Source organism: Streptomyces sp. NPDC048106, assembly GCF_040706415.1.
Lineage (GTDB): Bacteria > Actinomycetota > Actinomycetes > Streptomycetales > Streptomycetaceae > Streptomyces.
Genome location: NZ_JBEZND010000053.1, coordinates 1 through 56997, shown reverse-complemented (window position 1 = coordinate 56997; position 56997 = coordinate 1). Strand labels below are relative to the sequence as shown.

General features: G+C 71.6%; 48 protein-coding genes, 1 tRNA gene and 5 pseudogenes (1 of these 54 only partly in view). 30 read left to right on the top strand and 24 right to left on the bottom strand.

Annotated features, from left to right (window positions below; genetic code table 11):
• The 7 genes in view from AB0927_RS36130 to AB0927_RS36100 are tightly spaced (at most 59 nt apart) and all read right to left on the bottom strand, a layout consistent with a single transcriptional unit that may run on beyond the window.
• Positions 1-59, bottom strand: the 5' end (the start) of a protein-coding gene (locus AB0927_RS36130) for a GNAT family N-acetyltransferase (protein ID WP_366672060.1). The gene continues 946 nt to the left of window position 1, outside the view; the window shows 59 of its 1005 coding nt (coding positions 1-59); it begins with the start codon at positions 57-59; its stop codon lies off the left edge, out of view.
• Positions 60-66: 7 nt separating this feature from the next.
• Entirely contained in the window at positions 67-897 is an 831-nt protein-coding gene (locus AB0927_RS36125) for an isocitrate lyase/phosphoenolpyruvate mutase family protein (protein ID WP_366672059.1), read from the bottom strand.
• Positions 898-956: 59 nt separating this feature from the next.
• Positions 957-2075, bottom strand: coding sequence for a phosphonopyruvate decarboxylase (gene aepY, locus AB0927_RS36120; protein WP_366672058.1), 1119 nt, complete (start codon positions 2073-2075; stop codon positions 957-959).
• A 14-nt stretch (positions 2076-2089) separates the two neighbouring features.
• The gene (locus tag AB0927_RS36115) at positions 2090-3127 is read right to left on the bottom strand and encodes a hypothetical protein (protein WP_366672057.1); all 1038 of its coding nucleotides are present in this window, start codon (positions 3125-3127) and stop codon (positions 2090-2092) included.
• Positions 3124-4440 (bottom strand): nucleotidyltransferase family protein, encoded by a 1317-nt coding sequence (locus AB0927_RS36110; RefSeq protein WP_366672056.1) that lies wholly within the window; start codon positions 4438-4440, stop codon positions 3124-3126. Before AB0927_RS36110 ends, AB0927_RS36115 begins: the two co-directional genes overlap by 4 nt.
• Positions 4400-5356 carry a nucleoside-diphosphate kinase gene (locus AB0927_RS36105; RefSeq protein ID WP_366672055.1) on the bottom strand — a complete coding sequence of 319 codons (957 nt, stop codon included), beginning with the start codon at positions 5354-5356 and terminating at the stop codon, positions 4400-4402. The genes AB0927_RS36110 and AB0927_RS36105 overlap by 41 nt, the downstream gene beginning before the upstream one ends.
• Positions 5357-5389: 33 nt before the next feature.
• The gene (locus AB0927_RS36100) at positions 5390-6277 is read right to left on the bottom strand and encodes a GNAT family N-acetyltransferase (protein ID WP_366672072.1); all 888 of its coding nucleotides are present in this window, start codon (positions 6275-6277) and stop codon (positions 5390-5392) included.
• A 595-nt stretch (positions 6278-6872) separates the two neighbouring features.
• Between AB0927_RS36100 and AB0927_RS36095 the strand changes: the two genes are divergently transcribed.
• From AB0927_RS36095 to AB0927_RS36070, 6 genes are all read left to right on the top strand, one after another.
• Positions 6873-10328: an amino acid adenylation domain-containing protein gene (locus tag AB0927_RS36095; RefSeq protein WP_366672054.1), complete on the top strand. Its 3456-nt coding sequence runs from the start codon at positions 6873-6875 to the stop codon at positions 10326-10328.
• A 73-nt stretch (positions 10329-10401) separates the two neighbouring features.
• Positions 10402-11235 (top strand): alpha/beta hydrolase, encoded by an 834-nt coding sequence (locus AB0927_RS36090; protein ID WP_366672053.1) that lies wholly within the window; start codon positions 10402-10404, stop codon positions 11233-11235.
• Positions 11216-11749: a hypothetical protein gene (locus AB0927_RS36085; RefSeq protein ID WP_366672052.1), complete on the top strand. Its 534-nt coding sequence runs from the start codon at positions 11216-11218 to the stop codon at positions 11747-11749. Before AB0927_RS36090 ends, AB0927_RS36085 begins: the two co-directional genes overlap by 20 nt.
• Positions 11750-11777: 28 nt before the next feature.
• Positions 11778-13799 (top strand): prolyl oligopeptidase family serine peptidase, encoded by a 2022-nt coding sequence (locus AB0927_RS36080; RefSeq protein ID WP_366672051.1) that lies wholly within the window; start codon positions 11778-11780, stop codon positions 13797-13799.
• Between the two features lie 6 nt (positions 13800-13805).
• The gene (locus AB0927_RS36075) at positions 13806-14519 is read left to right on the top strand and encodes an alpha/beta fold hydrolase (protein ID WP_366672050.1); all 714 of its coding nucleotides are present in this window, start codon (positions 13806-13808) and stop codon (positions 14517-14519) included.
• 64 nt (positions 14520-14583) lie between these two features.
• Positions 14584-16857, top strand: coding sequence for a non-ribosomal peptide synthetase (locus AB0927_RS36070; protein WP_366672049.1), 2274 nt, complete (start codon positions 14584-14586; stop codon positions 16855-16857).
• 367 nt (positions 16858-17224) lie between these two features.
• On the opposite strand, the gene AB0927_RS36065 is transcribed toward AB0927_RS36070, so the two are convergent.
• A complete protein-coding gene (locus AB0927_RS36065) occupies positions 17225-18682 on the bottom strand; it encodes an aminopeptidase P family protein (RefSeq protein ID WP_366672048.1) in 1458 nt (485 codons plus the stop codon).
• A gap of 441 nt (positions 18683-19123) precedes the next feature.
• Here AB0927_RS36065 and AB0927_RS36060 point away from each other — a divergent pair, with 441 nt between their 5' ends.
• The 7 genes from AB0927_RS36060 to AB0927_RS36030 all read left to right on the top strand — a co-directional run bounded on the left by AB0927_RS36060 (position 19124) and on the right by AB0927_RS36030 (position 26323).
• Positions 19124-20260, top strand: a complete 1137-nt coding sequence (locus AB0927_RS36060) for an MFS transporter (RefSeq protein WP_366672071.1) — start codon at positions 19124-19126, stop codon at positions 20258-20260.
• A 62-nt stretch (positions 20261-20322) separates the two neighbouring features.
• A complete protein-coding gene (locus AB0927_RS36055) occupies positions 20323-21144 on the top strand; it encodes a cupin-like domain-containing protein (protein ID WP_366672070.1) in 822 nt (273 codons plus the stop codon).
• The gene (locus AB0927_RS36050) at positions 21141-22415 is read left to right on the top strand and encodes an aminotransferase class I/II-fold pyridoxal phosphate-dependent enzyme (RefSeq protein WP_366672047.1); all 1275 of its coding nucleotides are present in this window, start codon (positions 21141-21143) and stop codon (positions 22413-22415) included. The genes AB0927_RS36055 and AB0927_RS36050 overlap by 4 nt, the downstream gene beginning before the upstream one ends.
• Positions 22412-23386, top strand: a complete 975-nt coding sequence (locus tag AB0927_RS36045; protein ID WP_366672046.1) for an aldolase/citrate lyase family protein — start codon at positions 22412-22414, stop codon at positions 23384-23386. The genes AB0927_RS36050 and AB0927_RS36045 overlap by 4 nt, the downstream gene beginning before the upstream one ends.
• Positions 23383-24303, top strand: a complete 921-nt coding sequence (locus AB0927_RS36040) for an acetaldehyde dehydrogenase (acetylating) (RefSeq protein ID WP_366672045.1) — start codon at positions 23383-23385, stop codon at positions 24301-24303. The genes AB0927_RS36045 and AB0927_RS36040 overlap by 4 nt, the downstream gene beginning before the upstream one ends.
• On the top strand, positions 24300-25310 hold the full coding sequence (dmpG, locus tag AB0927_RS36035) for a 4-hydroxy-2-oxovalerate aldolase (RefSeq protein WP_366672044.1): 1011 nt from the start codon (positions 24300-24302) through the stop codon (positions 25308-25310). The genes AB0927_RS36040 and dmpG overlap by 4 nt, the downstream gene beginning before the upstream one ends.
• Positions 25307-26323 carry an ornithine cyclodeaminase family protein gene (locus AB0927_RS36030; RefSeq protein WP_366672043.1) on the top strand — a complete coding sequence of 339 codons (1017 nt, stop codon included), beginning with the start codon at positions 25307-25309 and terminating at the stop codon, positions 26321-26323. Before dmpG ends, AB0927_RS36030 begins: the two co-directional genes overlap by 4 nt.
• 17 nt (positions 26324-26340) lie before the next feature.
• On the opposite strand, the gene AB0927_RS36025 is transcribed toward AB0927_RS36030, so the two are convergent.
• A complete protein-coding gene (locus tag AB0927_RS36025; protein WP_366672042.1) occupies positions 26341-26832 on the bottom strand; it encodes a MaoC family dehydratase in 492 nt (163 codons plus the stop codon).
• 117 nt (positions 26833-26949) lie between these two features.
• On the opposite strand from AB0927_RS36025, the gene AB0927_RS36020 reads away from it, so the two are divergent.
• The 4 genes from AB0927_RS36020 to AB0927_RS36005 all read left to right on the top strand — a co-directional run bounded on the left by AB0927_RS36020 (position 26950) and on the right by AB0927_RS36005 (position 31850).
• Positions 26950-28311 carry a hypothetical protein gene (locus AB0927_RS36020; protein ID WP_366672041.1) on the top strand — a complete coding sequence of 454 codons (1362 nt, stop codon included), beginning with the start codon at positions 26950-26952 and terminating at the stop codon, positions 28309-28311.
• A 70-nt stretch (positions 28312-28381) separates the two neighbouring features.
• Positions 28382-29734: a cation:proton antiporter gene (locus AB0927_RS36015; RefSeq protein WP_366672040.1), complete on the top strand. Its 1353-nt coding sequence runs from the start codon at positions 28382-28384 to the stop codon at positions 29732-29734.
• Positions 29731-30336, top strand: a complete 606-nt coding sequence (locus AB0927_RS36010; protein WP_366672039.1) for a histidine phosphatase family protein — start codon at positions 29731-29733, stop codon at positions 30334-30336. The genes AB0927_RS36015 and AB0927_RS36010 overlap by 4 nt, the downstream gene beginning before the upstream one ends.
• 122 nt (positions 30337-30458) lie before the next feature.
• Positions 30459-31850: a carboxypeptidase regulatory-like domain-containing protein gene (locus AB0927_RS36005; RefSeq protein WP_366672038.1), complete on the top strand. Its 1392-nt coding sequence runs from the start codon at positions 30459-30461 to the stop codon at positions 31848-31850.
• A gap of 77 nt (positions 31851-31927) precedes the next feature.
• Here AB0927_RS36005 and AB0927_RS36000 read toward each other — a convergent pair whose 3' ends face one another.
• Positions 31928-32380 carry a MarR family transcriptional regulator gene (locus AB0927_RS36000; protein ID WP_366672037.1) on the bottom strand — a complete coding sequence of 151 codons (453 nt, stop codon included), beginning with the start codon at positions 32378-32380 and terminating at the stop codon, positions 31928-31930.
• Between the two features lie 205 nt (positions 32381-32585).
• On the opposite strand from AB0927_RS36000, the gene AB0927_RS35995 reads away from it, so the two are divergent.
• Complete coding sequence (locus AB0927_RS35995) at positions 32586-34043, top strand: MFS transporter (protein WP_366672036.1); 1458 nt, start codon at positions 32586-32588, stop codon at positions 34041-34043.
• A gap of 88 nt (positions 34044-34131) precedes the next feature.
• Here AB0927_RS35995 and AB0927_RS35990 read toward each other — a convergent pair whose 3' ends face one another.
• Positions 34132-35004: a helix-turn-helix transcriptional regulator gene (locus AB0927_RS35990; protein ID WP_366672035.1), complete on the bottom strand. Its 873-nt coding sequence runs from the start codon at positions 35002-35004 to the stop codon at positions 34132-34134.
• Positions 35005-35139: 135 nt separating this feature from the next.
• On the opposite strand from AB0927_RS35990, the gene AB0927_RS35985 reads away from it, so the two are divergent.
• The 7 genes from AB0927_RS35985 to AB0927_RS35955 all read left to right on the top strand — a co-directional run bounded on the left by AB0927_RS35985 (position 35140) and on the right by AB0927_RS35955 (position 43781).
• Complete coding sequence (locus tag AB0927_RS35985) at positions 35140-35901, top strand: SDR family NAD(P)-dependent oxidoreductase (protein WP_366672034.1); 762 nt, start codon at positions 35140-35142, stop codon at positions 35899-35901.
• A gap of 474 nt (positions 35902-36375) precedes the next feature.
• Entirely contained in the window at positions 36376-37827 is a 1452-nt protein-coding gene (locus AB0927_RS35980) for a cytochrome P450 (RefSeq protein ID WP_366672033.1), read from the top strand.
• An 82-nt stretch (positions 37828-37909) separates the two neighbouring features.
• Entirely contained in the window at positions 37910-39487 is a 1578-nt protein-coding gene (locus tag AB0927_RS35975) for an NAD(P)-binding domain-containing protein (RefSeq protein ID WP_366672032.1), read from the top strand.
• Positions 39484-40599 (top strand): alpha-hydroxy acid oxidase, encoded by a 1116-nt coding sequence (locus AB0927_RS35970; protein ID WP_366672031.1) that lies wholly within the window; start codon positions 39484-39486, stop codon positions 40597-40599. Before AB0927_RS35975 ends, AB0927_RS35970 begins: the two co-directional genes overlap by 4 nt.
• Positions 40593-42254, top strand: coding sequence for an MFS transporter (locus AB0927_RS35965; RefSeq protein WP_366672030.1), 1662 nt, complete (start codon positions 40593-40595; stop codon positions 42252-42254). The genes AB0927_RS35970 and AB0927_RS35965 overlap by 7 nt, the downstream gene beginning before the upstream one ends.
• A gap of 61 nt (positions 42255-42315) precedes the next feature.
• On the top strand, positions 42316-43455 hold the full coding sequence (locus AB0927_RS35960; protein ID WP_366672029.1) for a DUF6282 family protein: 1140 nt from the start codon (positions 42316-42318) through the stop codon (positions 43453-43455).
• A 41-nt stretch (positions 43456-43496) separates the two neighbouring features.
• On the top strand, positions 43497-43781 hold the full coding sequence (locus AB0927_RS35955) for a hypothetical protein (protein WP_366672028.1): 285 nt from the start codon (positions 43497-43499) through the stop codon (positions 43779-43781).
• A 99-nt stretch (positions 43782-43880) separates the two neighbouring features.
• Here AB0927_RS35955 and AB0927_RS35950 read toward each other — a convergent pair whose 3' ends face one another.
• Entirely contained in the window at positions 43881-44207 is a 327-nt protein-coding gene (locus AB0927_RS35950; protein WP_366672027.1) for a putative quinol monooxygenase, read from the bottom strand.
• A gap of 172 nt (positions 44208-44379) precedes the next feature.
• Between AB0927_RS35950 and AB0927_RS35945 the strand changes: the two genes are divergently transcribed.
• The gene (locus AB0927_RS35945) at positions 44380-45477 is read left to right on the top strand and encodes a glycoside hydrolase family 18 protein (protein WP_366672026.1); all 1098 of its coding nucleotides are present in this window, start codon (positions 44380-44382) and stop codon (positions 45475-45477) included.
• A 95-nt stretch (positions 45478-45572) separates the two neighbouring features.
• Here AB0927_RS35945 and AB0927_RS35940 read toward each other — a convergent pair.
• Positions 45573-45657: transfer RNA gene (locus AB0927_RS35940), tRNA-Leu, on the bottom strand.
• Positions 45658-45887: 230 nt separating this feature from the next.
• Here AB0927_RS35940 and AB0927_RS35935 point away from each other — a divergent pair.
• A complete protein-coding gene (locus tag AB0927_RS35935) occupies positions 45888-46067 on the top strand; it encodes a hypothetical protein (RefSeq protein WP_366672025.1) in 180 nt (59 codons plus the stop codon).
• A gap of 155 nt (positions 46068-46222) precedes the next feature.
• Positions 46223-46506: pseudogene (locus AB0927_RS35930) on the top strand (CoA-binding protein); the annotation flags it as partial.
• A gap of 120 nt (positions 46507-46626) precedes the next feature.
• Here AB0927_RS35930 and AB0927_RS35925 read toward each other — a convergent pair.
• Both AB0927_RS35925 and AB0927_RS35920 read right to left on the bottom strand, forming a co-directional pair.
• A complete protein-coding gene (locus AB0927_RS35925) occupies positions 46627-47304 on the bottom strand; it encodes a GntR family transcriptional regulator (protein WP_366672024.1) in 678 nt (225 codons plus the stop codon).
• Between the two features lie 138 nt (positions 47305-47442).
• Positions 47443-48390: a beta-ketoacyl-ACP synthase III gene (locus AB0927_RS35920; protein WP_366672023.1), complete on the bottom strand. Its 948-nt coding sequence runs from the start codon at positions 48388-48390 to the stop codon at positions 47443-47445.
• Between the two features lie 351 nt (positions 48391-48741).
• Here AB0927_RS35920 and AB0927_RS35915 point away from each other — a divergent pair.
• A pseudogene (locus AB0927_RS35915) lies at positions 48742-48909 on the top strand (Fe-S-binding domain-containing protein); the annotation flags it as partial.
• 45 nt (positions 48910-48954) lie between these two features.
• A complete protein-coding gene (gene fdhD / locus AB0927_RS35910) occupies positions 48955-49815 on the top strand; it encodes a formate dehydrogenase accessory sulfurtransferase FdhD (RefSeq protein ID WP_366672069.1) in 861 nt (286 codons plus the stop codon).
• Positions 49816-49980: 165 nt separating this feature from the next.
• Here fdhD and AB0927_RS35905 read toward each other — a convergent pair whose 3' ends face one another.
• The 9 genes and pseudogenes from AB0927_RS35905 to AB0927_RS35865 form a co-directional block, all read right to left on the bottom strand.
• Positions 49981-50247 (bottom strand): integrase core domain-containing protein, encoded by a 267-nt coding sequence (locus AB0927_RS35905; RefSeq protein WP_366672068.1) that lies wholly within the window; start codon positions 50245-50247, stop codon positions 49981-49983.
• Positions 50217-50558 (bottom strand): annotated as a pseudogene (locus tag AB0927_RS35900) (DDE-type integrase/transposase/recombinase); the annotation flags it as partial. The pseudogene AB0927_RS35900 and the gene AB0927_RS35905, both read right to left, overlap by 31 nt.
• Entirely contained in the window at positions 50555-50851 is a 297-nt protein-coding gene (locus AB0927_RS35895; RefSeq protein ID WP_366672074.1) for a hypothetical protein, read from the bottom strand. The pseudogene AB0927_RS35900 and the gene AB0927_RS35895, both read right to left, overlap by 4 nt.
• Positions 50839-51024: a hypothetical protein gene (locus AB0927_RS35890; RefSeq protein WP_366672073.1), complete on the bottom strand. Its 186-nt coding sequence runs from the start codon at positions 51022-51024 to the stop codon at positions 50839-50841. The genes AB0927_RS35895 and AB0927_RS35890 overlap by 13 nt, the downstream gene beginning before the upstream one ends.
• Positions 51025-51052: 28 nt before the next feature.
• Positions 51053-51175 (bottom strand): annotated as a pseudogene (locus AB0927_RS35885) (transposase); the annotation flags it as partial.
• A gap of 70 nt (positions 51176-51245) precedes the next feature.
• The gene (locus tag AB0927_RS35880; protein WP_366672022.1) at positions 51246-51707 is read right to left on the bottom strand and encodes a hypothetical protein; all 462 of its coding nucleotides are present in this window, start codon (positions 51705-51707) and stop codon (positions 51246-51248) included.
• The gene (locus AB0927_RS35875) at positions 51704-55951 is read right to left on the bottom strand and encodes a DUF6531 domain-containing protein (protein WP_366672021.1); all 4248 of its coding nucleotides are present in this window, start codon (positions 55949-55951) and stop codon (positions 51704-51706) included. The genes AB0927_RS35880 and AB0927_RS35875 overlap by 4 nt, the downstream gene beginning before the upstream one ends.
• Positions 55952-55979: 28 nt before the next feature.
• Positions 55980-56345, bottom strand: a complete 366-nt coding sequence (locus AB0927_RS35870; RefSeq protein WP_366672020.1) for a hypothetical protein — start codon at positions 56343-56345, stop codon at positions 55980-55982.
• Between the two features lie 225 nt (positions 56346-56570).
• Positions 56571-56905, bottom strand: a pseudogene (locus tag AB0927_RS35865) (glycosyltransferase); the annotation flags it as partial.
• Positions 56906-56997: the final 92 nt, after the last annotated feature.

Below are 56997 nucleotides of genomic sequence, written 5' to 3'. Positions count from 1 at the left end.
CAGCCGTTCGGGTCCGGGATCCGGGTGTGGGAGGAGATCCGTATGCCTGTGGCCGGCATCGGAGGGCTAGCCCACTCGCTCGTCGGTCATGCGCAGCACCTGCTCCACCGGGGCGATCTCCGGTTCGACGGCCGCGAGCAGGCACTCGCTGCGCAGGGTGCTGAGCATGGGGGGCAGCGTCGCCAGCATGCGGCGCACGACGACGTTGGCGAAGAGCACGGTCGTCGCGCCGTACTCGGCGAACGTCTCCAGCGGCACCTCCGGCAGCGAGGTGGGCGCCAGGGTGATCGGCAGCAGTCCGCGGACCTGCTCCAGGACGGGGAAGAGCTGGTCCTTGCACTTCTTGTTGACCTGGACGAACAGGCCGTCCACGCCGGTCTCGGCGTAGCGGCGCATTCTGCGGACCGCCTCGTCGACGCCGAGGCCGGCCACGAGGGCCTCGCAGCGGGCGACGATGCGCAGGTCCTTGCGCTCGGCGGTCACCCGCTCCAGGCGCCGGGCGAACTCCTCGGTGTCCATGAGGTCGCGGGCCTCGTCGGCGGCGAGCGAGTTCCGCTTGGGAAAGACGTTGTCCTCGATGACGACGGTGTGGGCGCCGGCGTCCTCGAAGAGCCGTATCGCCCGGGCGGCGGTCAGGTCGCTGCCGTAGCCGTTGTCGGCGTCGACGTAGATGGGGAGCGTGGTGGCCGCGCGGACCTCGCGGACGACGGAGGCCATCTCGGTGGGGGTGATCAGGTTGCGGTCGGGTACGGCGAAGCGCGAACAGACCTCCAGGCTGCCGAGCCAGAGCAGGTCGAAGCCCGCGCTCTGCACCATGCGCGCGGTGAGCGCGTCGTGGACGCCGACTCCGATGGACGTGGCGGGGGTCGGCCTCAGGGCGGTGTCGTGCGTGGTCATGGTCTCAAGTCCTTTGGTGGGGGTGTCCGGTGGTGCCGCGGCTGGGTGAGGTACGGCGTTCAGCCGGCGGCCGCGGTCATGAAGCGGGCGCGGATCGCGTCGGGCTCCAGGCTGGCCGTCGCCCGCGGGGGCGCGGCGCCCGCGCCGGCCGTGGTCTCGATGACCAGCAGGGCGGGTCCGTGCTGCGAACCGAGGCCCTCCAGGGCGGGTTTGAGGTCGCTGAGGGCCGTGACCCGGCCGCCCCAGCGGTAGCCGCTCGCCCGGGCGACCTCCTCGAACCGGGTGCGGGCACCGGCGGTGGGCTGGCCGCCGGTCGACTCGTACTGCTGGTTGTCCAGGACCACGTGGACGAGGTTGCCGGGGGCCTGGGCGCCGACGGTGCCGAGGGCGCCCATGTGCATCAGGCACGCGCCGTCGCCGTCGAGCACGAAGACCCGCCGGTCGGTGCGGGCCAGTGCCAGGCCGAGGCCGAGGGAGATCGCGTGGCCCATGGAGCCCTGCATGTAGAAGTTGCCGGGCCGGTCGGCGCCGGCGAACAGCCAGCGGGAGGTGAACCCCGTGGTGGCGACGACCAGTTCGTCCTGGAGCAGCGCGCCGAGCGCGGCCACCACGTCCTGGGTGCCCGGCCGCTTGGAGGTCTCGGGCGTCTCCTCGGCGGGGGCCGGCTTCTCCATGACGCCGCGCGGGACGACCAGGGCGGCGGTGCGGCCGGCCCGGACCGCGTCGAGGGCGGCGTCGAGGGTCGGGCCCAGCTCGGCGGGGTCGGCCGACAGTTGCCAGTGCGGCACCTGGAGCGCGTCGAGGAGCGGGACGGTGGCGGCGCCCATGAGCCGGTGCTGGGGCTCGTCGGGCGGACCGTCCGGGTCGCCCCGGTGGCTGACGAACATCAGCACACCGATGTCGTAGGGGGCGGCCAGCGAGGTGAGGGGGTTGACCAGGTTGCCGAGGCCGGAGTTCTGCACCAGCACGGCGCCGGGCGTGCCGGCGAGGGAGAATCCGCAGGCGGTGGCGAAGGCCGCGCCCTCGTTGGCGGAGGCCACGTAGCGGCCGTCCCGCTGGAGCAGGGGGATCAGGCCGGCGAAGTAGGAGCAGGGGACTCCCGCGAACCGGTCGACGCCCCGGTCGCGGAGCGCCCGGTCGAGGAGGTCCGCGGGCAGTACTGGTGTCGTGTTCGTCATGTGTTTCCCTGACATCAGAGCCGGAGTGCGGTGCGGGGCGAGCGGGCCACCGCGTCGGCGAAGCGTATGGCCTCGGCGGCGCCGACCCCGAAGAAGGTGGCGCGCAGGGCGGGTTGGGCAGCATCGAAGTGACGGGCGGCCACGACCTCGAACCCCTCCTCACGGAACGCGGCGAGCGCGTCCTCTTCGAGCTGTTCGGTGGCCGGCGGGCCGGACTCCGGTGGCGCTCCGGCCGCTTCGGGGGCCAGCGGGATCAGCGCGTTGGGCCCGTCGAAGGCGGGGAACGCGATGCCGTGCGCCGAGGCCAGCCGGTCCCTGAACGCGGCCTTGGCGTCGTCCACTTCGGCCAGCAGGCCTGCGCGGAGCAGGTCGAGACCGCCGCCTTGGAGGAACAGTCCCCAGGCCCGCTGCCACACCGGTGAGGGGGGCGTGCCCAGCAGTTCCGGGAAGGCCTCCTCGAAGCAGCCGGGGCCGGCCATCCAGCCGAGGCGCGCGCCGACGCCCCGGAGCTTGTGCAGGGTGCCGGCGCTGTCGGCTCCGGCCGGGGTGCCGGCGTGACCGCAGAACCAGGCGTACGTCTCGTTGACCACGACGCGGTAGCCCTCGGCGGCCAGTTCCGCGACGCGGCGGCGGTCCTGGTCGGTCAGGGTGCGGCCGTCCGGGTTGCGTCCGGGCGAGGTGAGCCACAGCACGGTGTCCCCCGGCTCGCCGCCGGCGGCGCCCTTGAGCAGCTCGTCCCAGGAGGCCCGGGTCACCGTGGCGCCGGCGCCCGCGAGGACGGGCAGGACCCCCGGGTAGGTGGGCCGTTCCAGCACCACGTGCCCGAAGCGCCGGGCATAGGTGAGCGCGGTCGCCCGCAGGCTGGCGGTGATGGTCAACTGCTCGGCGGACAGTCCCAGTTGGTCGGCCAGCGCCTCCCGGAGGACCTCGTCGCCCCGGGGGGCGGGTACGGTCCACAGGTCGGCCTGCCGGGCCGCCTGGGCGACCCGGTCGGCCCACAGCCGGGTGGCCTCGTCCGGCCAGGGGGCCGGGGACCCGCTGAGGTCGATCACGCCGGCCCTGCCGTGAGACGGCGGGCGAGCGCGAGGCTCTCCCGGCTGATCTCACCCCAGACGGTGGGGACGAGAACGTCGTTCCCGTACCGGACGGCCCACGCGTTCGGGGCGCCGAACAGGGTGATGCCGTCGGCGAGTTCGACGCTCGTCACCTCCGCGGGGGCGGCGGCGGACTCCGCGCCCGCGAGCGTGTCCCACACCTCGCGCGACACCAGCCGCCAGCAGCGGTCGCGCCCCGGGTCGCCCGGAGCCGCGCCGCCGTCCGGATCCGCGACGCGCGGGCTCAGGTCGGCGGAGAAGTAGTGGCGCGCGGAGTCCGCGAGGGCGGTCGCGGCCGCCTCGCTGGCGCCGCGTGCGCGCTCGTCGTCGTAGGCCAGCGCGGCGAACGCCTCGGCCCGCGCCTCGGGTCCCGGCGGGGTCAGCTCCAGGCCCGTCTCCTCCCCCAGGTCCGGGGGCAGTACGGCGGTGCTCTCCGGGTAGGCCTGGCGGACCGCGTTGACCACGCGGGCGAGCGCGCCCTGGGCACGCACCGAGCGGCACAGCTCGCTCACCGACACCCAGTCCGGCGTGGTGTGACTGACCAGGGCGTGCAGGTCGTTGACGTCCTTGACGGACAGCATCTGGTCGCACAGGGCGTGCGCGGCGGTGATCGCGATCGAGGTCTCGACGCTGGGGACGGTGGCGGGCAGCCCGAGCGCGGTCCCGGCGCGCCAGCCGGCCAGCGGCAGCAGCCCCGCGTGACCCACCGAGAAGGCGCCGATGTGCAGGTCCACGCGGGCGTACGGGTTCTTGGTGTCGGGGTAGACGAGCGAGACCTGGCCGTACAGGGCGCCGTTGTCGTGCCACTTGAGCCAGGGCATCTCGTCGGTGTCGTAGACCCAGTCGCGCTCGCGCAGCCAGTCGACCAGCGGCCGGGCGGCGGCCCACTGGGGGAACTGGACGTCCACGTCGCCGAGATGGCGCAGTTCGGGCCGGGGGTAGACCGACTGGGCGCACAGTCCCTTGATGATGCGGCCGCCGAACTCCTCGACGGCTGCCACGACTTCGCGCATCTTCGGGGCGGCCTGGGCCTGCCAGGCGTCGTCCTGGCGGACCTCGTCGGCGAGGAGTTCACGCAGGCGGGTCGCCCAGGCGGAGGTGGTGTGGCCGTCGAGGGCGGCGTGCGCGAGGCGGGTGACCTTCGAGCGGGAGAGGATCGCGTACAGGTCCTCGGGGGTGATCTCGCCGTCCAGCGTGTTCAGGGCGGCGGCGACGGTCGGGGACGGCGGGTCAGTCCGTCCCAAGGTCATGATCGCGGTCTGCGTGTCCATGCGCGCCTTTCGTGGTGAGGACGGGCTCGAAGTACTGCGATGTGGTCAGGACCGCGGTCTCCCAGGAGTCGCACGCGCAGCCGTGACGCCGGAGCACGAGGTCCACCTCGGACAGGTCCCAGGGGGCGGCGCTCGGGTCGAAGGGGTGCGCGAGGACGGCGAGCAGCGGGTGCGCGGCGGCCTCGGGGCGGACCAGGGCGGCGAGCCGGCCGCCGGCGTCCGGCCGGGCGAGTTCGCCGCGGGCGGTCAACCGGTCGGCGAGGGCCCGGCCTTCGTCGGTGAAGTCGCTCCACAGCGCGGAGACGATGCGGCCGCGCAGCGCGCCGAGGACGGCGACGTGGTCGCGGGACTCCCGCGGCTGGGTCCGGGCGAGCACCGCGAGGTACCCGTCGAGCGTCCCGCCGTCCTGGAATGCCGCGAGCGGTTCGGGGCCGAGTATCGCGGCCGATTCGCGGGCGGCGTTCGCGGGGCTGTCCGACAGATGGAGCAGGCTCAGAATGGCGTTCACCGAGCCGACCTCGTGCCGGATCGAGCCGGGACGCGTTCTGGGCGGCGTGCCGCCTTTGATTTCGTGGAGTACGGCGTACCGTTCCTCGGCGGTGCGGGACACTTCGTCGCGCAGCCGGAGGGCGACCGACGGTCCGAGTGAGAAGAGGGCGTCGAGGGCCCGATAGCGGAAAGTGCTCCCGGCGCCGACGTTCTGAATCTCGGCAATGGCGTCGATCTGCTGGGCGGTCACTCTCACTTCCCGCCATCCGACGGGTCTGAAACCCGCGACCGCGAGATGGTCGAGTATGGCGCCGACTCGCTGTTCACGCAGACTGTCCGGACTGATCAGGCAGAACGCGTGAGTTTGCCAGACCGATTCATCGAAAGACTGTCCCTCTCGAATGGCCCGTTCGTCTTCGATTGTCATGGGGCCTTTCCTTGTATGTACCGTCAAGGATCCCTATATATGCGTGCCGAGGTGCAGAGCGGCGCCGTACAGCGGGGCGGCGACGCATCCTCGCAGTTGCTTGGCCTCCCATGAACCGAGGCCGTAAGGAATGATCCGGACGCCCCGCTCGGGTGCCAGCGCGATGGGCTTGTAGAACAGCGTGGCGAAATAGGTGAGCCGGGAGTGGGGGTCGGTGTAGTCGGCCCCGGCGAGCGTGGGCATCCAGGTTTCGCCGTCCTGCACGAAGACACCGAAGCCCAGCGTCTTCCCTTCCCGTTCGGCCGTGACGACGGTGATCTCGTCGCCGTCGAAGCAGGACCGGAGCCGGCGGATCATCGACGCCTCCTTGGCCGGGTCCGCGGTGCCCCCGTACTTGGCGACGAGCTGGCAGCGCAGGTCGACCAGTTCCGGCTCCGCGTCCCGCAGGGGGCGGGTGGCGACGTGCACCTTGGCCTCCTCCAGGGCGCGCAGCTCACGGCGCACTCGCACCCGGCGGCGCGAGGACAGGGTGTCCAGGTAGCCGTCGAAGTCGGACCAGGTGACGTCGAGGTCGCAGCGGGCGGCGAACTCGACGACCGGCCACCCCGCCGTACGCAGGGCGTTCGTGAGGGCGGCCGCCTCCGGGACGAGGTACTCGAAGGCGACGGAGCGCAGCCCCTGTTCGCCGGCCCACTGCCGCAGCCGCTCCAGCAGGACGGCGCAGGCCGCCGGGTCCTTCGCGAGCCTGCCCACCGGCAGCGCCTCGTAGTGCGGCATGAGCACCAGCAGGCAGGGATAGACGTCCTCGGGCCGAAGGGTCCGCCACGGGTGCGGTCCCTCGGTCGCCAGGCCCTGATAGGACGAGGCTCCGGAGAATATCGAATACGGATCGATGCGCGTATTCGGTGAAGGGCCCGTCATGACCGAGCCGTGGAGCGCCAATTCCGGCTCACCCGACGTGCCGCGCAGAAAGATGGTGACGCGTTCTCCGGGCAGCCGCTTGGGCGCGAGACGCAACCAGCGATCCGTCGTCGTTGCGGGGAGAGGTGCGGGAGTTGCGGTGACAATGTCGTCCCAGGAGCCGGGCACACCCGGCTCCACGTCAATCACTAACGATGCTTCCGTCGTTTCTGGCTCGCCAAGATGCCGAACATGAGGCATGGGTAGATCCCCCGTCGCGCACAGATCCGTCACAGACACCGGCCCGAATGATCGATGCAGTCAAACACACTGCCGACAGCGAGGCAAGAGGATGATCGGCAGTCCGGAGCAGCGCAGAGATGTCCCGATTTCCCGTTATGTCGACTTCGCCTTGGAGGGAAGTCGCCTCGGGCTATTGACGGGGCGGCTGTTGACTCCCCGCGACGGTCCGTGATTAGCTCCCGAACCGTCTGCCACTAATCCTCCTCTTACCCATGCCGGTACGGCCTGCCCTCATGCGTGCGGCCGCTTGGGATTTGTCGAAACATTTCTTCCAGCCCACTTGAGCATCTGAACGCCCCTAAGGAGTCGCAGGATGGCTCATCTCCTTGAGGAACTCGCGCTTTCGGTACTCCCCGGGGAGGCGGACACGACCGCGCTCGCCGAACTGAGCTTTGTGCGACTGGGTGGTGACTCTCTGCGGGCGATGCACCTGGTCTCGCTCGCCGAGGAAAAGCTCGGCGTCGCCCTTCCGCTGGGCCGGCTGCTGGCCGACGAGCCGTTGTGCGCCGTCCTCGCGGACGCGGCACGGGCGGAGCCGGGGCCGGCGCCGAGAGCCGGGGAGCACCGTCCCGCCGCCGGACCCGCTCCCGCCGAGGGGCACCCGTCCCCCGGCGAACCCGCCGCCTCGAAGGGCCGGTTGTCGCACGCGCAGCAGGGCATGTGGCTCACCGAGCGGGCGGTCGGCGGCTCGCCGTACAACCTGGTCTTCGTCGCCTTCGCCGAGGGACCCCTGCGCCGCGACCTCCTTGCCGGGGCGGTGGCCTCGGTGGTCCGCCGGCACGAGAACCTGCGCACCCGCATCGTGGACGTGGACGGCCGCGCCGACCGGCAGGTGGACGAGGGATTCACCCCAGGGCTGGACGAGTTGGTCTACGACGCTGAGCGCGACGGCGCCTTCGAGCCCTTCGTACGCTCGACGGCGGCCCGGGAGGGACGGGTGGTCTTCGACCTCGCCGAGGCTCCCCCGCTGCGCTTTCTGTACGCGGCCGACGGAAACGGCCGGCACGCGCTGGTGCTGATCGCCCACCACCTGCTGCTCGACGGCTGGTCGGTCGGCCTGCTGCTGCGCGAACTCCTCGACGCCTACGACCACCCGGACCGCCCGCTCGCGCCCGCCCCCCGGTTCCAGTCCCTGCTGGACCACCAGGAGCGGCTCGCCGACAGCGGTGAATGGGACCGGCAGGCCGCGTTCTGGGAGGGCCATCTGGCCGGCGTACCGACGGTGCTGGAGATGCCGACGGACCGTCAGCGCCCCACTCTCCAGGACCCGTCGGGCACCCGCGCCCCCTTCGACCTCGGCGCGCAGGCCACCGCCGCGATCACCGCACGGGCCGGGGAGTGCGGTGTCACCCCCTTCGCCCTCCTCCTCGGCGGCTACGCCCTCACCCTCAGCCGCTACACCGGCGCCCGTCGGCTGCTGATCGGCGTGCCCCTGGCCGGACGCACCACCCCCGAGCTGCGCGAGCTGGTCGCGGTGACGGGCAACCTGGTGCCGGTCCGGATCGACATCGACGACGACCACGGCATCGGCGACTATCTGCGCGCGGTGCAGCGCTCCCTGGCCCTCAGCCTCGAACACGGCTCCCTGCCCATCGACGCGCTGGTCACCCGGCTGGGCCTGGGCGGCAGCACCAGCCGCCACCCGCTGGTGCAGTTCTCCTTCGGCATGCACGACCAGTTGGTGCCCCGGCGCCTGGCCACCCGGGACCTCGCCGTCCGGATCGAGGAACTGCACGGCGGCGGCTCGCAGTTCGACGCGACCCTGTTCGTCAGCGACAGCGATCCGTCCTTCGCCGGCAGCCTCGAGTACGCGACCGGCGCCTGGCTCCCGGCGGAGGCCGAGGCGTTCCTCGCCGACTTCGGGGAGGCCGTCGAACGCCTGGCGCAGGACCCGGCGGAGGAGATCCTCGAAGACGTACGGGCCGTGTCCGCGCCCCAGCGGGCCCGGCTGGAGCGGCTGAACCGGACCGAGCAGCCGTATCCGCCGGGGACCATCGAGGAGCTGTTCCTGGCCCAGGTCGAACGCCGGCCCTCGGCGACGGCCGTACGCGAGGGCGAACACACGCTCACCTACGCCGAGTTGGCCAAGGCGGCGGCCCGGCAGGCGGCGCTGCTGCACGCGGTGGGGGTCCGGCCCGGGGACACCGTGGCGATCACCCTCGACCGGTCGGTCGCCGAGGTCGTGGCCGTCCTCGGCACCCTGTGGGCCGGTGCCTCCTACCTGGGGATGGACCCCGCTCTGCCCGCGAGCCGCGTGGACCGGATGTTCGAGCGCGTCAAGCCGGCGGCCGTGGTGGCGCGCCCGGGGACGGAGCTGGGGCGGCTGGGCGAGCTGGGGTTGCCGCTGGTGGAGCCGTGGCCGGCCGGCGCCGACGGTGCCGCCGTCCGGCCGGTCGGTGAGAGTGATCCGGGCCGGGTCGCGTATCTCGGGTTCACCTCCGGCTCCACCGGAACGCCCAAGGGGGTGCGCGTCCCGCACCGGGGGGTCGCCCGGCTGGTGCACGACGTCCGCTTTCTCCGGCTCGGCCCCGGTGAGCGCATGCTCCGGCTCGCGTCGCTGGGCTTCGACGCGTCGACGCTGGAGATCTGGGGCCCGCTGCTGTCCGGCGCGGCGATCGAGATCCTTCCGGCCGGGCTGCCCACTCCGGCCGAGATCGGCGACTTCCTGCGCCGGCGCGGGGTGACGGTGTGCTGGCTGACGTCGGGGCTGTTCCGGCTGGTGGCCGACTTCGCCCCGGAGGGGTTCGCCGGCGTACGGCACGTCATGACCGGCGGCGACGTGGTGCCCGCCCGCCAGGTGGCCGGGCTCCTCGAACGCCACCCGCATCTGCTCGTCACCAACGGGTACGGCCCGACGGAGAACACCGTCTTCTCCACCGTGCACACCGTCGGACGCGCCGAGGACGTCGAGGACCCGCTGCCGATCGGCGCCCCGGTCCCCCGCTCCAGCGTCCACATCCTGGACGAGCGCGGCCGGCTGCTCCCGCCCGGAGCCGCCGGGGAGCTGTACGTGGGCGGGGACGGGCTGGCCGTGGACTACGCGGGAGACCCGGCCGGGACCAAGGAGCGCTTCGGCCACTTCTCGGCGGACGTGCCCGAACGCCTCTACCGGACCGGCGACCTGGGCCGTCTGGACGCCCGGGACCGGGTGGAGTTCCTCGGCCGGGTGGACGACCAGGTCAAGATCCGCGGCTTCCGGATCGAGCCCGGGGAGATCGCGGCCGCCCTGCGCGAACACCCCGGAGTGCGGGACGCCGCCGTGGTGGTCACCGACGACGGGGGCGTGAGCAGGCAACTGCTCGCCGTCTGCGTCCCGGAGAGCGCCGCCGGCGCCCCCTCGCCCGCCGAGCTCGGCGCGTTCCTCGACCAGCGGCTGCCCGCGTACATGGTGCCGGGGCTGTGGGCGATCGTGGACCAGATCCCCGTGACCGCCAACGGGAAGACCGACCGTGCCCGGCTCGCCGGACTCGGCCGGGCGGCCACCGCCGAACCCGCCGCACCCACCGCACCGGTCGAACAGGACGGACGGCGGCCCGAGGTCGCCCGTTTCCTCTGCCAGGTGCTGGAGCGTGCCGAGGTGGGCGACGACGACAACTTCTTCGACGTGGGCGGCAATTCGACCCGCGCGGTCCGCCTGGTCGGTCTGCTCAGAAGGGAGCTGGGGGTCGAGGTGGGGCTGCGGGACTTCCTGCGGGCACCGTCCCTGTCCGGCCTGATGCGCACCATCGCCCGGGACTCCGGGCCGACGCCGGGTACGGCCGCGGTGTGATCCGCCGCGCGCCCGCGTGCGCCCACCCTGCCGAACCACCCCCCACCGCCCAGCCCCCATGGAGTACGCCGCCGTGCCAATCGCCAGGATCAACGGAACGGACCTCTCGTACACGGTCGAGGGCGACCGGGGCGCCCCGGTGTTCCATGTCGCCGGCTCCGGTCAGTCGTCGGTCGTCTGGGAGATGCAGACCGTGCCGGCGCTGCTGGATGCCGGGTACCGCACCGTCGTCTTCGACAACCGGGGCATGCCGCCCTCGGCGGTGCCCGCCGCCCCGTACACGATGGCGGACCTGGTCGCGGACACCGTCGGCCTGATGGAACACCTCGGCACGGGGCCCTTCCACATGATCGGGTCGTCGCTCGGCGGCCTGGTCACCCAGGCGGTGGCCCTGCGCCGGCCCGACCTGGTCCGCTCGGTCACCTTCCTCCAGGGCTGCGGCGACCTCTCCCCCGCCGCCGTAGCGGTCCTCGACGCCACGGCGGAGCTGTACGCGCTGGATCCGCCGCCCCCGGCCGCGCTGCGCTGGCTGGCGGCCGACGGGCTGGTCCCGCCCACGCGGTGGCACGACGCCCGCGCGGTGGCCGAGGCGCAGGAGCTGACGGCCGGGATCATGGCCGGTCCCGCCGATGCCGGCGTGGTCGGACAGACCGCCGCGACCCTGGAGTGGGCCCGCGAGGACCATCTGACCGAACTCGCCGGACTGTCCGTCCCGGCCTTGGTGGTCGCCTCCGAATGGGACCGCATGTTCCCGCCGGCCCTGCTCCGGCGCGCGGCCGGGACGATGCCGGACGCCCGCTACCTGGAGATCGACGGCGCGGCGCACGTGCCGACCGGCCACTCCGCCACGATCGCCGCCGCGATCCTGCGCTTCCTCAAGGAGATCGGTGAACCCTCAGCAGACTGAGCCCGCGCCCGCCCCCGCGGCCGGCCCCCTCGCGCTCGCCTTCCACAAGTTCGCCCTCTTCGCCTCGATGTCCGCCCGCGCCAACCCGGACATCGCGCCCTGCGTGCTCGCGGTCGGCGAGGTCGAGGAGGAACTCCGCGCGGCGCTCGACCGGCGCGCGCTCGCCGTGCTCGAAGTGAGCGCCCGTGACGTCGTCCACCAGGACCCGGCGGGCCCCGGCGGCCGGCGGCGCTTCCCCGGCGCCTACGTCGAACCGGCCTGCCCTCAGCTCGACTCGGTGCCGGCCGCCCGTCTGATCGGCTCGCTGGCGGACCTCGTCGTCCCGCACGGCGCCGTCCTCCTCGCGGGACCCGAGCGGTGCGGGGAGATCCGGGGGCTGCTCGCGTCCTGCGGCCTGCACGACAGCGACGACCCCCGGGCGGGCTCCCATCTGCTGGCACGGAAGAAGGACGTCTGCTGCCACGACCGTGACCAGGAATTCCATGACCGCAGCGCCATCTGGTTCGAAGGCTGACTTCGCGACCGCCGACGAAGGGTTCACCATGATCCGCCCCCCGCGCCCGGCCCCCTACGGGACCTGGGCCTCCCCCGTCACCGAGGAGGCGGCCGCCTCGCACCCCGGCCGGGCCGAATGGCTCGACTGCGTCGGGGACGAGGTGTGGTGGACCGAGCTGCGTCCGAGCGAGGGCGGCCGGCAGGCCCTGGTGTCCCTGCGCGACGGACGTCAGCGGGACGTGCTCCCCGCGCCCTGGAGCGTCCGCAACAGCGTGCACGAGTACGGCGGCCGGCCCTGGACCTGCCATGAACGGGCGGCCGGGGACCCGCTCGTCGTGTTCACCCATCACGCGGACCAGCGGCTGTACGCGTACGCCCCGGCAGGCGACGGGGCTCCCCGGCCGCTGACCCCACCGGCCGCCGCGGGCGACGGACGCCGACTGCGCTGGTGCGCGCCCCGGGTCCGGCCCGGCGGGGCCGAGGTGTGGTGCGTGCTGGAGGAGCACACGGGCCCGCACCCCGGCGACGTCCGCCGCGTCCTGGCGGCCGTGCCGCTGGACGGCTCCGCCGCCGGGGACCGCGGCCGGATCAGGGAACTGACCGACGACGGGCCGCGGTTCGTCACGGGCGTGGTGCTGTCGCCGGACGGCGAGCGGGCGGCGTGGCTGTCCTGGGATCACCCCGACATGCCCTGGGACCACACGGAGTTGCACCTCGCGCGCGTCGATGCCGGCGGGGCGCTGCGTGAGCGACGGACGCTGCCGATCACCTCGGCGGACCCGGCGGCGGCCGGCCCGGAGGGCAAAGCCGCCGCGACCCGCGAGTCCATCGCCCAGGTCGAGTGGTACACCGCCGGCGAACTGATCGTCACCACCGACCGCAGCGGCTGGTGGAACCCGTACCGCGTGGACGCCGCCACGGGACGTGCGGTCAACCTGTGCCCGAGGCGCGAGGAGTTCGCCGGGGCGATGTGGCAGGTGGGCATGGAGTGGTTCCGGGTGCTGCCCGACGGGCGGATCGCCGTGCTGCACGGGCACGGCCGGCTCACCCTCGGCATCCTCGACCCCGGCACGGGCACGCTGACGGACGTGGCGGGCCCGTGGACCGAGTGGGCGCCGACGCTCGCGGTGCGCGGGGACCGCGTCGTGGGCGTGGCGGCGGGGCCGGCCTCCGGCTACGAGGTCGTGGAGACCTCCGCCCGCACCCTGGCCACGAAGGTGCTCGCCGGCGCCCACGGCGGCGGGCCCGACCCGGCCTACTGCCCGCTGCCCGAGCCGCGCACCTTCGAGGGCGCGGACGGACGCGACATCCAGGCGTGCCTCTACCGCCCCCGCAACCCGGACTTCACCGGCCCCGAGGGCGAGAAGGCGCCCTTCGTCGTGTGGGTGCACGGCGGCCCGACCGCCCGGACGCCGCAGGCCCTCGATCTCCAGATCGCCTACTTCGCCTCGCGGGGCATCGGCGTCGCGGTCGTCGACTACAGCGGCTCCACCGGATACGGCCGCGCCTACCGCGAACGGCTGCGCGACCAGTGGGGAGTCGGGGACGTCCAGGACTGCGCCGATGTCGTCTCGGCGCTCGTTGCGGAGGGGCTGGCCGACCCCGCGCGGGTGGCGATCCGCGGCGGCAGCGCCGGGGGCTGGACCGCCGCGGCGTCCCTCGCCTCCCCGCTCGCCGAGGGCCGCTACGCCTGTGCGGCGATCTACTATCCGCTGCTCGACGCGGCGGCCACGGTCACGGGTGAGACGCACGACTTCGAATCGCGTTACGTGGAGGGGCTGATCGGCCGCCCGGACGAAGTGCCGGAACGCTTCGCCGAGCGGTCCCCGATCCATCACGCCGAGCGCGTCACCACGCCCTTCGCGCTCTTCCACGGGGCCGAGGACCCGGTCTGCCCGGCGGCCCAGTGTGATCGCTTCCTGGCGCGCGTCAAGAATCCGGAACTGGTGCACACCCATCTCCTATTCGAGGGAGAAGGGCACGGATTCCGTCGCGAGGAGAACATCATCGCCGCGCTGAAAGCCGAATTGCGCCTCTACCTCGACACGTTCAGCCCTTCGGAAGGTTGATCACGCATGGACGGTTCCCGTTCGGACATCCTGCTCTGCTTTCCGCCGGCCGGCGGCGGCCCCAGTTTCTTCGCCCCCTGGAACGGCGCCTCGTCCGTCTTCGACGTGGTGCCGGTCGATCTCCCGGGAAAGGAGAAGCTGCTGTTCGAAGAGCCCGAAGACACCGTTCCGCGGCTCGCCCGCGCCGTACTTCCCGCCGTGAGCGCGGCGGTGGCCGGGCGGCGCCGGATCACCCTGTTCGGCCACTGCTTCGGCGCGATCGTCGCCCACGAACTGGCCCGGCTCCTCGAAATTGAGGACGGATCCAGGGAGTTGGTGCTGTTCGCCAGTGGTTCCGCCGCTCCCGGCGAGATCCCCTGGACCCGCGCGGCCGGCCTGCCCGACGAGGAACTCCTGCACCAGGTCGGCGTGAACGCCGGCGAGCCGCGGTCCATCCCCGAGGATCCCGAGCTGCGCGAGCTGATCCTGCCCGCCCTGCGCGCGGACGTGACCGCCCACGAGACGTACGAACCCCCCGCCGGCCCCCTCGCCGCGTGCTCCGTCGTCACCGTGCGCGGCGAGCGGGACGCCCTCGTGAGCACCGAAGCGGCGGCCCGCTGGCGGGAGTTCACCACCGCCCGGTTCGACGGCTTCGAACTGCCCGGCGGCCATATGTACCTGACCGAGCAGTGGGGCCCGCTGATGGCCCGGATGGAGAAGGTACTCGGCGGCATCGCCTGAGCCACGCACCGCGGATCCACCGCGCGGGCGACACGATCCTCAAGAACCTCGGGAGTTGAAGCGGATGCGTGCACAGCGGTCGTCGGACGCCGGGACCGGTACCCCTGTCGATCCACCACAGGACTTACTGGCGGCCGCCGTGCTCGCGGTCTCCCGCTTCGCCGGACAACGGGACACCGAGGTCCGGGTGAGCCTCGGCGACTACCAGGCGGTGGACGTGCGGGTGGCGGAAGGGACCACCGTCGGCGCGTACCGGGAAGCCCTGCTGCGGACGTACGAGAAGGTCACCGCGCCGGCCGGTACGGACGTCCCCGCCCGGCTCCTCGTGGAGGCCGCGGAGGACGACGCCGGACACCCGTCCCTCGTCGTGACCCGGGACCCGGGCGGCGGCCGGACCGCGGTGACCGCGGGCCCGGGTGACGTGCCAGGGTGGCTGGCGGAGCGGCTCGGCGTCGGCGTGCGCCATCTGCGGGAGCTGCTCACGGACCCCGCCTGGCAGCACCGGACACTCGCCGACGTCCCGCTCCAAGGGCCGGAAGCCGAGCGGGAGTCCGTCGCGCTGGGCCGGGGACCGGAGCTTTCCGCGGACCTGCCGGAGAGCATCCCCGCCGCCTTCGCCGCACAGGCCCGCCGCACCCCCGACGCCGTGGCGGTGACGGACCCCGGCACGCGCCTGCGCTACCGGGAACTGGAGGAGTGGGCCGACGAGATCAGCGGCCGGCTGCGCGCGGCCGGGGTGGTGCGCGGCAGCCGGGTCGGGGTGCTCCTGGACCGCTCGGCGGCGACCGTCGCCGCCCTGCTGGCCGTTCTCAAGTCCGGCGCGGCCTACGTCCCCATGGACCCGCACGTGCCCGACGAGCGGCTCGCGTTCATGGCGGCGGACTGCGGCCTGGCCCTCGTCGTCACCGAGGACACCGAGCGGGTACGACGCCTCGGCCTGCCCGCGCTCACCGCCCGCCGGCTCGGGGACGCCCCGGCCACCGCGCCGCGGGTGTCGGCCGGCGGCGCCGGGGATCCGGCGTACGTCATCTTCACCTCCGGCTCGACCGGCCGGCCCAAGGGCGTCGAGGTCGCGCACCGGAGCGTGCTCAGCCTGGTGGCGGCGACCGCCCCGTCCTTCGGGTTCGGCCCCGGGGACGTGTGGACCTGGTTCCACTCCGTGGCCTTCGACTTCTCCGTGTGGGAGATCTGGGGCTGCCTGCTCACGGGCGGCCGGCTGGTCGTCGTGCCCGAGTCCGTGCGGCGCGCACCCGAGGAGTTCCGCGCGCTACTGGCCGAGCAGCGGGTGACGGTGCTGAACCAGACGCCCTCCAGCTTCATGCGGCTGGTGGAACTGGAATGCCGTGAGCGCACCGCACTGCGGCTGCGGCTGGTCGTGTTCGGCGGCGAGACCCTCGACACCGCGGGCCTGGGACGCTGGCTCGCGGTGCATCCGGCCGACGAGTGCCGGCTGGTGAACATGTACGGCATCACGGAGACCACCGTCCATGTGACGGCGCAGGAGATCACCGTGGAGCTGGTGGCCGCCGCCTCCCGGTCGGTCGGGCCCGCGCTGCCCGGCTGGTCCGTCCGAGTGGTCGACGCCCGTCGGCGGCCGTTGCCCCCGGGCGCGTCGGGCGAGATCGCGGTGGGCGGGGCCGGTGTCGCCCTCGGGTACGTCGACCGCGCGGAGCTGACCGCCCGGCGCTTCGTCGCCGACCCGGCGAGCGGGGAGCGGATCTATCTCAGCGGTGACCGGGGGCGCATGCTGCCCGACGGGTCCCTGGAACACCTCGGCCGCCTCGACCAGCAGGTCAAACTCCGGGGGCACCGGATCGAACTGGGCGAGATCCGCGCCGTGCTGCTGGCGCGGCCGGAGGTCCTCGCCGCCGCCGTGGTGGTCTGCCGGCCGGTACCGGAGGACCCCGCGTGCGACCGGCTGGACGCCTACGTCGTGCCCGCCCCGGACGCGGGCCCCTGGGACGCCGGGCGGATCCGGCGGGGGCTGGCGGAGACCCTGCCCGACTACATGCTCCCGGCCACGCTGACCCCGTTGCCCGCCATGCCGCTCACCGCCAACGGCAAGCTCGACGTGGCGGCCCTCCCCGCCCCCCGGCACGGCCGGACCGAGGAGCCGGTGGACGACACCCAGGCCCTGGTGCTGGCCTGCTGGGACCGGGCGACGGGCCTGGAGGCGGGCCTGGACGAGAACTTCTTCGACGTCGGCGGCAACTCCCTGCTCGCCGCCCGCCTCGTCACCGCCCTGCGCGAGTCCGGTCTCCCCTCGGCCCGCCTCGCCGACATCTACCGACATCAGACACCACGCCTGCTGGCGGCCTTCTATGCGCGACCCCGCTGACACCACGACGCCGGTCCGACCGGTGCAGGGCACGGGCCGGACCGACGACCGACCGAAGCGTGGCACGGGCCGCCCCGATGACCGGCCGCAGCGTGGCACGGGCCACCCCGGTGACCAACCGGTACGCGCCACGAGCCACCCCGATGACCGACCGGTGCGTGGCGCGGAGGCCCGTCGCCCGGATTCCGGCGGTCGACCGGCGTACCGTCCGCGCCCCGGCGGTACGCGCCCCTGCGACCAGCCGGCCCGCACGGGTGCCGGTGAGCCGCTCGCCCGGGGGCGGTGGCGGCGGGCCGCGCAGGGGCTCCGGCAGGGGCCGGGCACCCGCGTCCGCACCGCCGGGCGCGGGGCACCGGCGTCGCCCGACTCAGCCGCCGAGTCCCGCCATCCAGGCCTCGACCTCCTCCGACCGGCGCGGCAGCGCGAGCGACAGGTTCTCGTTGCCCGACTCGGTGACGAGGATGTCGTCCTCGATGCGCACGCCGATGCCCCGGTACTCCTCGGGCACGGTCAGGTCGTCGGCCTGGAAGTAGAGGCCCGGCTCGACGGTGAGCACCATGCCGGGCTCCAGCGTGCCGTCGACGTACATCTCGGTGCGGGCCGCGGCGCAGTCGTGGACGTCGATGCCGAGCATGTGCCCGGTGCCGTGCATCGTCCAGCGGCGCTGGAGCCCGAGTTCGAGCACCTTGTCCACCGAGAGGTCGCCCAACAGGCCCCAGGAGACGAGGTGTTCGGCGAGCACCCGCTGTGCCGCCCGGTGGTAGTCGCGGTATCCGGCGCCGGGCCGCACGGCGGCGATGCCGGCCTCCTGGGCCTCGTACACCGCGTCGTAGATCGTGCGCTGGAGCGGGGTGAAGCGGCCGCTGACCGGCAGGGTGCGGGTGATGTCGGCCGTGTAGAGGTTGCGGGTCTCCACGCCGGCGTCGAGGAGGAGCAGGTCGCCGGGGCGGACCGGGCCGTCGTTGCGCACCCAGTGGATGGTGGTGGCGTGCGGGCCGGACGCGCAGATCGAGGCGTAGCCGACGTCGTTGCCCTCGACCCGGGCGCGCAGGAAGAAGGTGCCCTCGATGTAGCGCTCCGAGGTGGCCTGCGCCCGGTCGAGCACCCGGACGACGTCCTCGAAACCGCGGGCGGTCGCCTCGCAGGCGAAGCGCAGGTCGGCGATCTCGAAGTCGTCCTTGATCCGGCGCATCTCGGAGAGGAACACCCGCAGTTCCCCGTCGCGTTCGGCCGTCACCTTGTCGGTGAGGGCCTCCTCGATCACCGTGTCGTGGCCGCGCAGCACCCGGACCGGGCCGGTGGTCTCGCGCAGCGCGTCCGGCAGGGTGCGGACGTCGGCGCAGGGCAGGCCGAGGAGCCGGGCGTTCTCGGTGAGGCTGTTGCGGCGGCCGTCCCACAGTTCGCCGCGGTCGGAGAGCCAGAACTCCCCGTTCTCGCGGTCGGAGCGGGGCAGCAGATAGGCGGTCGCCGTGTGGCCGCCGTCCGCGAGGGGCTCCAGGACCAGCACGCCGTTCTCGGTCTGGTCGCCGGTCAGATAGGCGTAGTCGGAGGAGGGCCGGAAGCGGTAGTAGGTGTCGTTGGCCCGGGTCTTGAGCCGGCCGGCCGGGATCACCAGGCGCTCGCCGGGGAAGCGGGCGGAGAGCGCGGCGCGGCGGCGGGCGGTGTGGTCGGCCTGCGCTATCGGCTTGAGGTCCTCGCGCTCGGTGTCGGCCCAGCCCTGCTTCATGTTCGCGGCGAGTTCATCGCTGATGCCGCGGTCGAGGCCGTTCTTCCGCTGTTTGACTGGGCCGTCGGACGTCCGCTCGGTCACGTTTTCCTCCTGCATCGAATCGGTCGGGACCGCCCGTTCACCTGCGGTCGCCAGTCATCGTATGGGGAAATAAATCACCGTCGCACAGGAAGTCCTCAGCGGCCGCGTCCGTGTCTCGGCACTGGAGCCACATTTCCCAACTCATGCCACGAATATAGGCCGTTGACACTCCGCGTTGATCAACCTACTATCACCACGGCACGGCAGCGGGCGGGGGCGCACCAGATCGGCACGGTCGGCGGGCAAGCGAATAGTTTCCCGGCATGCGGCGGAACCGAGTTTCCGGCCCGGATTTGCCAGCTCTTTCTACATGGCCTATTTCATGCCGACAGGAGTGCTGTGTCCGCAGCGGTTTCGGGGTCGCATTCGGGGTTCGGTTCCTATCTGAGACTGCTCCGGTTACCCGGGGCCGCGCCACTGGCGCTGTGGGGCGTGGTCGGCCGGGCGCCGATCGCCATGCGGTCCATCAGCATCCTGATGCTCGTCTCCGCGAGGACGGGGTCCATGGCCGAGGCAGGAACCGTGGCCGCGGCCATGCTGCTCGCCCAGGGCGTGGTCAGCCCGCTGCTCGGGCGGACGGCCGACCGGATCAGCCAGCGGCGGGTGCTGCTGAGCGCGGGCACGACGCATGTCGCGGGCATGACGCTCCTCTTCCTCGCCATCACGCTGAAGGCCCCGCTGGTGCTGATGATCCTGGCGGCGGTGGCCACCGGCTGCACCTCGGTGTCGTTCACCTCCTTCATGCGCGCGCGGTGGGCGGCGATGGTCGAGGCGGACGTGCTGCGCACGGCGTACGCCATGGAGTCCATCCTGGACGACACGATCTTCCTGCTCGGGCCGCTCGTGGTCACCGTGCTGGCGTCGGCCGTGCACCCGGCCGCCGGTCTGGTCGCCTGCGGGCTGCTGACGCTCGCCGGCTCCGTCGCGGTCGCGCTGCACCGGCGCTCCGAGCCGGCCCCGCAGGGAGCGGCGGGACGCGGCACCGAACGCGCCATCAAGGTGCCCGGCGTGTGGATCCTGATGCTCTGCTACGCCGGGATGGGCTTCCAGTTCGGCGCGGTCGACGTCACGATGATCGCGTTCGCCAAGGAGCAGCACGCGCCCGGGCTCGGCGGTGTCTTCCTGGCCCTGATCTCGGTGGGCAGCCTGATCGCGGGCGCCGTCTACGGTGCCGTCAACTGGCGGCTGTCCCAGGCCCGGCTGCTGACGGTCACGTGCGGTGTGCTCACGCTGGGCGTGCTCCCCCTGGCCTTCGCGCCCTCCTCCCTGGTGATGGGCTTCCTCGCCGTCCTCGCGGGCGTGGCGATCTCGCCGGGGCTGATCGCGGGCAGCACGCTGCTCGAATCGGTCTGCCCCAAGGGCGCGTTGTCCGAGGGGTTCTCGTGGCTCACCAGTGCCGGTGCCCTCAGCATCGCCACGGGCACGGCGGCGGGCGGGCGGCTGGCCGACGCCTTCGGCTCCGCCGCGGGGGCCTGGGCGGGGGTCGGCGGCGGGCTCTTCGCCCTGGTGCTGGCCCTGTCGGGGCAGCCGGCGCTGCGCGGTGAGCGGCCGGCGGTGGAACCGGCTTCGGAATGGGCGGTGCAGGAACAATGAGCGGAGAGGGAAGAGTTGTGGACGCAAGCGAGCCGGTCCAAGCGAAGAGCGGCCTCGGCGGTCTGCCCGTGCCCCGGCTGTCGTTCGAGGAGTTCATGGCCTTCGGACGGGACGCCCTGATCCGGGCGGACGTCCCCGTGGTGATCACCCTGCCGGGCGGCACGAAGGGCATGGGCCGGGAGGGGGTGGCCGAGCTGCTCGGGCAGCTCCCGGTGACCCTGTTCACCGAGCCCAGCGACAAGCAGAACTCCGAGCGCTGGACGACCAGGGAGATCCGGCTCGCCGAGTTCTTCGCCGACGACACGTACCAGAACGACGCGAGCACCTGGAACCGCGTCGTGTCCAACATCCGCAACCGGCCGGCCGACGTCAACACGATCCTCGGCTTCGACGCCGGGAAGCTGTTCGACTACCGGCGGGCCCTCAACGCGGCGAACCTGTGGATCAGCCACCGCGGGGTGTTCACCCAGAGCCACTTCGACGAGCTGGAGAACTTCAACGTCGCCCTGGAGGGCCGCAAACGGTTCGTCATGGCGCCGCCGGGCTTTCGCGCGTACTACCCGCGCTCGCTGAAGAAGGGATTCGGCGACAAGTCGCGGGTCTTCGACTTCGACGACGTGGACCGGGCGCGTTACCCGAAGCTCGTGGCCAAGCTCGCCCAGCGCCGTGAGGTCATCCTGGAGCCGGGGCAGATGCTGTATCTGCCGCTGGGCTGGTGGCACCAGGCGGAGTCGCTGGACGAGATGAACATCAACGTGAACTTCTGGCTGCGCGACCCGAAGATCCTGCGCCGGCCGTACGTGCTCGGGGTGGCGGTCTACACCGCGGTCTTCCGCAAGCTCAAGGGCGTCTACAACTACGAACCGGCACAGGCGGCGTCATGACCGAGCGCATCACCATCACCCCCACCCACCGGTACCGCAACAACGACAAACTCATCGGCATCGGCAACGAGTTCTGGGACATGTCGGAGCGCAACGGCCTGGCGGGCATCGTGGCCGGGCTGGACTCCGGTGTGCTGCGGACCACCGAGGGACACGAATTCGTGGCGGACGGCCATGAGTTCGTCAACTTCAGCTGCTGTTCCTACCTCGACCTGGACTCCCACCCGAAGGTGATCGAGGGCGGCCTCGACGCGCTGCGCCGCTACGGCGTCCTGGACCACTGCATCGCCCGCAGCCGGGTGCAGATCCCGGCGATGCTGGAGCTGGAGGACTCCCTCGGCGAGCTGTTCGGCGCGCACGTGGTGTGCTCCATCGCGGCCAGCACGGCCACGTTCGGGCTGCTGCCGCTGATCGCCTCCGGTCATCTGGGCAACGGCACCCGGCCGTTGATGATCTTCGACAAGAACGCCCATATCTCGATGTCGAACCTCAAGCCGGTCTGCGCGGACGAGACCGAGGTCGTCACCTCGCCCCACCACGACCTCGACTTCATCGAGGACGCGTGCAGGAAGTACGCGCGCGTCGCCTACGTCTGCGACGGCAGCGACAGCCTGGGCGGCTACGCGCCGGTCAAGGAACTCGCCGAACTCCAGGACAAATACGGCCTGTTGGTCTACTACGACGACTCCCACTCGCTGTCGGCCTACGGCGAGCGCGGCGTCGGCTACGTGCGCACGCACAGCCCGGTGCTGGACGAGCGCACCATCGTGGTGGTCACCCTGAACAAGGCGTTCGGCACCAGCGGCGCGGCCATCGTGCTCGACGGGTACGAGAAGGAGACGCTGCGGATCATCGAACGCTTCGGCGGCGCCCTGAACTACTCGCAGCTGCTGAACACGGCGGCGGTCGGCGCGGGCCTCGCCTCCGCCGAGATCCACCGCACTCCCGAACTGACCACCCGGCAGAACGCGTTGTACCGCAACATCGAACTCTTCGACTCCCTCGTGCACACCGAACAGACCGGAAGCACCTATCCGATCCGGCTGGTGCCGATGAGCGACGAGACGGTGATCGAAGCCGGGCGGCGGGTCTTCGAGGCCGGGTTCTACGTCTCCCCGGTGTTCTTCCCGATCGTCGCCCGCGGCACGGCGGGCCTGCGCGTGATGATGCGCGCGGGCCAGACCGAGGAGCAGATCCGGAAGCTGTGCGCGGTCCTCACCGAGGTCGGCGCCTCGGCCGCGATACCCGCGCCCGGGGAGGCGATCCGATGACGGACGCCACCCGGGCGCTGCCGCGCAGCATCCTGTACACGCCCGCGCTCTCCCTCGACCTGGTCGTCAAGGCGTGGTCGTACGACGCCGACGTGCACGTGATCGACCTGGAGGACGCCGTTCCGCCGCCCGCGAAGGCGGCGGCGCGCGCGGTGTGCCGGGCGGCGCTGGAGAAGGCGCCGGCCCCGGCCAACACCGGGGTACGGATCAATCCGCTGGGCACCCTGGACGCCGTGCACGACCTGCTGATGCTCGCCGAGTCGCCGGTGCGCCCCGGCATCGTCGTGATGACCATGGTGGACTCCCCGGTCGAGGTACGGCTGCTGCGGGACACCCTCGCCACGGCCGGGGCGCACCCGGAGATCTACGTGACGGTGGAGACCCCGGCCGGCGTCGGCGCCGTGGACGGCATCGCCGAGGCCGCCGACGGGCTGATCCTCGGCTCGGCCGACCTGTCCGCCGCCCTGGGCGTCGAGATCACCTGGGCCGGCCTGCTCGCCGTCCGCCAGGCGATGGCCCTGGCCTGCGCGCGGTACGGCACGGCCTGCGTCGACACCGCCAACTTCCGGCTCGACGCGCCGTGGGTGCTGGCCGAGGAGATCGAGCGGATACGCGAGCTGGGCTTCCACGGCAAGGTCGCGATACACCCGGCCGAACTCACCACCATCAACCAGGCGTTGCGGCCGGACACGGAGGAACTGCGGCACGCGCGCCGGGTCACCGAGGCCGTACGGGCGGCGGACGGAGGTGTGGCGCTGCTGGACGGCGCCATGGTCGGGCCGCCGTTCGCCCGCAGGGCGCGGATGACGGTGGCACGCGGCGACGCGTGGACCGCGCGGTTCGCCCGGCAGGGTGCGGACCTCGCGGACGCGGGCACCGCGGAGGCGGTGGACTCGGAGGCGGCGGACTCGGAGGCGGCGGACTCGGAGGCGGCGGATTCGGGGGCCGCGGATTCGGGGGCCGCGCGATGAGCGTCACCGACGACAGGACCGTGCGCACCGTCCCGGCGATCTCCGTCGCCGTCATCGGCACCGGCGCCATCGGCCAGGACCTGGTCTCCAAGATCCGCCGCTCGGCCGTGCTGGACTGCGCCCTGGTGGCCGGCCGCGACCCGGAGTCGGCGGGGCTGCGACGGGCCGCCGAACTCGGCTGTCCGACCAGCGCGGACGGCATCGGCGCGATCCTCGCCGCGCCCCGCCCCTTCGACGTGGTCTTCGACGCCACCAACGCGCGGGCGCACGCCGAACACTGGCGGCTCCTGCGGGACTCCGACACGCTGCTGATCGATCTGACCCCGAGCAAGACCGGGCGGATGGTGGTGCCGACCGTGACCGGCGTGCACGCGCCGCCCGAGGGCAACGTCAGCCTGATCAGCTGCGGCGGCCAGGCCTCGATCCCGGTCGCGCACGCCCTCGCCGACCGGTTCGACGTGCGCTACTTCGAGGTCGTCTCGACCGTCGCCAGCGGCGTCGCGGGCCGGGCCACCCGGCTCAACCTGGACGAGTACGTGGCCACGACCCAGCAGGCGCTGACCGCCTTCACCGGCGTGGGCGCCACCAAGGCGATCCTCAACATCAGCCCGGCCGTGCCGCCCGCGGCCTTCCGCACCACCGTGCACGCGCTGGCGCCCGGGGCCCACGTCGAGGCGGTACGGGCCGTGGTGGACGAAGCCGCCGAGCGGGTACGGGAGTTCGCGCCCGGCTACCGGGTCCTCGGCTGTGACGTGCGCGGCGAGCTGATCGTCGTCTCCCTCGAAGTCGCGGCCCACAGCGACGTGTTGCCCGCCTACGCGGGAAACCTGGACATCATCGACGCGGCCGCGGTCCTGGTCGCCGAGCAGCACGCGGCCCGGCTCGCCCCGGCCGCCCAGCAGGGGGTGAGCCGGTGAACACCGTGGTGATCCACGACCCCACCTTGCGCGACGGCCAGCACGCGGTGCGCCACCAGCTCGGCGTGGACGCGCTGCGCGGCTACGCGGAGGCCGCCGACGCCGCGGGCGTCCCGGTGGTGGAGGTGGGGCACGGCAACGGTCTCGGCGCCTCCTCCCTCCAGGTCGGGCGCGCCGCCGTGCCCGACGACCTGATGCTGTCCACCGTGCGCGAGGCCCTGCGGCACAGCCGGATGGCGGTGTTCCTGCTGCCCGGCTGGGGCACCTCCGACGATCTGCGCCGGGCCCTGAAGCACGGTGCCGACGTGGTGCGGGTCGGCGTGCACTGCACCGAAAGCTCGCTTGCCGAGCGGCACTTGGGCTTCCTCGCCGAGCAGGGCGCCGAGGCCCACTGCGTCCTGATGATGAGCCACATGGCCTCCCCCGCCGAACTCGCCGAGAACGCGGCCCGCGCGGTCGGCTACGGGGCCCGCGCGGTCGGCATCATGGACTCCGCCGGGCACTTCCTGCCCGACGACGTCGGCGAGCGCGTCGGCGCCATCCGGGCCGCCGTCGACGTGCCGGTGATCTTCCACGGGCACAACAACCTCGGCATGGCCGTGGCGAACTCGGTCGCGGCCGCGCGGGCGGGCGCCGGCATCATCGACGGCTGTGCCCGCGGCTTCGGCGCGGGCGCGGGCAACACCCAGCTGGAGGTGCTGGTGCCGGTGCTGGAGCGCACCGGGTTCGCCACCGGCATCGACCTGTACGCGCTGCTGGACGCCGCCGAGTTCGCCGAGCGCAGCCTCATGCCGGCACCCCCGGTCACCGGTTCGCTGAGCATCGTCAGCGGGCTCGCCGGGGTCTTCTCCGGGTTCAAGCACCAAGTGCTGGAACAGGCCCGACGGGCGGGCGTCGATCCCCGGGACGTGTTCTTCGAACTCGGCAGACGGCAGGCCATCGCCGGGCAGGAGGACATGATCGGTGACGTGGTCGCGGAGCTGCGCGCCCGGGAGGCGGTCGCATGAGCGGGCCGGCGTCCTTCCGGACGGGTGACTCCGGGCCGGTGCTCACCGCGGCCGGCCACACCGCCCCGGTGTTCCTCGCGGCCGAGGACATGACCGGCACCGAGCGGCTGCTGCGGGTGGTCGACGCCCTCGCCGAGGCCTTCGCCGACCTGTCCGCCGGGCGCACCTCCTCTCCCCCGCGCACGGTCGTCCCGCACGCGAGCGGAGGGGAACTGCTGACGGCGACCTCCGTGTGGGAGCGGCACGGCGTGGGCAGCGTCAAGATCACCACGCTGACGCCGGACAACCCGGGCCGCGGCCTGCCGCTGATCCACGGTGTCGTCGCCGTCACCGAGCTGGCGACCGGCCGTGTCACCGCGCTCCTGGACGGCGCCGAGCTGACCGCCGTCCGCACCGGCGCGGTCGCCGCGCTGGCCACCCGGCTGTGCGCCCCCGAGGACGCCGCCGACCTGGCCGTGCTCGGCGCCGGTGTGCAGGCCCGCGCGCTGGTGCGGGCCGTGTCCGCGGTGCGCCCGGTCCGCACGGTCCGGGTGTTCTCCCGCACCCCGGAACGCACCGAGCGGTTCGCCCAGTGGGTCCGGGACACCTCCGGCGGCACGCTCCGGGTCACCGTGTGCGACACGGTGAAGCAGGCCGTCACCGATGCCGCCGTCATCTGCACGACGACGTCGACCGCCGCCCGCGAACCGCTGGTCGAGGCCGGCTGGGTGAGTCCGGGCGCGCATCTCAACGTGATCGGCGGCACCCACGAGGACGCCCTGGAGGTGGATCCGGCGCTGCTCGCCCACGCGCTCGTCGTCGTGGAGGAACGGCAGGCCGCGCGCGCGGAGGCCGGCGAGGTGCGGGCCGCGCTGGCCGGGGGGCTGATCGGCCCGGAGGCCCTGTGCGAGCTGGGCGAACTGGCCGGCGGTACGGCCGTGGTGGACGGCCGTACCTCGGTGTTCCGCGGGGTGGGGCTGGCCATCGAGGACACGGCCGCCGCGGCCGCCCTGTGCGCGGGCACCGCACCGTGACCTGTCCGGCGGTGTCGTCAGGCCGTCTCGCGGCAGCGGACCATGAAGGACCGCTCGAAGACGATGACGGTCTCCCCGGTGGACTTCGTGCCGGTCGTCTCGACGGTGACGATGCCCTGTCCCGGCCGGGACTTGGAGAGCCGCTTGTCCAGGATCCGGCTCGTCGCGTACAGGGTGTCGCCCACGTACACCGGGTCCTTCAGCCGGACCCGGTCCCAGCCGAGGTTGGCCACGGCCCGCGCGGACAGCGCCTGCACCGTCATGCCGCTGATCAGACAGATCGTGATGCCGCTGTTCACCAGCACCCGTCCGTACTCGGCGCCTTCACCGTAGGCCTTGTCGAAGTGCAGCGGATGCTGGTTCATCGTCAGCAGCGTCAGCCAGGTGTTGTCCGACTCGGTGATGGTCCGGCCGGGCCAGTGCCTGATCACCATCCCCGGCTCGAAGTCCTCGTAGTCGCCGCCGTGTTCCTCGACGTACTCGTTGTCGCCTACCTGACGCAGTGTCATACAACCTTCTCCCGTGTGCGTTTACGGCTTGCGGGCGCCGGATGTGCCGAGGCACCGCGCACACCCTAGCGGTGCGCCGCGGCGCGTGATCAGAAGTGGGAAAAGAGAGGAAGACGCATGACCGTGCTCCTGGAGGCGGCCCCCTCGCCGGCGACGGGCCACCCGTGGTTCGGCCGGCACCGGCTGGCGCCCGCGGCCGGTGCGGCGACGCTCCGCGACATGCTGCGGCACGAGATACGGGACACGGGCTACTGGTACCAGACGCATCTGCCCGCCGCGCCGATCGCGTTGCCGGCCGCGTCGTACGCCGAGCTGTTCCGCGTCTCGCGGGCCCTGCTCGACCTGGTGCGCCGTACCGCCCTGGAGAGCGCGGCCACCACCGAGGGGCGGCTGGCGGCGTACCGCATGCCGGAGAGCGAGCGGCAGCTCTTCCTGGCCGACCAGTTCACCGAGGAGCGGTACGCGGACTGCGTGGCCCGCCCCGACATCGTGATCGGTCCGGACGGCCCGCGGTTCCTGGAGTTCAACGTCAGCGGCGCGCTGGGCGGGCCCGTGGAGTTCCACTGCCGTATGGAGGTCTGGCGGCGGCTCTACACCGACGCCCGCGGGCAAGTGCCGTTCGGCTACCAGGACCCGTTCGCGGTGCGCACCGAGATGTTCCGCCGGCTCTGCGCGGAGCTCGGGGTGCCGCCCCGGGTGGCGATGGTGGGCAGCGCCCTCGACCAGGGGGGCCTCACCCGGTACTTCGACATGCAGGTCGACCACTTCAACAGCCACGGTCTGCTGGCGCGCTTCTTCGAACCCGAGGACCTGCACGAGGCCTGGGACTGCCCGCCCGGCCTGCGTCACTTGGTGGGGCTGCGGGACTTCACCATCCCGGACTGGGCCGAACTCGGCGTCGACACCGCCCCGGTGCAGACCGCGCTGGACCACGGCTGCCTCCTGGTGGGCACCCAGACGTCCACCTTCCTGTCCAGCAAGCTGACCATGGGCCTGCTGTCGGAGGGCCGCCCGTGGATGAGCGCGGCCGAACGCGCCCTCGTCGACACCTATCTGCCGTGGACCCGGGTCCTGTCCCACCGGTGGACGACGCGGGGTGAACGCAAGGTCGACCTGGTGGAGTTCGCCGTCCGCCACCGGGAGTCGCTGGTGCTCAAGGAGGGCATCGGCATGAGCGGCCGGCAGGTCGTCATCGGCCGGCAGACGGACCAGGCCGAGTGGGCGGCGGCGGTGACCGCGGCCGCGGAGACCGGCACCAGCGTGGTGCAGGACTTCGTGGCGCCGCGCACCTGCCGGCTCGCCGTGGTGGCCGACGGGGTCGACGAGCCGTACGACACCGAGGTGGCGCCGGTGTTCGGGCCGCTGCTGTTCGGCGGTCGTCCCGCGGGCCTGTTCGCGCGCTTCTTCGGCGACGGCAGGACCGGGATCGTCAGCGTCGCGGGCGCCGGCTGCTCCGACGACTGTGTGGTCTCCGTATAAGCACGACCGACAGAAGGGACACCCGTGGTATCAGCACCCGCCTGTGCGCACCCGGAAGGAAGGAGGAGCCGTGTCCCTCGAAGCCGCTGAGGTCGCCCATCTCCTCCTCGCGCTCATCGTCCTGCTCACCGCCGCGCATCTCGGCGGCCATCTGTTCGCGCTCATGCGCCAGCCCCAGGTCATCGGCGAGATCGCGGGCGGCCTGGTGCTCGGCCCCACGGTGCTCGGCGAGTTCGCCCCGGGGGCCTGGCACTGGCTGTTCCCGTCCGGGGGCGCCACCTCGTCCGTGCTGGGCGCCTTCTACCAGATCGGCATGCTGCTGCTGGTGTACCTGACCGGCACCGAGCTGCGCGCCCGGCGCCGGGCCGGGGGGCGGCGCACCATCACCTACGCGGCCGTCTCCGGTCTCGCTCTGCCCTTCGCCTTCGGACTGGCCGTCGCCTCCGCGGTGCGCACCGACGGCCTGTCCGGCCCCAACGGCTCGCCCGCCGCCCTCGCGCTGGTCTTCGGCATGGCCGTCGCGGTCACCAGCGTGCCCGTCATCTCGCGCATCATGCTGGACCTCGGCATCCTGCGGACCCTGTTCGCCCGGATCGTCCTGGCCGTCGCCGTGGTCGAGGACATCCTGCTCTACGTCGTCCTCGCCATCGTCCTCGGCATGGCCCAGGCCCGCGGCGCCGACGCCTACGGGCTGTGGGCGTCGTACGGCTCCGGCGAACTGGCGCCGACCGTCGCCTACTTCACCGTCGTGCCCCTGCTGTTCCTCGCGCTGTCCCTGTGGCTCGGGCCGGGGCTCTTCGCGCGGCTGTCGCGGTCCCGGGCCAACGTCCTGGAGCGGCGCAGCCCCCTCGCGTTCCGGCTGGTCGTCGTCTTCCTGCTGTGCGCGGCCTGTGCCGGGCTCGGCATCGACCCGATCTTCGGCGCCCTCGTGGCGGGCATGTGCGTGGCGGGCGCGTCCGGGGCCGGGGCGGAGCGGTCCCAGGAGACGCTGCGCCAAGTCTCCCTCGGCTTCTTCGTGCCGGTCTACTTCGCGATCGTCGGCATCAAGCTCGACCTGGTGCGCCACTTCGACCCGGTGTTCTTCTGCTGGTTCCTCGCGCTGGCCTGCCTGGTGAAGTCGGCCAGCGTCTGGCTCGGGGCCCGGCTGGCGGGAGAGACCTCCGCCGCGGCCAGGAACCTCGCCGTCGCGATGAACGCCCGCGGCGGTCCGGGCATCGTGCTCGCCTCCGTGGCGTTCGGCGCGCGGATCATCAACGAGAACTTCTTCACCTCGCTGGTACTGCTGTCCATCGTCACCTCCCAGTTCGCCGGGTTCTGGCTCGGCCGGATCGTGGCCGGGGGCAAGCCCCTCATGCCGGGCTCCGCCGGGGAGGCCGGGGAATTGGCGGTGGAGGGGGAACCGCTCGTGGAGGACGTCAGGTGAGGATCTATCTGGTGCGTCACGGGCAGTCGCCGGCGCGGGCGGGCCAGGGGCGCCGGGGGCGGGACACCGCCCTCAGCCCGCTCGGGCACCGCCAGGCCGGGCATCTGGCGCGGTGGCTCGCGGGCGACGGGCGCCTCGACGGCGACACGTCGCTGACCGTGGGCAGCGTGCTGACCAGCCCGCTGACACCGGCCCGCGAGACGGCCGAGCACCTGCGCGAGTCACTGGGACTCCCGGCCCGGGTCCAACACACGCTCGCGGCGGCCGACTTCCAGGTATTCCCCGAACTGCCTTCCGCCACCGCGCCGTTCGCCAGACGGCGCGGGAGGCTCCTCTCCGAGCGCTATCTGGACTTCCGCGCCCAGGCGCGCGCCGCGCTGGTCGAACTCACCCGGCGCGCCGAGGAGTCGGGGCAGCCGGTGCTCGCGGTGACCCACGGCGACCTGATCAGCACCGTCGTCCGGGCGGTCGCCGAGTCCGACACCTTCTGCCTCAGGCTCTACCACTGCGGCATCACCGCGCTCGAATGGTCCGACGGCCGCTGGCGCCTGTCCCACGTCAATCTGTGGGACCACCTGCCGGTGCCCCTGCGCACCAGCTGATCACCTGGCCACCCGCCCCGCCGAAGAGATGACCGAAATAGTTACATGTAGACTACAAATATATGGGCCGACTGCCACTCACCGGACGGCAGCGCCGGAACGAGAGGGTCAGGTAACAGCGCGTGGGCGACGAAGGACAGCAGCACGTCGACCGGATGGCGCAGCCCGCCCGGCCGTCAAGGGCCAGGACCCTGGCCGAGGCCGCCTGGTTCCCCGCCGCCCTCTTCCTGGGCTTCCTGTTCTGCTTCGCGCCGGCGCTCCACTCGCCCCAGCCCCACCACGCCCACGTCGTCGTCGCCGGGGCCGCCGAGGCGCGCGACGTGGCGGCCGTGCTGGAGCGGACCGAGCCGGGCGGATTCGACATCACGGCCGTGCCCCACGCGGCGGACGCGCGCCAGGCCGTCCGCGACCGGACGGCGGTGGCGGGCCTCGCCCCCGGGCAGCACGGGAAGCACCCCGTGCTCTTCGTCGCCAAGGCGAACGGCGCGTCGCTGGAACAGGCGCTGACCACCACGTTCGGCCAGGTCGTCGGCGACCGGTCCCAGCACCTCGCCGTCCAGGACGTCGCCCCCACCGTGAGCAAGGACCGGATGGGGACCACCCTGGTCTACTTCGGCATCGCGTGGAGCGTGCCGGGCTACATCCTCGCCACCACGCTGCTGCGCGCGACGGCCTTCGACCGGCGCAGGAAGCTGCTGGCCATCCTGGGGGTCGCCGCGCTGTTCGGCGTCGTCGGCTTCGCCGTCGGCGTGGGCCTCGGCTACCTGCCGCACGACCCGGTGGCCATGCTGGTGTCCTTCCTGCTCACGACGGCCGTGGCCACCTTCGCCTCCGGCCTGGCCCCCTTCACCCGCCAGTTCTTCCCCGCCGTGGGGATGACGCTGTTCATCGTGCTCAGCATCCCCACGAGCGGCGGCGCCGCGCCCGCCGCGATGCTTCCGACGTTCTTCCAGTACGTCCACGCCGTCATCCCCCTGGGCAACGCCGTGGAGGCCCTGCGCTCGGCGCTCTACTTCGGCGGGGCCGGAATGCTCAGGCCGGTCCTGGTCCTGTGCGCGTGGATCGCCGCCGGGGCCGCCCTCATGGGCCTGGACGCCTGGCGGCACCGACGCGCGGCCCGGGCGGACGCCGGCGAGGAGATCCAGGACCCGCCGGTGGACGACCCCTCCATGGAGGCGCCGGCACCCACGGCACTCCCCGTGCACCGCCACCACTTCGGCGAACCGGAGCCCGACCTCGTGGGCACGGTCCGCGACCCGCACCGGCGGCCGGTCCCCCGCGCGCTGGTGACCGTACTGGACCCCAGCGGCCGCCAACTGGTGTCCACCCTGACGAACGCCCGGGGCGAGTACGCCGCGACCGGTCTGCCCGAGGGCTACCTCAGCATCGTGGCGGCACTGCCGGGCAGGCAGCCGGGGGTGCAGCAGCGGCTGCTGGGCTCCGGCGACGTCGTACGCGCGGACTTCCTGCTGCGGGACCGGCACGATGCGGTGCCGGAGGCGGTCGCGCCGTAGAACGGCCCGGGCCGAGGAAGGACCCGGCCCGGCTCAGGTCGTAAGACGACCTCGCTCGGAACGTGGAACGACCCGGCTCACGACCGGGGCCACGGCTGGCCGGTGATCCGCTCCACGCTCGCGTTGAACCGCTGGAGGTAGTGGGCGAAGTTCTCCACGTCCTCGGCCGACCAGTCCTCGAAGACCCGGTCCAGGTCCTGGATGTGCGTGTCGCGCTCGTACCGCAGTTTCCGCTCGCCCTCCTCGGTCAGCCGGAACTTGCGGGCCATGCCCCCCTCGGGGTCGGGGATCCGCTCCAGGAGCCCGGCCCGCATCGCGTGCGCGGTCTGCCGGTTGACGGTGGAGGCGTCGAGCTGGAAGGCGTCGCTGAGCTGCCCGATCGACATCGGCCCCTGCACTTGGATGCGGCTGAGCATGATGTACGCACTCCGCTCCAGCCGGCCTTCCTGATGCCGGCGGGTGGTACTGCTCAGCTGATGCCGCCCGAGCACCATGTGCTCGAACTCGACCAGGTGCGACGGCTTCCCCATGTACGTGCCTCCTTCAGAGTCGACCGTATCTCAGGGCCTCACGGTGAAGCTGGCCCGTCCCGCCGCGCTCCCCGCCACCCGGGTGCCGCACGCGGGTGGCGTACACGACCCATGCGGTGCGATATGAATAATGCATACTATGTGCATCATGCACATCCCGGCATCGTGCCGGCCCCGGACGACCGGACGAATCGAGGAGTCACCCATGGATGCCCCGCAGCCGAGCCGCAGAACGGGCGGTATCGTCACCACCCTTGCGCTCGCCGGAACAGTCGCCGCGATCATGCAGACCCTGGTGACCCCGCTCATCGCCGAGCTGCCGCAGATCCTGCACACCTCTTCGTCGAACGCCGCCTGGGTGGTCACGGTCACCCTGCTCGTCGGCGGCGTCTGCGTGCCGGTGTCCGGGCGCCTCGGCGACCTCGTCGGCAAGCGGCGCATGATGCTGATCTGCGTGGTGCCGCTGGTGGTCGGCTCGGTGGTGTGCGCCCTGTCCACGTCCGTCGTGCCGATGATCATCGGCCGTGGCCTCCAGGGCATGGGCATGGGCATGATCCCGTTGGGCATCGCGCTGCTGCGGGACGTCCTGCCCGTCGAGAAGCTCAGCGGCTCCATCGCCCTGGTCAGCGCCTCCATGGGCATCGGCGGCGCGATCGGCCTGCCCCTCGCCGCCGCGGTCGCGCAGTACGCCGACTGGCAGCTGCTGTTCTGGGGCTCGGCCGTCCTCGCGGTGATCATCGGTGTGCTGATCTTCGTCGTCGTACCGGACGTTCCCGCCGGCGCCAAGGGCCAGCGTTTCGACGCGCTCGGCGCGGTCGGTCTCGCGATCGGCCTGGTCGCGCTGCTGCTGGCGATCTCCAAGGGCGCCGACTGGGGCTGGGCCTCGGGCACCACCCTCTCGCTGTTCGCCGTCGCCGTCGTCGCGCTGCTGGCCTGGGGCTTCTGGGAGCTGCGCACCCGCGACCCGCTGATCGACCTGCGCACCACGGCCCGTCCGCGGGTGCTGATCACCAACGCCGCGTCGATCCTCGTCGGCGTCGGCATGTACTCCTTCATGCTGATCGCGCCGCAGCTGCTGCAGTTCCCGAAGGCCACCGGCTTCGGCCTGGGCCAGTCGATGCTCGCGGCAGGCATGTGGATCGCGCCCGGCGGCATCATGATGATGCTCATCTCCCCGCTCGGCGGAAAGCTGATCAACGCGCGCGGCCCGAAGCTCGCGCTCGTCAGCGGCGCCGTCGTGATCGCCGTCGGCTACGCGCTCGCGCTGCCGCTCATGGGCACGGCCTGGGGCATCATGCTCGCCGGTATCGTCATCAACAGCGGTGTCGCGCTCGCCTACGGCGCCATGCCCGCGCTCATCATGAGCTCGGTCCCGCTCTCCGAGACCGCCGCCGCCAACGGCTTCAACAGCCTGATGCGCTCGCTCGGCACCACCATCGGCTCGGCCGTGATCGGCGTCGTCCTGGCCCACATGACCGTCAACCTGGGCGGCTACACCATCGCCTCCGAGGACGGTTTCCGCACCGGCCTCCTGATCGGCTGCGGCGTCGCCCTCGTCTCCGCCGCCGTCGCCGCCTTCATCCCGGCCCTGCGCAACGCGTCCGGCGACGGTTCCGCGGACCCGCGGGCGACCGAGGCCGACCAGGCCCCGGCCCGCCCCTGAGCAACCCGCCCCTGAAGAGACACCGTGCCCGGTCCCACGGACCGGGCGCGGTCATGTGCGCCGGCGCGTCCGCGTCAGGCCGTGCCGCTCAGGCCGTGTCCGGCTGCGGGACGTCCGCCGGCCCGTCCTGTGCGGCGCCGGCGGACCCGGTATGCGAGAGGGCGGCGAGGAGCCGCAGCCTCTCGTCGCTGTCACTGTCCTTGTCGGGGTAGTAGACGACGAGGATGACGTCCTCGATGGGCAGTTTGTCCCGGTGGAGGCGCAGTTCACCGACGACCGGGTGGTGGACCGTGGCCGTACCGCCGTCCAGGCCACGGACGTCGTGGCGGGCCCACAGCGACCGGAACCGCTGGCTGGACAGGGCGAGTTCGCCGACGAGCTCGACGAACCGGGGGTCGTCGGTGTCGTCCCCGATGGTGGTGCGAAGAGCGGCGACGAAATCGGCGGTGGCCTTCGCCCAGTCCTGGTGGAATGCCTGTTCCTCGGGATCGAGGAGGAGGGACCTGAGCCGGTTGTAGCCGGGCCGCAGGCGGGGGGAGAGCGCGACCGCCATGGGGTTGGAGGCCAGGACGTCGAACGCGCGGCCTTCGACGAACGCGGGTATCTGGAGGTGGGCGAGCAACTCGTGCACCCGCGCCGGCACGTGCTCGGGCCGCTTGCGGCGCGGCGCCCTCGGGCGGGCCGCCGCGAGGCCAAGCAGGTACGCCCGCTCGATGTCGTCGAGGCGCAGGACCCGCGCGAGTGATTCGAGGACCTGGGGCGAGGGGTTCTTGTCGCGGCCCCGTTCCAGGCGCAGGTAGTAGTCGGCGCTGATCCCGGCCAGCAGCGCGACCTCCTCACGGCGCAGGCCGGGCACCCGGCGGTTGCCGCCGGCCGGGAGGCCCGCCTGCTCCGGGGAGACCAGCTCGCGCCGGGCGCGGAGATAGCTGCCGAGCCGGTTACCGGATCCCTCGTCTGTCATACCGACACCGTAATGCGGTGCGCGTGTCCCAGAGGGGGTCCTGTCAGGACCAGGGAAGACGGGTGCTCTGCCACGGCTGGCGGACGCGGCCGAGACTGCGAGAGCACTGTTCCCACAGACCGAAGGGAAGATCCCGTGGATCTCTCCAACCGCACCGTTCTCGTCGTCGGCGGGACCTCGGGCATCGGGCGAGAGCTGGCCCGGCGGTTCGCCGCGGCGGGCAGCACCGTGGCCGTCGGCGGCCGCAGCCCCGAGGCGCTCGCGGAACTGGCCGGGGAGGGCTTCGGCACGTTCGCCGTCGACGTCACCGACGATTCCTCCGTGGCCTCCTTCCGTGACGCCGTGCTCGCCCGGTACCCCGGGCTGGACACGGTGGTGACGATGTCGGGCGTCATGCTCCTGGAGGACCTGCGCGACCCCGCGCACTTCGAGGCGGCGCGCACGACGATCGACACCAACCTGCTCGGCACCATCCGGGTCGTCGACGCCTTCACCCCGCACCTGGTCCGGCGGGGCGCCGGCACCTTCGTCACCGTCACCTCGGGCATCGCCTTCCTGCCCTTCCCGCCCATGCCCTCGTACGCCGCCTCGAAGGCGGCGGTGCACGCCTACTCCGAGGCACTGCGCGCCCAGCTCGACGGCACCGGCGTCGGCGTCGTCGAGCTCGTCCCGCCGGCCGTCGCGACGGCGGGCCAGGAGAAGGTGAACCCGCACGCGCTGCCGCTCGACGACTTCGCCACCGAGGTCATGGAACTGCTCGCGGCGGACCCCACCCCCCGCGAAGTCCTCGTGCGGGGCGTCCTCATGCACCGCTGGGCCGAGCGCGAGGGCACCTACGACGACCTCGTCGCCCAGCGCTCCCGGGCCCTGGCCATGCTCCCCGGCCGCAGCGGCTGACACCGCGAACGCGGTGAGGGCCTCGGCTGAAAAGCCGAGGCCCTCATGCAGAGGCCGGTCACGAAATCCCTCGCATTCAACTGGGCCACCTGCTGTAAATGTCACATCCTCCGGTGATAACCACAGGGGAAAACCGGCCATCAGCTCCCGCGGCATCACATGTTCCGTCGATGCGGACGGCCCGCGGGAGGCCGGAGGCGCCCTACCCCGCTGTGATCCAGGTCACTATGACACCCTCTGGTCCTGTGATTTAACCCTCAAGTACCGTCGATGCCGGTCTCCGTCCGGGGACCGGCTATTTCCCGAAGAAGGCCGGACGAGGTTTCCCGGCCGCCGGGCGGGAATCGATTCCCGAAGCGTTATGCGCGACCGCTCTTTACGGCGTATAAGTCAGTCTTCCGCGCACCCGGCACAGGCGCCGCGCTGTTCCGTACCACGTACGTGAGCCCCCCACCTCGCGAGAGGAGCGTGACGATGGTCAGGTCCAAGGCCGCGGCGGCCCTGGCGGCCGGCACGCTGCTGCTGTCCACCCCGGCCTGGCTGCCCCGCTCGGTCGTCGCCCTGCGGATGAAGGTCTTCGCCCGGGTCAACGGCGACGAGGGCCTCACCTTCCCCGACGCCACCGTCGGCGCCGACCGCTTCCAGGAGGTCTACTGCCACCCGGCGGCCAACGGTCGCAGCAAGGGGGCCGCCCTGTCCGACCTGTTCTGGTACTGGCTCGCCCCCGGCGCCGACGTACACCAGGAGCACCTGGAGGCGGGGCCCCGCTACGACGAGGTCGCCCGGTGCACCCTCGCCTTCCTCTCGGGTCCCTCCGAGTCGCTGTACGCGCGCGCCGCCCGGCACACCGCGTCCGTCCTCGACGTCTCGGCCACCGGACGCGTCACCCCGGTCCGGCTGCGGGACCTGATGATGCCGGTGTGGGCGGAGTTCTTCTACGGCCTGGTCTTCGACGAGCCCTGCCCGGCGCACGCGCGGCGGCTGATCGTGGACAACGCCGAGGACGTGGTCAACGCCCTCAAGTGCACCCGCCCACGACACCTGGGCCGCCGCCACCGGCTGACCGCCTACCTACTGCGCAGGCTCGCCGCCGGCGACACGGCCACCCGGCACCCCCTGCCGGCCGGCCTGACCCGGCTCCAGCAGGCGTACTACCTCCAGGGAACCTTCTTCAACACGGCCGTCGTCCAGATGTCGGAGGCCATGGCCCACCTGTTACTGGTGCTGGCCCGGCACCAGGACGTACAGCGCCGGGTGGCCGAGCACCCGGACGACGACCGGTACCTCTCCCACGTCACCGACGAGACCTTCCGGCTCTACCCGCTCTTCGGCATCGCCCACCGCATCGCCACCGCCGACATCGCCCTGGACGGTCTGCCGGTCCTGCCCGCCGGATCCGTCCTGTGCTTCAGCTATCCCGACTACCACGCGAGCGGTTACCCGGACCCGGACGTCTTCGACCCGGAGCGCTGGGAACGGACCTCGGCCCGGAACGCCCACCACATCCCCTTCGGAGTGGCCGCCAACCGCCCCTGCCCCGCCTGGCGCCTGGCCCCCCTCGTCATGCGCGCGGCGACCCGCGAGGTCCTGTCCCGCTTCGTCCTCGACTCCCCCGTCCCGCACACCCGGTCCATCCCCGACCGAGCCCCCTGCCTGCTGATCCGCCGGGACGCCCCGCTGCCGCGCCTGGAGCGGTCCGCGCTGCGCGGCGCGCTGTGGACGCGGGGCCGTTTCGAGGACGTCGGCCGCGGCATCGCCCAACTCGGCTTCGGCACCTGGATGGTGCTGGCCGCCCGCCGCACCCGGCCGGCCACCCGCTACTTCGCCGCCCACGACACCGAAGGCCGCCCCCTGCGCCGGCCGGCCCCCGGCACGGAACCGCCTTCGGCCACCCCCGCCTGCCCGTACCCGGGCCATCCCTCCTGACGCGCGCCCTCCCCTCCCGGCCTCACACCTCGCACGTCATGCCTCATGCCTCATGCCTCAACGAGCCTCTGTGGAGACCGAATTGACGCAGAAGACATTGGACTACCTCGTGATCGGCGCCGGACCCGCCGGCGTGCAGCTCGCCTACTTCCTCAAGCGGGCGCACCGCGACCACCTCGTCCTGGAGGCGGGTTCCGTACCGGGGGCGTTCTACCGGACGTTCCCGCGGCACCGTCAGATGATCTCGATCAACAAGCCGTACTGCGGGTTCGACGACCCGGACCAGAAGCTGCGGGTGGACTGGAACTCGCTGCTCGGCGACGACGACATGCCGCGGTTCACGCGGTACACCGACCGCTACTTCCCGCACGCCGACGACTACCTGCGCTATCTCGCCGACTTCGCCGACCATCACGAACTGGACATACGGTACGACACCCGGGTCACCGAGGTCACCCGTGACGGCGAGCGCGGTCCGTTCAGGGTCACCGACGAGCACGGCACCGTGCGCACCGCCAGGCGCGTGGTGATCGCCACCGGCTTCTCGCGCCCGTACGTCCCGCCGATCCCCGGCATCGAGACCGCCGAGTCGTACGCGGACATGACGCTGGACCGGGACAGCTTCACCGACCAGCGGGTGCTGGTCATCGGCAAGGGCAACTCGGGATTCGAGACCGCCGACCACCTCACCGAACGCGCCGCCGTCATCCACGTCCTCGGCCCCAGTTCCATCAAACTCGCCTGGAAGACGCACTTCATCGGCCACTTACGGGCGGTCAACAGCAACTTCCTCGACACCTACCAGCTCAAGGCCCAGAACTCGGTGCTGGACGCCACCGTGGACCGCGTCGAGAAGCTGCCGGAGGGCGGTTACGAGGTCACGCTGACCTACCTGCGCCGCGACGAGACCGTCCGTTTCCGCTACGACCGGGTGCTCACCTGCACCGGCTTCGCGATGGACGCCTCGATCTTCGCCCCGCGGTGCCGGCCCGAACTGGCCATCAAGGACCGGTTCCCGGCGCTGACGTCCTCCTGGGAATCGGTCAACGTCCCCGACCTGTACGTCGCGGGCACGCTCACCCAGGTCCGCGACTTCAAGAAGTACACCAGCGCCTTCATCCACGGCTTCCGCTACGGGGTGCGCGCTCTGACCCGGATACTGGACCGCCGCTACGAGCACACCGAGTGGCCGCACCGGGCGCTGCCGTCCGATCCGGCCCGGCTGGCGGACGCCGTACTGGCCCGCCTGGCCACCACCTCCGCCCTCTGGCAGCAGTTCACGTTCCTGTGCGACCTGCTCACGGTGGACGGGGACGGCGTCCGCCACTACGAGGAGATGCCGGTGGACTACCTGCACGACTCGGACTTCGGGCAGCACGACAGCTACCTCACCCTCACCTTCGAGTACTTCCCCGGCCACGACGAGCTGGACCCCTTCGACATCGCGGCGGGCCGGGCCTGGGAGCAGGAGCACCAGCACGACGACCGGTACCTGCACCCGGTGGTACGCCGCTTCCACCGCGGCGAGGTGGTCTCCGAGCACCGGATCAAGGAGAACCTCGACAACGAGTGGACCGACCCGGTGGTGCACGTCAAGCCGCTGGTGGAGTACCTGACCGATGTGCTGGACAGTCCCGTCGCGACGGGCGGTGAGCGGTGACCACCACCCCCTCGAAGGCCCCGCCACCGCAGCCGGGGCCCCTGAGCGTGCGCGAGTACGAACCGCTCGCCCGGGAGCTGCTGGACCCGGTCCACTACGACTACTTCGCCGGCGGCGCCCACGACGAGATCACCCTGCGCGCCAACGAGGCCGCTTTCGCACGACTGGCGCTGGTGCCGCGGGTCCTGCGCGGGCGCGGCCTGCCCGACCTGGCCACCGACCTGCTCGGCCACCGCGCGTCGATGCCGGTCATACTCGCCCCGACCGCCTTCCACCGGCTGGCGCACCCCGACGCCGAGCGCGCGACCGCCCGCGCCGCCGCCTGCGCCGGGGCGATCATGGTCGCGGCGATGCTGTCCACCGTGGCCGTCGAGGAGATAGCCGCCGAGGCCCGTAAGACGGCCGCCGACGCGCACCTGTGGTTCCAGCTCTACGTCCAGCGCGACATGGGGTTCACCGAGGCACTGGTGCGGCGCGCCGAGGACGCCGGCTGCACCGCCCTGGTCGTCACCGCCGACTCCCCGGCGCTGGGCCGCCATGTGCGCAACGACCGCAACGACTTCCACGACCTGCCGCCCGGTGTGGTGTGCGAGAACCTGCGTTCCCTGCGCGCCGACGAACCCGGGCACGTCCGGCAGGTGGACCTCTCACCGGAGCTGTCCTGGGACCACGTGCGGCGGCTGCGCGCGATGACCGGGCTGCCGATCGTCATCAAGGGCGTACTGCACCCCGAGGACGCCCGGATCGCGGCCGATCTGGGCCTGGACGCGGTGATCGTCTCCAACCACGGCGGGCGGCAGCTCGACACCACTCCCGCCACTGTCACCCAGTTGCCCCGCGTGCTCGACGCGGTGGACGGCCGGATTCCTGTACTACTCGACGGGGGCGTCCGGCGCGGCAGCGACATCGCCAAGGCGCTGGCCCTGGGCGCGGCCGCGGTCGCCGTGGGACGCCCGGTGGTGTGGGGCCTGACGGTCGGCGGCCAGCGGGGGGTGGAACGGGTGCTGGGCATCCTGCGGGACGAGCTGGCCCACACCCTGACCCTGTGCGGCTGCGCCGGCCCCGCCGAGCTGGGCCGGGACATGATCGTCCGAGAGGATCCGGGATGGTGAGTTCCGCCCCGGCCGATGGCCGCGTGTCGCGCCGCGTGGTCTTCGCCGCCGGCTCCCTGCTGGTCGTGGTCGGTGTGGTGTTGCACGCGCCCTCGTACTGGATGATGCGCGACGACCACTTCGCGATGGCGGGCATGGGCATGGGCCCGGCCATGACCACCGGCATGGTGCTGATCACTCTGGGCCTGGGCGCCGCCGCCTGGAGTCTGCTGCCCGCCGGGAAGCGGACCGTCGCCCGCGCCTGGAAAGTCCACGCCACCCGCTACGCCGCCCTGGACGGCGCCGGCTTCACCCGTGCCCACCGGGCCCTGGTGACGGTGCTGTCCGTGGCCCTGGTGGTGGACACCATGAAGCCCGCCTCGCTCGGGTTCGCGGTCCCCGGCATGCGCCAGGAGTACGGGCTGACCAGCGGGGAGGCGTCCCTGCTGCCGCTGGTCGCCATCGGCGGCACCATCGTGGGCTCGCTGCTGTGGGGCCGGCTGGCCGATCTCTACGGCCGCCGCTCGACGATCCTGTTGTCGGCACTCATGTACGTGGCCACGTCCGTCTGCGGTTTCATGCCGTCGTTCGGCTGGAACCTGGCGATGTGCGCCCTGATGGGGATGGCCGCGGGCGGCATGCTGCCCACGGTGTACTCGCTGATGTCGGAGTCGGTGCCGGCCCGGCGGCGCGGCTGGATCATGGTGGCGCAAAGCGGGTTCAGCGCCGCCGCGGGCTACCTCGTGGCGAGCGGCTGCTCGACGCTGCTCGTCCCGCACTACAGCTGGCGGGCCCTGTGGCTGCTGGGGCTGCCGACCGGTCTGCTGCTGGTGGTGCTGCGCCGGTGGATCCCCGAGTCGCCCCGCTTCCTCATCGAGACCGGGCAGCAGGAGGAGGCGGCCCGGGTGATGGCGCTCTACGGGATCCGGGCGGTGCCCGCGGTCGCGGGCGGCACCGGGGACACGGCCACGGGCGCCGACGTCGGCACCGGCACGGGGACGCCGGTCGCTGCGGTCGCGCGCCGGCGCCGGTTCATCCAGCTGGTGTCGGCCCGGTACCGCCTCCAGACCTGGGTGATCGTGCTCTTCGGCGTGAGCTGGGGCCTCGTCAACTGGGGCTTCATCACCTTCCTGCCCAGCTTCCTCACCTCGGCCGGCTCGGGCACCCGGGCCGGCCGTCTGCTCTTCGTCTCCTCCGCCCTCGCGGTGCCCGCCACCGCGATCGCCGCCGCCCTGTACGCGCGGTGGAGCAGCAGGAAGGCGATGTGTCTCTACGCCGCCGTCACGGCCCTGGTCCTGGTCGGGTACGCGGTGCTGCGCCCGGAGCGCGCCGGCCACGGCGGCACCATGGTGGTGCTCACCGCGCTGCTGCTCATCGCCTCCGGCGGCATGGTCGCGCTGCTGGCGCCGTACGCCACCGAGGTCTACCCGACGGCGCTGCGCGCCACCGGCAGTGGCGTCGCCGCGGCCGCCGGCAAGGCGGGTGGCCTGTTCGGACCGCTGCTGCTCAGCTCGGCACCACGCCTGGAGGGCCTGGCCCTGGTGAGCGCCGTACCGCTGGTCGCGGCCGGGCTGGTGCTGTGGCGGTACGGCACCGAGACCCGGGGCAGGCCGCTGGTCGAGGCGACCGTACCGCTCGGGCGGGCCGGGATCGTCCAGGCCCCGGCCGACACCTGAGTACCCGGCCGCTCCCGTCCACCCCTACGCCGTACGACGCACGGAAAGGCGAACGACGTCCATGGATGACATCGCCGCGAACAAGGACACGGACAAGGACGCCGACAAGGACGCCGACAAAGACGCGAGCAAAGACGCGAGCAAAGACGCGGACAAGGCACTGCTCGCCGAGGCCCGGCTCCGCCGCGCCGGCCAGGCCCCCCACGACCGTTTCCTGGGCGCCTACCGGGCACGGATGGGCTACCGCGACACGCCCCTGGACCCGCCGGCCGTGCACGGTGTGGAGGGTGCGATCGACATTCACTGCCACGCCCACGAGGGCCAGCAGGACGCTCTGGCCGTGGCCCGGACGGCCGCCGCCAGCGGCATGGGCGGACTGCTGTTCAAGAGCAGTCCGGGCATGCGGCGCCCGGACGTCGCGGGCCCCGCCGGGGTGATCCGCGAAGTGGACGCCGACCTGCGGCGCTGGTGCGAGGAGACCGGCGTCGAACCGATCAGCCTGTGGGCGGGCTGGATCACCAGCTTCACCAAGGGGCTGCCGATGCTCCAGGCCGCCCGCACCCAACTGGCGGACGGCGTCAGGGCAGTGTGGATGCCGGTGTTCCGCAGCGCCAACACGCTCAGCAAGGTCGGCGGACCGCCGATCTGGTGGGGCGGCAGCACCGACCCGGACGAGTGGAGCGCCCCGCTGCCCTGGGAGCAGGCGCTCAAGGTCGGCGAGCACACCCTCGACGGGCACGGCCGGCTCAAACCCGAGTACAAGGAGGTCTTCCGCATGGCCGCCGACCACGACGTGATGATCTCCTTCGGGCACGCCACCCACGAGGAGATCTTCGCCATGGCCGAGGTGGTGCGCGAGCTGAACATCACCAAGGCGGTGGTGGACCATCCCTTCAGCCCGTTCATCGACCTGTCGGTGGCCGAGATGCGGGAGCTGACGTCGTCGGGCATCTACATGAACTTCACCTACGACGAGATCTCCCCGCTGCTCGGCGTCAATCCCGCGGACATGGCCGCGGCCATCCTGGAGCTGGGCACCGACCACGTCACCCTGTCCAGCGACGCCGGCGAGCCGCTGTTCCCCCACACCGTGGAGGCCATGCGGCTGGTGCGGGCCCACATGCGGGCGTTCGGGCTCAGCGCGGAACAGGCGCACCAGGTGTGCGTGGTCAACCCCGGCGTACTGATGGGCGCCCGGTGAGCGCGGCACACCATCCGGCCAATCACCGGCCACGCGACGCGATGGAACGGTTCGGGGTCACCGTGGACGGCATGGCGGCCGGCGTCGGCGGCTCGGCCCTGGAAGCGCTGATGGCCGAGCAGGTCACCACCGCACGCGCGGCCTTGCTGGCCGCACGGGAACTCCCGGCGCTGACCTCCGCCGACGGCCGACGGCTCGCGGGTGCGCTGGTGGAGATCGAACTGCTCACGGCGGAGGCCGTGCTCGCCCGGGGCGCCGGGGTGCTGCACGGCTCCGTGAACCCGCCGCTGGGCAGGACGCTACGCGTTCTCGCGCGCCGGTACTGACCGGCGTCGGGCACCGGTGAACGTACCTCTCGTGCGCCGGCCCCGGCGCTCGTCGTCGTCCGGGCCACGTCGTACGAGCCCTGCCCCTCCGCGGCTCCGTCAGCCCTGGACGGCCATTTCCCCGAGCAGGGACCAGTCGTCCTGCTCCAGGACCGCGTTGACGATGCGCGGCGTCTCGACCAGGTGGGGCGGCAGGGTCTGCTGTGCCGACTTGAAGTGGTCGGACTGGACATGCGCGGCACCGGCGTCACCGTCCCGGAACGCCTCGACCAGCACGTACTCGGTCGGATCGTCGAGACTGCGCGACCAGTCGAACCACAGACAGCCGGGCTCACCGCGCGTGGCCTCCGTGAACTCGCGCGAGATCTCGGGCCACCTCTCCGCGTACTCCGGCTTGATTCGGAACTTTGCCGTGATGAAGATCATTTCACGCTCCCTGATCGCATTTGATCTTCACTCATCCTAGGACGACCGTTTCGTGATCACCTGGCCGACGGCGCGGATGATCCGAGCCACTTGACAGGAGCCCGACAAGTCTTCACGTTGTGAAGGTTGCGTTCCCCATAGTGCTGCCAGACCGCCAGGAGGGCTCATGCGTATGCCGTTGGGAAGAACCAAGTCCTATGTGATCAGTGCCGCGCTGCTGGCCGCCGCGGCCTTCGTGCCCAGCGCGTCGTCCGCGACCGCCGCGGCCGGCACGCCGCCGCAGGTCTACGGTGCCTGGCACTGCAGCGACGACGCCTGCACCTGGGCGACGGTCCGGGACATGAACGACTTCGACCGGAACAACCACTGGCTGATCGACCGCGGTGACGGGCGCCCGTCGGTGAACCTCGTGGTCCTCAGCTTCGTCAATCCGCTCACCCTGCTCAACGGCACCACCGACAGCGGCAACGCCGCCGGCGTTCCCGTGGGGATGAACCAGGCCGTGGTCGACTACTTCACCAGCCACGGTGTCCGCGTCATGCTCTCCATCGGCGGCATCACGTACACCGACGACTGGAACACCGCGCTCGCCCAGAATCCCACCCTGCTGGGACAGAAGGCCGCCGCCCTCGCCACCCGCCTCGGTGTCGGCATCGAAATCGACTACGAGCAGAGCTCGAACCCGAACATCACCGGACTGCAGTCGTTCATCAGCGCCTATCGTGCGGCTCACCCCTACGACGCCGGCGGCCAGGACCCCACGGCACGCCTCACCATCGACGTCGCGGCCGGAGACCGCTGGCTCATCGCCCTGGACCAGTACGCGACCGCCCACTGGCTCACCACCACCGACCCGGTCCTGGACTACGCCAACGCCATGGTGCCCAGCAGGCAGCCCGCCACGGACAGCGCCGAGTCCAACTGGCAGGAACACATCACCGGCAAGTCGAACTACGACCCGCCCATCCCACCCCTGGCGCCCGCCAAGTTCACCGGAAGCCTCTACATCGCCGAAGGCTCCAAAGTCCCGCCTGAGTGCAACGACTTCGCGGCGTCCCTGCAGAATTCCACCAGCACATGGACCCAGAACGCCGCTCCCGCGGGTGCCGGCACCACGAACGGGCTGCTCGGCTACATGTTCTGGGCCGCGGAGCGCCCCTCCACCCGCGGAGCGACCACCACCCCGCCCAACACCTGCGAAAACGGCGTGGGAGCAGGTGCGACCTCCTTCAACATCCCCCTCCCCATGCCTGCGCTTCGGCAGAGCTGAACGGGAGAACCGGCACCGGGCGAAGGCAGGACACACGACGAGGGCCCCGACCATAAGGTCGAGGCCCTCGTCACCGTACCGTCATACGGTTGCCGTGTCCGAGGGGGGACTTGAACCCCCACGCCCGATAAAGGGCACTAGCACCTCAAGCTAGCGCGTCTGCCATTCCGCCACCCGGACTAGGTGTCTGCCGCCTTGCGGAGGGCTTCCCCCGCGGCGACATGGACAACAATACCAAGGTTTCGGAGTGGGTTTCACCTGCGTATTCCGCCGGTGCGGGCCGGGCTCCAGGCGGATCCCCTACGCGCACGCAGGGCGAAAGTGCACGCACGCAGCGTGAGAATCGCCGGCCGCGTGAGCGCGGGTCTCGGCTCGGGTACTCGGGCGCGGCCAGGGAAGGAGGAAGACCCATGGCAGGTGGCGACGACTTCTACTCCAAGGACCGTCCGGAGAATCCGCAGCTCGCCGAGGACCGACCGCGCGGCGGAGGCCCCGAGGACCACGACACCGCAACCGGGCCACGAAGCCTGTGGCTGTGGTGGCTCGTGCTGGCGGCGGTGATTCTGGTCCTGTTCTTCATCTTCATCTGAGAGGCCCACCCCCGCGCCCCGGTACCTCACGACAGGAGGACCGGGGCGCCGGCGCGGAGGGGGCCCGCGAGGTCCTCGGGGGAATGCGGGCGCGCTCGCAGGCCTGACGGGCGGCTGCGAGCGATTGACAGCGGACAGCGCAAGATCCTGGTAGGCGGTCCGACCTGGACGAGGACGCCTGCTCACCTGGTTCGCCGAGGACCCGCACACCGAGTGCATCGCCATGCACCTGGAGGACCTTAAGGACGGGCGGGCGTTCGTCGAGGCGGCGCGGGCGACCGTGCCGAAGAAGCCGGTGGTGGTGCTGAAGGCGGGCCGTACTGCGGGCGCGCGGGCAGCCGGTTCGCACACCGGCGCGCTCGCGGGCGACGACGCGGTGTACGACGACATACTGCGGCAGGCCGGGCTGATCCGGGCACCGGGCCTGAACGACATGCTCCTGACATCGTGCACCGGCGAGGCGGGGAGGGACGGGTCTGCGTCCGGTCCCTCCCCGTCCGGCGTGCCAGGCGGCGGTGCCGCGCAGCCCCGCCGGCTCAGCGGCGCGGGCGGGGTCGCCTCAGGATTCGGCTCGGGCGTGGTACAGCCGGCGGGTGTGCTCGGTGTGGTCGCGCATCAGGCGCATGGCCTCCTGCTCGTCGTGCCTGACGATCGCGAAGACCAACTGGCTGTGCTCGTTCCAGGAAGCGTCGCCGCGCCGGCGGGCCACGGGCGTGTAGTACCAGCGGACACGGCGGTCGACCTGGGCGGCGAGCTCGGCGAGTACGGCGTTGCAGGCCAGCTCCATGATCTTGGCGTGGAAGGCGGCGTTGAGCGCCACGGCCTGGGCGACGTCGTCGGCCTCCACGGCGCGCCGGCCCTGCTCCAGGATCTCGCAGAGGGCGTCGATGCCGTTCTGGTCGGCGTTGCGGGCGGCCAGCCGGGCCGCCTCGGCCTCCAGCAGGGTGCGGACCATGAGGAGTTGGTCGGCCTCCTCCTCGGTCGGCTCGTGCACGAACGCGCCCTGCGCGGGCCGCAGATCGACCCAGCCGTCGGTGCTGAGCCGCTGAAGTGCCTCGCGCACCGGCTGCCGGGAGACACCCAGCTGGCCGGCGAGCTCGCTCTCCACGAGATGCTGGCCGGGGGCGAGTGCGCGGGTGGTGATGAGTTCGAGCAGCGCCTCGTAGACGCGGTCGCGCAGGGGGCCCGGTCGCTCCAGCTTGGGCACCCTTCCCTGCGGAAGTCCGGCAGACAGCATCACGGTCCCCTTCTCGGCGGGCCGCACCCGGCTGTGCGCCGCGAACGTCCGGCACCGATCGTCTTTCGTCTACAGACTACTGTTCACAATGCGCCGGACGACAGCGGCAATCGTTCCCCTCGCCCCCCGGGAACGCGGTCACGGACAGCGCACGACCTGGCCGGCGTACGACAGATTGCCGCCGAAGCCGAAGAGCAGCACGGTGTCGCCGCCCTGGAGCGCGCGCTGTTCAACGAGCTTGGACAGCGCGAGGGGGATGCTGGCGGCGGAGGTGTTACCCGATTCGACGACATCGCGGGCGATCACCGCGTTGACGGCGCCGAGCTTCTCGGCGAGCGGTTCGATGATGCGCAGGTTGGCCTGGTGGAGGACGACCCCGGCGAGTTCCTCGGGGGCGACCCCGGCCCGCTCGCAGGTCCGGCGGGCGATGGCGGGAAGCGTGGTGGTGGCCCAGCGGTAGACGCTCTGGCCCTCCTGCGCGAACCGCGGCGGCGTGCCCTCGATCCGCACCGCGCTCCCCATTTCGGGCACCGATCCCCACAGCACGGGCCCGATCCCGGGCTCCTCACCCGGCGCGCACGCCTCCACCACGGCGGCCCCGGCGCCGTCGCCGACGAGGACGCAGGTGCTGCGGTCGGTCCAGTCGGTGACATCGGACATCTTGTCGGCGCCGATGACCAGGGCACGGGTGGCCGCGCCGGCGCGGACGGCATGGTCGGCGGTGGCCAGGGCGTGGGTGAAGCCGGCGCACACCACGTTGACGTCCATGACAGCGGGGCCCGGGATGCCGAGCCGGTCCGCGACCCGGGCGGCGGTGTTCGGGGACCGGTCGATCGCGGTGGAGGTGGCGACGAGGACGAGGTCGATGTCGGCGGGGCCGAGACCGGCGGCGGCGAGGGCCTTGGCCGCGGCTTGCGCGGCGAGTTCGTCCACGTGCTCATCGGGACCGGCGATGTGCCGGGTGCGGATGCCCACCCGGGTCCGGATCCACTCGTCGCTGGTGTCGACCATGCCAGCCAGGTCCTCGTTGGTGAGCACCTTGGCGGGCTGGTAGTGGGCGATGGCGGCGATGCGCGAACCGTTCATGACGCGTCCCCTCGTTGGCGTGATCCACAGTCTGGACAGTGACTCGCCGGTACGGCGGCACGCGATGCCACAAGAACCGGGTATGCGGCTTGTCGGCTTTCGCCTCAGCCCACGGCGGGTGCGCGGACGTCCGCTGCGCCGACTCGGCCCGGTGGACTACGTCTTCCTGGGACTGAAGGTCCACGCGCTCGCGGCGTGCGGGCCGCTGATCTCGCGGTCGCCGGGCGCGGCTTCGACGCGCGGATCGCCGTCGAGCACGACGCGCCCCTGACCGACTCGGCCTGTGCGTACTGCGGGAACCGCATCGAGGTGTGCCCGACGGGGGCGTTGTCGTCCCGGACCGAGTTCGCGATGCGGGCGGCGGGTACCTGGGACGAGTCGCGGCAGACGGAGACGACCACGGTGTGCGCCTACTGCGGAGTGGGCTGCAACCTCACCCTCCATGTGCAGGACAATGAGATCGTGAAGGTCACCTCTCCGCACGACAATCCGGTGACCCACGGAAATCTCTGCATCAAGGCCGTTTCGGCTACCAGCACGTACAGAACCGGGGCTGATCAGGACATGGGACGAGTCACGGAACGGCGCAAGGTCCTCCGCATCCGGGACGGGGCGCTCTCCACCCGGCCGGACACGCTCGTCGCCGAGGAGCCCCTGGAGATCCGGCTGAACGGCAAGCCGCTCGCGATCACCATGCGCACCCCGGGCGACGACTTCGCGCTGGCGGCGGGGTTCCTGGTGAGCGAAGGGGTACTTGCTTCCGCATCCGATCTGCAGAACATCGTCTACTGCGCGGGTGCGACCGCGGACGGCTCGAACACCTACAACGTGGTCGACGTGCGGACCGCGCCGGGCGTGACCCTGCCGGATTTCGGCCTGGAGCGGAACGTCTACACCTCGTCCTCGTGCGGGCTGTGCGGCAAGGCCAGCCTCGACGCCGTGCGTACGACCACCCGCTGGCCGATCGCCGACAGTCCCCGTCTGCGCGTCACGCCCGAACTGCTGGCCGGGCTGCCCGAGCGGCTGCGGGAGGCACAGCGGGTGTTCGACCGCACCGGGGGCCTGCATGCGGCCGCCCTGTTCACCGAGGACGGGGAACTGGTCGACATCAAGGAGGACGTCGGCCGGCACAACGCGGTCGACAAGCTGGTGGGCCGGGCGTTGCAGAACGGTGAGCTGCCCCTGTCGCGGACGGTGCTGCTGGTCTCCGGCCGGGCCTCGTTCGAGCTGGCGCAGAAGGCCGTGATGGCCGGGATTCCAGTGCTGGCGGCGGTGTCGGCGCCCTCGTCGCTCGCGGTGGACCTCGCGGCGGAGACCGGCCTGACGCTCGTCGGGTTCCTGCGGGGCAGCTCGATGAACGTGTACGCGGGCGACGACCGGATCGCCCTGCGGGAGGAGCCGGCTCCGGCCAGGGGCTCGTGCTGAAAGTTGGGACAGGCCATCTCGACGGTGTCGAAAATCGAGATCGAGGCGAGGAGGATCAAGTAGATGAACGAGGAATATGCGGGACGCCGGCCCGGCGTTCCCGGAGCGCGTCCGGGGTAGACCTTGTCCGCCACGTTGTCAATCCCCCCGTAGCGTGGAGACGATCTATGCGGCCAGTCCCTCGGCGAGGGTGGCTCGATACTCGCGTTCGTAATCGATTGGGCTCTTGAACCCGCACACGCTGTGGAGCCGCCTGGTGTTGTAGAAGTCGGTGATCCAGGTGGCGATCTTGATGCGGGCCTCGGTGCGGGTACGGAAGGCGTGCCGGTGGACGTACTCGACCTTGAGCACGCTGTTGAACGCCTCGCTGACGGCGTTGTCGAAGCAAACCCGACTCTGCCCGTCGACTGCACGACGCCCAGCTTGCGGCAGGCCCGCTTGAACTTCCGGGAGCAGTGCTCGCTGCCCCTGTCCGTGTGCATGATCACACTGCGGACGTCGCCGCCCCGGGTGGCCGCGGCCATGTGGAGTGAGGCCACCACCAGCTCGGCGTCGTGCCGGGCGCCCATCGCGTAGCCGAACAGCCGACGGGAGAACAGATCGATCACCGTTGCCAGGTACAGCTTGCCCTCGCCGGTGTCGATCTCGGTCATATCGCCTGCCCAGACGAGGTCCGGTTCCTCGGCGGTGAAGTCCCGGCGGACGAAATCCGGGGCGGCCGGCCGTCTGCCCGGCCTGGTCAGCGGCCGGCGGCGCTTGACCTTCCGGCCCGCCAGCCCCAGCGCACCAGCTCCATGAACACCTTCGGCGAGCCGTAGGTGCCCCCGGAACAGCGGAAGATCTCCTCGATCTCCTCCACCAGGTGCTGCCGGCGCATCTCCCGCTCGGTCGGCGGCCGGTCACGCCACTTGCAGTACCACGACTCCGGCACCCCCAGAGCCCGGCAGGCGATCCGATGCGGGATGCCTTCCTCGGCCTTGCAGCTGCTGATCACCCCGACCGCCACGGCCGGGTCCGCCTCAGCTACTTCACCCACAAGGCCACGAATCGCTTGCACACATCACGCTCCATCTCCAGCTCGCGGATGCGCTTGTCCTTCTCCCCGGCCTCGGCCCGCAGCCGCTCCAGCTCCGCCCCGCTCACTCTCCCGCAGCCGGCCACCAGCAGGAGATGACTCTGCCACTGGCCGGTCCGACGACGGCGACCCATTGCGCCGGGCCTGCGAGACCCAGCTGCACAGCGTCCCGGGATGGATACCCAGATCCTCGGCCACCTCCGGAATCGGCTTCCCGGTCTCCGTCACGATCCGGACCGCCCCCTCACGGAACTCAGCGTCGTAGATCCGCTTCCTGGATGCCATGACCCCCAACTATCCCTCCGGTCACGGTCTCCACGGTAGGAGGGGAGGTGCAGTGATCCCGGTTGACTCCTCAGCCCACGTCTCCCCAAACGGCTCGCAGGTCCTTGCAGCGGACGGTGATCGACGCGTCGGTGAGCGCGATCTCGTGCACGCAACCCCCGTCTTCGCCCGGGAGGATCTCGTCGAGGAGCACGGTGTCGACCAGCATCCAGTCAATGGAGTGCTCATAGTCGATGGAGAAGTGCGTCACGCCTGAGTAGCTGATGCGCAGCCCGGCGTCGTGCTTCCACTGATTCGGGGCGAATTCCAGGGTCAGCCCTCCGCTTTTGTCGGTGGCTACTTGAATACCGGACAATTCCAGATCCTTGACGCAGCGGCCATTGCCGTGCCCGAGAGCATAATGCGCCGGATCCGACGCGAATTCCCTTGCCCCGGCCGGCAGCTGATCGCGAAACTTCGGAAGTTCGGCCAGATAGGCCCTCGGATCGACATAGAACCCGCCATCGTCCCAAACGGCCGTCACGTACTTCATTTGCAACCTTCCGCGGCGAGAGGCGGTCGCCTCCACTTGTCTCCCGAGATGTCTTCGGTACCCTTCGGGCCGATGCGGCCGACTTTCCGCAACTCGTAGATGACTCGTCCCTTGATGGCATTCTCCACGCCAGGTGGGACCTCGACTTCCGAGGCCTTGATGCCGTGCTTATTGAACCATCCCTGGCTGTTGAACAACCCCACTTCGCGCATGGACTTGTCGTAGACGTGGATTTCCACGTCCATGCCCTTGTTGCTCACTGGGAAGATGTCAGCCCGGCCCGTGTACCCCTGTCCGAAGTCCAGGGGATTCAGCGGGCCCTTCGGTCCCTTCCCGGCGAGGCCGAGATGGTCGCTCCAGCTCAGCGGGTTCGGTACATAGGCGTGGTGATCCGGTGCGGGGACGAGACCCAGCGGATCCGCGCTGATGTACCGCGCTGTCTCGGGATCGTAGTACCGGTGCAGGTTGTAGTGCAGACCGGTCTCGGGGTCGGCGTACTGCCCGGGGAAACGCAGCGGGCAGTCGACTGGCGACGTCGCTTCGTCCGGGGCCGGAAGGGGAGTACCCCACAGGCTGGTACGACGCTGCCAGACCAGATCGCCTGTCGCGGAGACCAGCTCTGTGGGCGTACCGAGGGAGTCGGTGACGACGGCGTGGAACTGAGCGCCTCGCTCGGGATCTGATTCCGCTGCCAACTGCGCCAGGAACGACGTACTGGCGGCTGCCGCGGTCGGTTTGTGGAGCGTCTGGGCGACTGGGCGAGGGCTGTCCGGCGCGTAGTCCCAGGCCGTCACCCAGCCGTCTGCTGTGGTCTGCTCGGCCAGGCACAAGTCATCCCAGACGAAGTCCGTACGGTCGGTCACGGAGCCGTCGTCGGCGACCCGGTGTTTGGAGATGCGTCGCCCGAGCGGGTCGTACGCGTACTGCCACTGAGTTCCGTCTGGGGCGATCACCTCCGTGAGACGGTCTTCGGCGTTCCATGTGGAGGTCCAGGTACGGGTCTGGCCGTTCAGAAGCTTGCGGGTCCTGCGCACTAGGCGGCCTTCGCCGTCATGCTCATAGGAGGTGCGACCGGCCGAGCGGACGAGCGTGCCCTCGAACCGCAGCTCACCGGGTGTCTCATGGGCAGGCGACGCGGCGTGCGTCAGGTTGCCCGCTGGGGCGTACGCGTACGTCTCGCTCCAGCCGTGGGCGCGCGTCTGGGTGACGCGGCCCATGCCATCCAGGTCGAAACGACGGGTGCCCGACGTCAGCTCCCGGATTTCGGTGAGGTAGCCGTCGGCTCGGTGTGAGTACGTCCGATGCTGGAGGAGGCGGTCAGGGGAGGTGGCGGTCAGGGTCTGCCCGGTCAGTAGACCCGCCGCGGTCCACGTCTGGGTGAGCGTCACCTCCGTACCGAGGTTGCGCTGCGTCTCACGGCCGACAGCGTCGTGGGAGAAGTACAGCGCGCCATCGGACGATCGCAGGGTGAGCGGGTGCCCCGCCAGGTCGTAGGTCCATTCGGAGACCAGCCCTGAAGGTGTCGTGCGTCGGGTCCGGCGGCCGATGGCATCGTGGACATAGGTGGTCGTCCGGCCGTTCACGGTCTCCGACAGCACTCGGCCGAGCGGGTCACGCTCCAGTGTGACCTCGGCATCCGCGTTTGCCGCACGGCACAGGTTGCCGTCGGAGCCGTAGGCGAAGGCGGTGACGTCACCGGTGTCGGCGTGCTGTTCCACTACCCGGCCGAGCGGGTCTCGCACGAAGCGCAGCGTCTGTCCGGCGCCGTTGGTGCGCGTGGCCAGGCTGCCAGCAGCATCGCGGGTATAGGTGAGGGTACGACCGTTGAAGTCCGTTTCCTCTGTCGTCCAGCCCGCGTCGTCATAGGTGTACGTCCAGGTCATGCCCTGCGGGTTCGTGACGGAGGTCAGACGGAGTTCGGTGTCGTAGTCGAACGCGTACCGCGTGCCGTCGGGATCGGTACGGGTGGCCGGCACGCCGAAGTGGCCCACCGAATGGTGGGTTGTCTTCCCAGCGACGTCCGTATGGCAGAGCAGGTTGCCCTCGGCGTCCCAAGTCCAGGACTCACGCGTCCCGTCGGTCATTTCGCGCCAGGCCGGCTTGCCCTCCGTGGTCCACCCCAGGCGGGTGGTGTGGCCGAGAGGGTCGGTCGCCTCGATGACCCGGCCGAAGGGATCGCGGCGGACCATTGTCTTGTGGCCCAGCTCGTCCGTCAGGGCGATGGGCACGCCGGCGTCGTCGTACGCCACCGTTCGGGTGTAGCCGAGCGCGTTCGTGATCGCCGTCGGACGGCCCGCATCGTCGTGCACGTACCGGGTTTCGGCGCCGGTCGGGTCAACCGTCGTCATCAGGTTGCCCCGCTCGTCGTACGTGTGCCGCCAGACCGCCCCTCCTGGCTCGACCACCTCGGTCGGGAGGCCGAGTGCGTTGTACTCCGCCCGGGCCGCAGTGCCGTCGGGGAGACCGAGGCCGGTGAGATTGCCGGCGTCGTCGCACGTGTACCGCGTGGTGTGGCCCAGCGGGTCCGTCACCGCGAGTGGCCGAACCCCGTACTGGTCCCATTCCGTGCGGGTGACATGCCCGAGCGGATCCGTCTCTTCCACCACCCGGCCCTCGGCGTTGTACCGGTGGACCGAGACATGACCCTGCGAGTCCGTGTAGGTCGTCGTGCGGGCGGTATCGTCGTAGGTCAGGCTGCCGGAGAGGATGCCGTCGACACCCTCTGTGCGGACGACCCGGCCGCGCGCGTCATAGACATAACCGAACCAGGTGCCGTTGCGGTCGGTCCAGCGGGTAACCCGGCCCTCGGCGTCGTAGGTGAACCGCAGGGGCTCGCCGCTGGAGTTGATGACCTCGGTCAGGTTGCCGGAACCGTCGTAGCCGTAGCGCATCACGACCGTGCCCTCGTCCGGCGCGGCGCCGGGGCGGTAGCGGGAGGGCGGCTCGTCCAGCAGGCGCAGGGCCGTGATGCGGGGGCCCTGGGTGTCGACGGCGACGTGGTAGCCGCCGGAGTGGCGGATGCCGAACGGGATGCCTTCGTCGTCGCGTTCGACGTCGATGCGGTTGCCGTTGCGGTCGGTCCAGGAATCGAGGGCCAGGTGGAAGACACCGAAGGAGGAGGACGGGACGGGGGCGGCGAAGGTGCGGGTCACGCCCGTCGACGGGTCGGTGACCGTCATAGCGCCGTCCGGCTTGCCGTCCCACTGAAGCGGCCAGCGCGGGCCCTTCACCGGCATCGTGGGTACGCCCGGTTCGGGGACCGGGTAGACCAGGCGCATGCCGTCGGCCGCGGCGAAGACGACGCCCTCTCCGTCGATCTGGAGGCACTCGTCCAGGGTGGATGTCCAGGTCGCGCCGAAGCAGACGCCGCCCTGGTAGGAGGAGAGGTGGGTGCGGGTGAACTGAAGCGGCAGGCTGCCTGGCAGGGTCAGGTCCGTCTGGGTCATCAGCATCGCGCCGGTTGCCACGTCGATCGGCTCGCCCACGCACGGCGTGTCGTCGGCGTTGCGGGCCGCCGGGCCGAGATCGACCAGGTCGGGGCGGAGCGACGGCGGGCGCAGCAGCAGTGGGGTGGTGTCGGCGAGACCGCCTTCCATGCTCGCCTTCAGGATGTCGCCGCCCGCTCCCAGGGCTCCGCCGAAGATCATGCCGTCCTTGGCGGCCTGATTGACCTCGTCCAGGCTGAAGCCGTGCTGCAGCCCGGTCGCCATCTGCAGCGGCTGGGCCACGGCGAGGTCGACGGTGACCGACTCGACCCCGCCGAACGCGGCGGCGACGAAGGCTCCTCCGATGATGTCGGCCACCACGGCGGAGACCCCGACGCCGATCGTGGCGCCGAACTCGATGACCGCGTCCGCCGCAGCTGCCGCCGCCCCGGAGGCGACGCCCGCCGTCATGATGGCCAGCGCCACACCACCCGCGATCACCGCCGCGTCGATGGCGATCCGCGTCCACAGTTTGTTGATCGCGTCGTCGATGGCGTCGGCGAACTTGTCCAGCGCACTGGCCATGTCCCGCGAGGACTTCGCCAGGTCGCTCAGCCAGCCGCCGTCGTTGCCCTTGGCGTAACGGCCCCAGAACTTGCGGAACGCCTCGATCGACTCACCCGTGTTGTTGTGGATGATCCCGGACGCGCTGCGGTGCACCGGGGAACGGACGTCGTCCACCGAGTCGGCGAACGCACGCCATGCTTTCGCCGCGTCCCGCAGCTTGCCGGCGTCGGCCTCCGGCCACCACAGGCCCATGTCGAGAAGGATGTGGCGAGCTTTGGACTCAATGCTCACCGGCACCGTCGCTCTGCTTGTGGGGCTTGATTTCCGTGAACATGCCGGCGACGAGTTCGTCGTGGTCCACGTGCCCGTCGGCCATGTCGACCATGGCCTCGTGAATGCTCGTCAGGCCGAGCACCAGGATGCCCGCCGCGCTCTCGATCTTCTTCTGGTGGGGCTTGTAGACGCCGCCGAACTGGTTGCCCTGCTTGTCGTGGCCCCATGGCTCACCGAGGCCGTCCAGGGTCTTGATGAGAGTGGTCAGGGCTTTGCTCAGATCGATGGCGCCCTTCTGGAAGGCCGGCGCCGCTGCCTTGATGTCGGCGGTCTTGATGTCCAGCACCTTGCCGGGGACCTTGCCGTCGCCCATTGATACCCCCGCCCCGTTCGCAGCTGCGGCTTCCGACCCTAGGAGGGCAAGTTCAAGGAAGACTCATGCCAGGGTAATTGAGGAGTAACGCTCTTCTGCCAGGCGTGACTTCAGGCCAAGGCATCGACCGTCGCCGACCACTACGGGATCTCCGGTGGCATGCACCTCGGGTCCCCGTAGTCGCTGCGACGCGGCCCGTGTGAGGTGCAACGCCCGAGTGCAAGTGGTGGCCACGTCCAGCAACACCTCCGCCAAGGGGTCGGCGGCGTCCGGGCGTCCCAGGGAGCGGGCCTGCTGTGCCATGCGCTGGCGCTCGCCGGGTGAGGTGATGAGCGGGGCGACGGCGGAGCAAAGTCCCTCGGGCGTGACTGCGTCCCGCAGCAGCGCGACGGCGGCGCCGGTCTCCTGAAGGTGCAGGGCGTTGTGCTCTTGCTCGTTGCCCGCCGACGTCGCGAGCGGATCAGGACGGACGGCTTGCCCATGGCTGTCAGCTCGGCGATCGTGCCAGCGCCGCTACGGGAGATCACGATGTCGGCGAGGGCAAGAGCGTCGGGGAGCTCTAGGTGTATTGACCCGTGAGGTTGGGGACGCGGCTGGCGGGTGGTTGGCCTTTCAGCGCGGTGTGTCCGCGGTGGTGATTGTAGGTGTGCAG

Bases quoted from the DNA above. Each gene is read 5' to 3' on its own strand.
- AB0927_RS36125 (WP_366672059.1), bottom strand. From the start codon at position 897: ATGACCACGCACGACACCGCCCTGAGGCCGACCCCCGCCACGTCCATC.
- aepY (WP_366672058.1), bottom strand. From the start codon at position 2,075: ATGACGAACACGACACCAGTACTGCCCGCGGACCTCCTCGACCGGGCG.
- AB0927_RS36110 (WP_366672056.1), bottom strand. From the start codon at position 4,440: ATGGACACGCAGACCGCGATCATGACCTTGGGACGGACTGACCCGCCG.
- AB0927_RS36105 (WP_366672055.1), bottom strand. From the start codon at position 5,356: ATGACAATCGAAGACGAACGGGCCATTCGAGAGGGACAGTCTTTCGAT.
- AB0927_RS36100 (WP_366672072.1), bottom strand. From the start codon at position 6,277: ATGACGGGCCCTTCACCGAATACGCGCATCGATCCGTATTCGATATTC.
- AB0927_RS36095 (WP_366672054.1), top strand. From the start codon at position 6,873: ATGGCTCATCTCCTTGAGGAACTCGCGCTTTCGGTACTCCCCGGGGAG.
- AB0927_RS36080 (WP_366672051.1), top strand. From the start codon at position 11,778: ATGATCCGCCCCCCGCGCCCGGCCCCCTACGGGACCTGGGCCTCCCCC.
- AB0927_RS36075 (WP_366672050.1), top strand. From the start codon at position 13,806: ATGGACGGTTCCCGTTCGGACATCCTGCTCTGCTTTCCGCCGGCCGGC.
- AB0927_RS36070 (WP_366672049.1), top strand. From the start codon at position 14,584: ATGCGTGCACAGCGGTCGTCGGACGCCGGGACCGGTACCCCTGTCGAT.
- AB0927_RS36065 (WP_366672048.1), bottom strand. From the start codon at position 18,682: ATGCAGGAGGAAAACGTGACCGAGCGGACGTCCGACGGCCCAGTCAAA.
- AB0927_RS36060 (WP_366672071.1), top strand. From the start codon at position 19,124: ATGCGGTCCATCAGCATCCTGATGCTCGTCTCCGCGAGGACGGGGTCC.
- AB0927_RS36050 (WP_366672047.1), top strand. From the start codon at position 21,141: ATGACCGAGCGCATCACCATCACCCCCACCCACCGGTACCGCAACAAC.
- AB0927_RS36045 (WP_366672046.1), top strand. From the start codon at position 22,412: ATGACGGACGCCACCCGGGCGCTGCCGCGCAGCATCCTGTACACGCCC.
- AB0927_RS36040 (WP_366672045.1), top strand. From the start codon at position 23,383: ATGAGCGTCACCGACGACAGGACCGTGCGCACCGTCCCGGCGATCTCC.
- AB0927_RS36030 (WP_366672043.1), top strand. From the start codon at position 25,307: ATGAGCGGGCCGGCGTCCTTCCGGACGGGTGACTCCGGGCCGGTGCTC.
- AB0927_RS36025 (WP_366672042.1), bottom strand. From the start codon at position 26,832: ATGACACTGCGTCAGGTAGGCGACAACGAGTACGTCGAGGAACACGGC.
- AB0927_RS36020 (WP_366672041.1), top strand. From the start codon at position 26,950: ATGACCGTGCTCCTGGAGGCGGCCCCCTCGCCGGCGACGGGCCACCCG.
- AB0927_RS36000 (WP_366672037.1), bottom strand. From the start codon at position 32,380: ATGGGGAAGCCGTCGCACCTGGTCGAGTTCGAGCACATGGTGCTCGGG.
- AB0927_RS35995 (WP_366672036.1), top strand. From the start codon at position 32,586: ATGGATGCCCCGCAGCCGAGCCGCAGAACGGGCGGTATCGTCACCACC.
- AB0927_RS35990 (WP_366672035.1), bottom strand. From the start codon at position 35,004: ATGACAGACGAGGGATCCGGTAACCGGCTCGGCAGCTATCTCCGCGCC.
- AB0927_RS35980 (WP_366672033.1), top strand. From the start codon at position 36,376: ATGGTCAGGTCCAAGGCCGCGGCGGCCCTGGCGGCCGGCACGCTGCTG.
- AB0927_RS35965 (WP_366672030.1), top strand. From the start codon at position 40,593: ATGGTGAGTTCCGCCCCGGCCGATGGCCGCGTGTCGCGCCGCGTGGTC.
- AB0927_RS35960 (WP_366672029.1), top strand. From the start codon at position 42,316: ATGGATGACATCGCCGCGAACAAGGACACGGACAAGGACGCCGACAAG.
- AB0927_RS35955 (WP_366672028.1), top strand. From the start codon at position 43,497: ATGGAACGGTTCGGGGTCACCGTGGACGGCATGGCGGCCGGCGTCGGC.
- AB0927_RS35950 (WP_366672027.1), bottom strand. From the start codon at position 44,207: ATGATCTTCATCACGGCAAAGTTCCGAATCAAGCCGGAGTACGCGGAG.
- AB0927_RS35945 (WP_366672026.1), top strand. From the start codon at position 44,380: ATGCCGTTGGGAAGAACCAAGTCCTATGTGATCAGTGCCGCGCTGCTG.
- AB0927_RS35935 (WP_366672025.1), top strand. From the start codon at position 45,888: ATGGCAGGTGGCGACGACTTCTACTCCAAGGACCGTCCGGAGAATCCG.
- AB0927_RS35925 (WP_366672024.1), bottom strand. From the start codon at position 47,304: ATGCTGTCTGCCGGACTTCCGCAGGGAAGGGTGCCCAAGCTGGAGCGA.
- AB0927_RS35920 (WP_366672023.1), bottom strand. From the start codon at position 48,390: ATGAACGGTTCGCGCATCGCCGCCATCGCCCACTACCAGCCCGCCAAG.
- fdhD (WP_366672069.1), top strand. From the start codon at position 48,955: ATGGGACGAGTCACGGAACGGCGCAAGGTCCTCCGCATCCGGGACGGG.
- AB0927_RS35890 (WP_366672073.1), bottom strand. From the start codon at position 51,024: ATGGGTCGCCGTCGTCGGACCGGCCAGTGGCAGAGTCATCTCCTGCTG.
- AB0927_RS35880 (WP_366672022.1), bottom strand. From the start codon at position 51,707: ATGAAGTACGTGACGGCCGTTTGGGACGATGGCGGGTTCTATGTCGAT.
- AB0927_RS35875 (WP_366672021.1), bottom strand. From the start codon at position 55,951: ATGGGCCTGTGGTGGCCGGAGGCCGACGCCGGCAAGCTGCGGGACGCG.
- AB0927_RS35870 (WP_366672020.1), bottom strand. From the start codon at position 56,345: ATGGGCGACGGCAAGGTCCCCGGCAAGGTGCTGGACATCAAGACCGCC.